47 protein-coding genes and 1 pseudogene (1 of these 48 running past the window's edge) are annotated in these 57,671 nt (G+C 59.5%); 31 read left to right on the forward strand and 17 right to left on the reverse strand.

Annotation, left to right across the window (positions count from 1 at the left end; all coding sequences use genetic code 11):
- From HYZ49_04530 to mtnA, 4 genes are all read right to left on the reverse strand, one after another.
- A partial coding sequence (locus HYZ49_04530) for an NAD-dependent epimerase/dehydratase family protein (protein ID MBI3241542.1) occupies positions 1-764 on the reverse strand: 764 nt, incomplete at its 3' end.
- 67 nt (positions 765-831) lie between these two features.
- Complete coding sequence (locus HYZ49_04535; GenBank protein ID MBI3241543.1) at positions 832-1,620, reverse strand: NTP transferase domain-containing protein; 789 nt, start codon at positions 1,618-1,620, stop codon at positions 832-834.
- Positions 1,610-4,051, reverse strand: a complete 2,442-nt coding sequence (locus HYZ49_04540; protein MBI3241544.1) for a glycosyltransferase family 39 protein — start codon at positions 4,049-4,051, stop codon at positions 1,610-1,612. The genes HYZ49_04535 and HYZ49_04540 overlap by 11 nt, the downstream gene beginning before the upstream one ends.
- Before the next feature lie 67 nt (positions 4,052-4,118).
- Positions 4,119-5,162 (reverse strand): S-methyl-5-thioribose-1-phosphate isomerase, encoded by a 1,044-nt coding sequence (gene mtnA / locus HYZ49_04545; protein ID MBI3241545.1) that lies wholly within the window; start codon positions 5,160-5,162, stop codon positions 4,119-4,121.
- A 179-nt stretch (positions 5,163-5,341) separates the two neighbouring features.
- Between mtnA and HYZ49_04550 the strand changes: the two genes are divergently transcribed.
- The 6 genes from HYZ49_04550 to HYZ49_04575 all read left to right on the forward strand — a co-directional run bounded on the left by HYZ49_04550 (position 5,342) and on the right by HYZ49_04575 (position 12,540).
- Positions 5,342-7,765 carry a transglycosylase SLT domain-containing protein gene (locus tag HYZ49_04550; protein MBI3241546.1) on the forward strand — a complete coding sequence of 808 codons (2,424 nt, stop codon included), beginning with the start codon at positions 5,342-5,344 and terminating at the stop codon, positions 7,763-7,765.
- A gap of 95 nt (positions 7,766-7,860) precedes the next feature.
- On the forward strand, positions 7,861-8,811 hold the full coding sequence (locus HYZ49_04555; GenBank protein MBI3241547.1) for an NAD-dependent epimerase/dehydratase family protein: 951 nt from the start codon (positions 7,861-7,863) through the stop codon (positions 8,809-8,811).
- A 48-nt stretch (positions 8,812-8,859) separates the two neighbouring features.
- Positions 8,860-9,642: an NAD(P)H-binding protein gene (locus HYZ49_04560; protein ID MBI3241548.1), complete on the forward strand. Its 783-nt coding sequence runs from the start codon at positions 8,860-8,862 to the stop codon at positions 9,640-9,642.
- A gap of 104 nt (positions 9,643-9,746) precedes the next feature.
- Entirely contained in the window at positions 9,747-10,712 is a 966-nt protein-coding gene (locus HYZ49_04565; GenBank protein ID MBI3241549.1) for an NAD(P)-dependent alcohol dehydrogenase, read from the forward strand.
- 55 nt (positions 10,713-10,767) lie between these two features.
- Positions 10,768-11,451: a response regulator transcription factor gene (locus tag HYZ49_04570; GenBank protein ID MBI3241550.1), complete on the forward strand. Its 684-nt coding sequence runs from the start codon at positions 10,768-10,770 to the stop codon at positions 11,449-11,451.
- A 15-nt stretch (positions 11,452-11,466) separates the two neighbouring features.
- Entirely contained in the window at positions 11,467-12,540 is a 1,074-nt protein-coding gene (locus HYZ49_04575; protein MBI3241551.1) for a HAMP domain-containing histidine kinase, read from the forward strand.
- A 164-nt stretch (positions 12,541-12,704) separates the two neighbouring features.
- Here HYZ49_04575 and HYZ49_04580 read toward each other — a convergent pair whose 3' ends face one another.
- The 4 genes from HYZ49_04580 to HYZ49_04595 form a co-directional block, all read right to left on the reverse strand.
- Complete coding sequence (locus HYZ49_04580; GenBank protein ID MBI3241552.1) at positions 12,705-14,384, reverse strand: peptide ABC transporter substrate-binding protein; 1,680 nt, start codon at positions 14,382-14,384, stop codon at positions 12,705-12,707.
- A gap of 86 nt (positions 14,385-14,470) precedes the next feature.
- Positions 14,471-14,704, reverse strand: a complete 234-nt coding sequence (gene secG / locus HYZ49_04585) for a preprotein translocase subunit SecG (GenBank protein MBI3241553.1) — start codon at positions 14,702-14,704, stop codon at positions 14,471-14,473.
- Positions 14,705-14,786: 82 nt separating this feature from the next.
- Positions 14,787-17,024, reverse strand: coding sequence for a 1,4-alpha-glucan branching protein GlgB (gene glgB, locus HYZ49_04590; GenBank protein MBI3241554.1), 2,238 nt, complete (start codon positions 17,022-17,024; stop codon positions 14,787-14,789).
- A gap of 108 nt (positions 17,025-17,132) precedes the next feature.
- Positions 17,133-17,558 (reverse strand): hypothetical protein, encoded by a 426-nt coding sequence (locus HYZ49_04595; GenBank protein ID MBI3241555.1) that lies wholly within the window; start codon positions 17,556-17,558, stop codon positions 17,133-17,135.
- Between the two features lie 149 nt (positions 17,559-17,707).
- Here HYZ49_04595 and HYZ49_04600 point away from each other — a divergent pair, with 149 nt between their 5' ends.
- Positions 17,708-18,520, forward strand: coding sequence for a lysophospholipase (locus tag HYZ49_04600; GenBank protein MBI3241556.1), 813 nt, complete (start codon positions 17,708-17,710; stop codon positions 18,518-18,520).
- Between the two features lie 119 nt (positions 18,521-18,639).
- Positions 18,640-19,359: a thioredoxin domain-containing protein gene (locus tag HYZ49_04605; GenBank protein ID MBI3241557.1), complete on the forward strand. Its 720-nt coding sequence runs from the start codon at positions 18,640-18,642 to the stop codon at positions 19,357-19,359.
- Positions 19,360-19,508: 149 nt separating this feature from the next.
- Here HYZ49_04605 and HYZ49_04610 read toward each other — a convergent pair whose 3' ends face one another.
- Entirely contained in the window at positions 19,509-19,730 is a 222-nt protein-coding gene (locus HYZ49_04610) for a KTSC domain-containing protein (protein ID MBI3241558.1), read from the reverse strand.
- Positions 19,731-19,820: 90 nt separating this feature from the next.
- Positions 19,821-19,982, reverse strand: coding sequence for a KTSC domain-containing protein (locus HYZ49_04615; protein ID MBI3241559.1), 162 nt, complete (start codon positions 19,980-19,982; stop codon positions 19,821-19,823).
- Between the two features lie 49 nt (positions 19,983-20,031).
- On the opposite strand from HYZ49_04615, the gene HYZ49_04620 reads away from it, so the two are divergent.
- The 5 genes from HYZ49_04620 (at position 20,032) to HYZ49_04640 (ending at position 24,198) form a co-directional block, all read left to right on the forward strand.
- Positions 20,032-20,637, forward strand: a complete 606-nt coding sequence (locus HYZ49_04620; GenBank protein MBI3241560.1) for a helix-hairpin-helix domain-containing protein — start codon at positions 20,032-20,034, stop codon at positions 20,635-20,637.
- 56 nt (positions 20,638-20,693) lie between these two features.
- Positions 20,694-21,758, forward strand: coding sequence for a glycosyltransferase family 9 protein (locus HYZ49_04625; GenBank protein ID MBI3241561.1), 1,065 nt, complete (start codon positions 20,694-20,696; stop codon positions 21,756-21,758).
- 87 nt (positions 21,759-21,845) lie between these two features.
- On the forward strand, positions 21,846-22,526 hold the full coding sequence (locus HYZ49_04630) for a hypothetical protein (protein MBI3241562.1): 681 nt from the start codon (positions 21,846-21,848) through the stop codon (positions 22,524-22,526).
- A gap of 224 nt (positions 22,527-22,750) precedes the next feature.
- The gene (locus HYZ49_04635) at positions 22,751-23,584 is read left to right on the forward strand and encodes a hypothetical protein (protein MBI3241563.1); all 834 of its coding nucleotides are present in this window, start codon (positions 22,751-22,753) and stop codon (positions 23,582-23,584) included.
- A 146-nt stretch (positions 23,585-23,730) separates the two neighbouring features.
- On the forward strand, positions 23,731-24,198 hold the full coding sequence (locus HYZ49_04640) for a MaoC family dehydratase N-terminal domain-containing protein (GenBank protein MBI3241564.1): 468 nt from the start codon (positions 23,731-23,733) through the stop codon (positions 24,196-24,198).
- 74 nt (positions 24,199-24,272) lie between these two features.
- On the opposite strand, the gene HYZ49_04645 is transcribed toward HYZ49_04640, so the two are convergent.
- Positions 24,273-25,646, reverse strand: a complete 1,374-nt coding sequence (locus HYZ49_04645) for a hypothetical protein (GenBank protein MBI3241565.1) — start codon at positions 25,644-25,646, stop codon at positions 24,273-24,275.
- A 285-nt stretch (positions 25,647-25,931) separates the two neighbouring features.
- On the opposite strand from HYZ49_04645, the gene HYZ49_04650 reads away from it, so the two are divergent.
- On the forward strand, positions 25,932-26,252 hold the full coding sequence (locus HYZ49_04650) for an MBL fold metallo-hydrolase (GenBank protein ID MBI3241566.1): 321 nt from the start codon (positions 25,932-25,934) through the stop codon (positions 26,250-26,252).
- A 42-nt stretch (positions 26,253-26,294) separates the two neighbouring features.
- Here the strand turns inward: HYZ49_04650 and HYZ49_04655 are convergent.
- A pseudogene (locus HYZ49_04655) lies at positions 26,295-26,660 on the reverse strand (hypothetical protein).
- Between the two features lie 201 nt (positions 26,661-26,861).
- Here HYZ49_04655 and HYZ49_04660 point away from each other — a divergent pair.
- The 3 genes from HYZ49_04660 to HYZ49_04670 all read left to right on the forward strand — a co-directional run bounded on the left by HYZ49_04660 (position 26,862) and on the right by HYZ49_04670 (position 32,636).
- Complete coding sequence (locus HYZ49_04660) at positions 26,862-30,215, forward strand: transglycosylase domain-containing protein (protein ID MBI3241567.1); 3,354 nt, start codon at positions 26,862-26,864, stop codon at positions 30,213-30,215.
- 204 nt (positions 30,216-30,419) lie between these two features.
- Positions 30,420-31,808, forward strand: a complete 1,389-nt coding sequence (locus HYZ49_04665) for a cation-efflux pump (GenBank protein ID MBI3241568.1) — start codon at positions 30,420-30,422, stop codon at positions 31,806-31,808.
- A 165-nt stretch (positions 31,809-31,973) separates the two neighbouring features.
- Positions 31,974-32,636 carry a hypothetical protein gene (locus tag HYZ49_04670; GenBank protein MBI3241569.1) on the forward strand — a complete coding sequence of 221 codons (663 nt, stop codon included), beginning with the start codon at positions 31,974-31,976 and terminating at the stop codon, positions 32,634-32,636.
- Positions 32,637-32,723: 87 nt separating this feature from the next.
- On the opposite strand, the gene HYZ49_04675 is transcribed toward HYZ49_04670, so the two are convergent.
- Positions 32,724-33,257, reverse strand: coding sequence for a hypothetical protein (locus HYZ49_04675; protein MBI3241570.1), 534 nt, complete (start codon positions 33,255-33,257; stop codon positions 32,724-32,726).
- Positions 33,258-33,275: 18 nt separating this feature from the next.
- The gene (locus tag HYZ49_04680; GenBank protein ID MBI3241571.1) at positions 33,276-35,525 is read right to left on the reverse strand and encodes a hypothetical protein; all 2,250 of its coding nucleotides are present in this window, start codon (positions 35,523-35,525) and stop codon (positions 33,276-33,278) included.
- Positions 35,526-35,632: 107 nt separating this feature from the next.
- Between HYZ49_04680 and HYZ49_04685 the strand changes: the two genes are divergently transcribed.
- Positions 35,633-36,028, forward strand: coding sequence for a hypothetical protein (locus HYZ49_04685; protein ID MBI3241572.1), 396 nt, complete (start codon positions 35,633-35,635; stop codon positions 36,026-36,028).
- A 58-nt stretch (positions 36,029-36,086) separates the two neighbouring features.
- On the opposite strand, the gene HYZ49_04690 is transcribed toward HYZ49_04685, so the two are convergent.
- From HYZ49_04690 to HYZ49_04700, 3 genes are all read right to left on the reverse strand, one after another.
- Positions 36,087-37,760, reverse strand: coding sequence for a hypothetical protein (locus tag HYZ49_04690; protein MBI3241573.1), 1,674 nt, complete (start codon positions 37,758-37,760; stop codon positions 36,087-36,089).
- Positions 37,750-38,511 carry a ParA family protein gene (locus HYZ49_04695; GenBank protein MBI3241574.1) on the reverse strand — a complete coding sequence of 254 codons (762 nt, stop codon included), beginning with the start codon at positions 38,509-38,511 and terminating at the stop codon, positions 37,750-37,752. Before HYZ49_04695 ends, HYZ49_04690 begins: the two co-directional genes overlap by 11 nt.
- Positions 38,512-38,657: 146 nt before the next feature.
- Positions 38,658-41,867 (reverse strand): hypothetical protein, encoded by a 3,210-nt coding sequence (locus tag HYZ49_04700; GenBank protein MBI3241575.1) that lies wholly within the window; start codon positions 41,865-41,867, stop codon positions 38,658-38,660.
- A 256-nt stretch (positions 41,868-42,123) separates the two neighbouring features.
- Between HYZ49_04700 and rpmH the strand changes: the two genes are divergently transcribed.
- The 13 genes from rpmH to HYZ49_04765 all read left to right on the forward strand — a co-directional run.
- Positions 42,124-42,321 (forward strand): 50S ribosomal protein L34, encoded by a 198-nt coding sequence (gene rpmH / locus HYZ49_04705; protein MBI3241576.1) that lies wholly within the window; start codon positions 42,124-42,126, stop codon positions 42,319-42,321.
- A 67-nt stretch (positions 42,322-42,388) separates the two neighbouring features.
- Positions 42,389-42,727: a ribonuclease P protein component gene (rnpA, locus tag HYZ49_04710; GenBank protein ID MBI3241577.1), complete on the forward strand. Its 339-nt coding sequence runs from the start codon at positions 42,389-42,391 to the stop codon at positions 42,725-42,727.
- Positions 42,724-42,933 carry a membrane protein insertion efficiency factor YidD gene (gene yidD, locus HYZ49_04715; GenBank protein MBI3241578.1) on the forward strand — a complete coding sequence of 70 codons (210 nt, stop codon included), beginning with the start codon at positions 42,724-42,726 and terminating at the stop codon, positions 42,931-42,933. The genes rnpA and yidD overlap by 4 nt, the downstream gene beginning before the upstream one ends.
- A gap of 115 nt (positions 42,934-43,048) precedes the next feature.
- Positions 43,049-44,209, forward strand: a complete 1,161-nt coding sequence (locus tag HYZ49_04720) for a PQQ-binding-like beta-propeller repeat protein (GenBank protein MBI3241579.1) — start codon at positions 43,049-43,051, stop codon at positions 44,207-44,209.
- Positions 44,210-44,218: 9 nt separating this feature from the next.
- Complete coding sequence (locus HYZ49_04725; protein ID MBI3241580.1) at positions 44,219-45,073, forward strand: membrane protein insertase YidC; 855 nt, start codon at positions 44,219-44,221, stop codon at positions 45,071-45,073.
- A 23-nt stretch (positions 45,074-45,096) separates the two neighbouring features.
- Positions 45,097-45,762 (forward strand): KH domain-containing protein, encoded by a 666-nt coding sequence (locus HYZ49_04730; GenBank protein MBI3241581.1) that lies wholly within the window; start codon positions 45,097-45,099, stop codon positions 45,760-45,762.
- 189 nt (positions 45,763-45,951) lie between these two features.
- Positions 45,952-46,341, forward strand: coding sequence for a response regulator (locus HYZ49_04735; GenBank protein MBI3241582.1), 390 nt, complete (start codon positions 45,952-45,954; stop codon positions 46,339-46,341).
- Positions 46,338-46,826 (forward strand): response regulator, encoded by a 489-nt coding sequence (locus HYZ49_04740; protein ID MBI3241583.1) that lies wholly within the window; start codon positions 46,338-46,340, stop codon positions 46,824-46,826. The genes HYZ49_04735 and HYZ49_04740 overlap by 4 nt, the downstream gene beginning before the upstream one ends.
- A gap of 131 nt (positions 46,827-46,957) precedes the next feature.
- A complete protein-coding gene (locus HYZ49_04745) occupies positions 46,958-50,764 on the forward strand; it encodes a GAF domain-containing protein (protein MBI3241584.1) in 3,807 nt (1,268 codons plus the stop codon).
- 7 nt (positions 50,765-50,771) lie between these two features.
- Complete coding sequence (locus HYZ49_04750) at positions 50,772-51,563, forward strand: ParA family protein (GenBank protein MBI3241585.1); 792 nt, start codon at positions 50,772-50,774, stop codon at positions 51,561-51,563.
- Positions 51,526-54,015: a GAF domain-containing protein gene (locus HYZ49_04755; GenBank protein MBI3241586.1), complete on the forward strand. Its 2,490-nt coding sequence runs from the start codon at positions 51,526-51,528 to the stop codon at positions 54,013-54,015. Before HYZ49_04750 ends, HYZ49_04755 begins: the two co-directional genes overlap by 38 nt.
- Positions 54,008-56,296 carry a GAF domain-containing protein gene (locus HYZ49_04760; protein ID MBI3241587.1) on the forward strand — a complete coding sequence of 763 codons (2,289 nt, stop codon included), beginning with the start codon at positions 54,008-54,010 and terminating at the stop codon, positions 56,294-56,296. The genes HYZ49_04755 and HYZ49_04760 overlap by 8 nt, the downstream gene beginning before the upstream one ends.
- Positions 56,293-57,671 carry the beginning of a GAF domain-containing protein gene (locus HYZ49_04765; GenBank protein MBI3241588.1) on the forward strand. It continues 2,299 nt past the right edge of the window, so the window shows 1,379 of its 3,678 coding nt (coding positions 1-1,379); it begins with the start codon at positions 56,293-56,295; the stop codon falls past the right edge of the window. Before HYZ49_04760 ends, HYZ49_04765 begins: the two co-directional genes overlap by 4 nt.

Below are 57,671 nucleotides of genomic sequence, written 5' to 3' on the forward strand. Positions count from 1 at the left end.
GAGTCCACGCCGAAGTTGAACGTGCCGCCGGTGTGCGCGCCGTCGCGCATGGCTTCGGCCAGAGTCAGGTAGGCCGACGCAATGTCTTTGACGTACACGTAATCGCGCTTCATTGTGCCGTCCGAGCGCACGATGGGCCGCTCGTTCAACAGCACCGAGCGGATCGTGCCCGGCACGATGCGGTTCCAGTTCAGGTCGCCGCCGCCGTACATGTTGGCACAGCGAGTGACGGCCACAGGCATTTTGAAGGAGTGCGCGTAAGTCTGGGCGATGAGATCGGCGCACGACTTGGAAACGTCGTAAGGGTGTTTGCCCTGAAGCGGCGCGGTTTCGGTGTAAGGCAGGACGTCATGTGAGCCGTAAGCCTTGTCGCTGGAGGCCAACACAAACTGCTCAAGTTTGCCCCACTGCCGGGCCGCTTCGAGCAGGAGCCACGTGCCGCGAATGTTCGCCTCAAACGTGGGAACCGGGGCGCGGTTGGCGACCCCCACTACTGTCAATGCCGCCAGGTGGAAACAAGTCTGGATTTCGTACTCGGCAAAGATTCGATTCACGACCTCTTCGTCCGTCACCGAGCCGCGCACCACCTTGATGCGCTCCATCGTGCCGGAACGAACCAGTTGGCTTTGCGGAACCCAGTCACGGATCAGGCCGGCCACGTCCGCGCCCGCCTCCACTAGCCGGGCCGTAAGCCACGACCCCAGCACCCCGGTGCAACCGGTGACCAACACCCGGCGATCTCGCCAGAAATTCAAATCAGTCATTGCTCCCTCAAAATGACAAATGACGAATGGCAAATGACAAATTGGGTCATCCGGCATTTGTCATTTTTCATTTCCAGACTTTCCACGGCGCGCCCCGATCCCAGAAATCATTCAGGGTTTGCGCCTCTTTGAAAGTGTCCATTGAAGCCCAGAAACCGGCGTGGCGGTGCATCATCAACTGCCCGTCGGCGGCCAGCCGGGCCAGCGACTCTTTTTCCAGGTCAACATCCTCGCCGCCCTGCATGTAGTCCAATGCGGCGCGTTCGAAAACGAAGAAACCGGCGTTCACCCAGTTGGCCAGGCGCGGCTTCTCGCGCAAAGCTGTAATCTGATTATCGTTCACGTCGAGGACGCCATATTGCGAATAGGGCTGATAGCCGGTGAGCGTCGCCAGCTTGCCGTGCGAACGATGGAAGGCCAGCAAAGCGTTAATGTCCACATCGCCAATGCCGTCGCCGTAAGTTACAAAGAAGCGCTCGGCGGCGATTCGTTCTCCAGCCAGCCGCACCCTCGCCCCTTTGTTCGTTGGCACACCGGCATCAAACATCGTCAACTGCCACGCGGCCTCTTGATTGGCGCGATGATACTTTCGCTGATCCGGCTGGCCGAGAGTAAAAGTCAGGTCGTGAGTCAGCGCTTCATAATCCAAGAAGTAGCGGCGGAACCAGTCGCCGCGATAGCCAAGCGGGAAGACGAAGTGAGCATGGCCGTAGTGAGCAAAAAGCTTCATGATGTGCCACACAATGGGCCGCCCGCCCACTTCCACCAAAGCCTTTGGCCGCCCTTCGGCCTCCGGCCCCATGCGCGTGCCCAGCCCGCCCACGAGCAAAATCACCGGTAAAGTTTCATTTGCCATCAGTCATCAATTCAGTCAACGGCCCCAGCGCCACGCGGGCATCGGCTACCATCTCTCCATTCTGCGAAACCGGCAAACGGGTCAGGCTGGGGAGGGTATACATTCCAACAGACACTTTCAGTTCGTCCAGCGAAACGCCCGATAAGTTGAGCGTGTAATCAGTCTGCACCCGCTCGCCCCGACTCCAGATAAAGGTCGGGTAGCCATCGGGGCGCGCATCCTGCCCGGCCACCAGATCATTCTTCTCATTCTGAACGTGAACAAAAATTGTCGCGTCCAACTCCGGCTGTTCAACCAATGATTGCCAAAACAGCGACAGTCTGATCTGCCCGTCGGGCAACATTGACGCGCTCGCGCCGTACAACTTGAAAGCTTCACCGATCACAGCCTTCGGCCTGACTTGCCCAGCATCTTCATCTGGCATGGAAGGCTGAGGCACTTTCACCCAGCCAATTTGATTCGTCTGCCCGTTCAGGCCCACCACAAGCTGGTACGGCCCCGGCGCCAACCCGGCTGGCACATTAAGTGTATATGGAAACGGCACAACTTCATGCGCTTGCCAGGCCCAGGTTGGAAACAGCCAGCGCCATACTTCCACGTCCGCGCCGGCCACGCGCTCAAAGTCCGGCGTGAGCAAGCCGATGAACGAGCGATAGTCGTGCGACTGAGGCATATCCGTCACCCAGTTCACGGTGTAAGTCACGCTCTGCTCAACATCGCCGGCCAAAGTTGTCGGCCCACTCCAGTTCACCACATGCACGCCGTTCCCGAACGAAGTCAGGCCGCCCTGCCGGGCCGGAGTCTCAAATTCAATTTGGGACGCCTCCACAGCCAGCACTTTCGCCATCGGCTCGCCGTTCCGGCGGTTGACGGCTTGGGCCTCATCAAGGCTGGCGATGAGTGCCGAGTGAGTCGCCGCCGTGAACGGCGGCAGAACCGTGATCGTCCCGTTTTGTAACAAGCCAAAGTTCCGCGTCGAGCGACGATAATCCCCCGACTCCAGCGCCCACGAAATCACTACCCTGGCCTCCGACGGAATTGCAAAAGTAGTGTCCGCCGTCGCCACGTTCGGGTAAGCCGTCATCAGCCAGGCCCGCGTCGTTTGCTGGCTCAACTCGTCGAGCGGAACCAGTAGTGGCCCGCTCTGCGCCGCCAGCCATTCGGAAAACTCGCGCCGGTCGGTTCGGAAGAACCACTCGCCAAGTTGCATGTCGCGCCCGAACATCGGGATCGTGCCAGGGTTCTGCCAATAACGAATATATGTTTGACGAGTCACGATCACGTTCGTCAATGTGATCACCGCCAACGCCGTCAACGCCAGTTCTTTCAGCCGGGGAAGCCGCCACGTTAGCCCCCACCCGACTCCTGCGCCCACGACCAGCGGAAAGACGGCAAACACGCCGACGATGCGCAAGCCGTGCGGAATTTCGTTGGACATGGTCACCGGCAGAGTGACCAAAAACAAAAGCGCCGCGATGAGCCACGACGAAGCGTGACGAAAGCGAACGACCAACGCCGCCAGCCCCAACAAAAAGACGGCATTGAAGAGGACGGGCAGAACCGGCGTCAGGGCAACATTGTACTGCGGGTTGCCATCGCCCTTGCCAAAATACAGCCGCCAAAAATATTTGCCAAAGCCGGCGGTGGCCTGCAAGGCCCGGCTCACAAAACCGCCCGCCGAGCCGCCGCTCTCGCTCACTTCGGCGGCGCGGCCTATCACTCGTGATGGCTCGGCGAGCAGAAGCGGCACGAGCGGGGCCAACAGCAGAGCAACGACGACAGTGATGATGACCAGCGCCGGCAGCCAGGTCTTCCACTGTTTTGATTTGAACGCCAGCAGGCTCAAGGCAAATGGCGCAAGCGTCGCCGGCACGGGCACGGCGGCGGTGTAACTGTAGAGCGCGCCGCCCAGACTCAGCCCGGCCCACAAAGCATCCAGCCGCTTGCCCGTTCGCGAACCACGCAACAGGAAGCCGACGAAGAGCAACATAAAAAACGCTTGCGGGATGGCGCGATACAAACTACGCGAGAGGGCGATGTGGCCCAGAGCCACAGCCAACGAAGCCGAGGCGGCCAGCCCGGCGATCCAACGCGCGTCTTGTGGCAAATCAATCAGGCACTGGCGCGTCGCCCAAAAGGTTGCGGCAACGGTCAAAATTCCAACCAACACGGTGCTCAGGCGAAAAGCAAAGATGCTGGAGCCAAACAGCAATGCCCCGCCAGCTTCCATGAAAATATACAACGGCTCTGGCCGGCCAAAGTCTTCGTAAAACGGGAAGCGCCCGGATTGCGTCAGGTGAAAGGCGTCGAGGGTGCTGATGGCCTCGTCGTCGCTCAGGCCCGGCGGCAGGGTTGCCAGATCGGCCACGCGCAACCATGCCGCGATGAGCAGGATGGCAATGGCCGCAAGCCATTTCGTGTATGTGTTCAATCCAGCCAATGTTGCCCGCATCAAGCGTCAAACGAAAAAGGAGCCTTGACCTTTGTCGTTTGTCGCTTCACTTTCCCTCCACCGCTTTTCTCAACCCTTCAACGTAAGGCGGCCTCACCACCCCGTTCTCGGTGACGATGGCGGTGATGTAGCGATGGGGCGTCACGTCGAAGGCCGGGTTGCGGGCGGTGATGCCTTCGGGCGCAACGGGTTCGCCGCCGATTTCCAAATTCAGCACTTCGGTCATCGAGCGTTCTTCGATTGGAATATGGCCGCCGTCGGGCAAGGAAAGGTCAACGGTGGACGTGGGGGCGACGACGTAAAATGGGACGTTGTTCTCTTTGGCGACCACTGCCAGCTTGTAGGTGCCGATCTTGTTGGCCGCGTCGCCGTTGGCCGCCACCCGATCCGCGCCGACAAACACGGCTTTGACCTGGCCGGAGTACATGAAGTAACCGGCGGCGTTGTCGGCGATCAGGTCGAACGGGATGTTAAGGTTCTTGAGTTCCCAGGCGGTGAGGCGCGCGCCCTGCAAGCGCGGGCGGGTCTCGTCCACCAGAACGTGAATGTGTTTGCCGAGTTCGTGAGCCATGCGGATGGCGCCGAGCGCCGTGCCGTAGTCCACCGTCGCCAGCGCGCCGGTGTTGCAGTGGTGGAGCACGGTGTCGCCGTCGTTGATCAGAGTCGCGCCGTGCATTGCCATACGCTTGTTGACCTCTACATCTTCGTCGGCAATGCGTTTGGCCTCAACCAACAGCGACGAGCGAATGTCGTCGGTGTTCGGTAGAACCAGGCGGCGGGCCAGGTCGAGCATCCGCGATGTTGCCCAGGCCAAGTTGACGGCGGTGGGCCGGGCGGCGTCCAGCACTTCTTTGGCTTGCGCTAAATCAATGAGCAGGCTGTCGCGGTCTCGCGCCGGGCTTTGCCGGGCGGCCAGGGCCATGCCAAAGCCGCCGGCGGCGCCAATGGCTGGCGCGCCGCGCACGACCATGTCGGTGATGGCTTTGGCGATCTCGCGGTAGTCGTCATACGTGATCACTTCAAAGCGCCCCGGCAGGATGCGCTGGTCAATCATTTGCACGGCGTCGTTTTGCCAGTCAACGGTTCTCATAGTCTTGGCTCTGTTTTAACACAAAGGCACGAAGGCGCAAAGCCACAAAGTTTTCTTGGTGTCTTCGAGTCCTGGTGCCTTTGTGTCCAACCGGGTACATAAAAAAACGCCCTCGAAAATGCGAGAGCGAGCGGAGCGAGTGCCGAACTCGGCAGTCATGGTAACATACGGGTCTTGTGTTGTCAAAGAGTTTTCGCCCTCACTACCTTCTGCCCGCCCTCTTCGGCTTCTTCGCCCTGCTCGCTTGCTCGTTGCCGCCGCTGACGGGCTTGATCGAATCGGCTACGGCAACAGCCACTTTTACAGAGACGGCTACCCCGACCGCCACCGCGACGGACACGCCGACTCCGACCCCGACGCCTCAGCCCATTGTCCGAGTCCAGGAAGGCGATCATCAACTGTTCAACGGCGACTGGGACTCGGCCATCGCCCTCTATCAAACCGCGCTCGATCAGCAACCGGGGACGGACATTGCCGCCGTCGCCCGCTTTGGCATTGCCACCGCTCACTTGCAGGCCGGCGATCTCGACGCCGCCAACGGCGACTTCACCCTCTTCCTTCAGGCTTACCCAACTGATCCCCGAATCCCGGAGGCCTATTTTCAACTCGGCGCAATTGCCCAGGCGCAGGGCACGTGGAACGTTGCGATTCAAAATTATGGGCAGTATCTGGCGCTCAGGCCTGGCGTGATCGACTCGTACGTGTGGGAGCGCATTGGCCGTTGTTATCTGGAATCGGGCGACTATGTTCCAGCCGCCAATGCTTACGAGCAAGCCATCCTGGCCGAGCGCGCTGGTGGGCTGAACGATCTGGTGGAAAGGAAAGCCGAGGCTCTGCAAGCGCAGGGCGACCTGGTCGGCGCGCTGGCGCTTTATGATCTGGTCGCCAACTCCGTGTCCGCCGATTCAACGCTAACACTGGCCCGCATGGACATTTTGCGCGGGCGGCTTAACCTGCAACTTGGCAATACTGAAACTGCCTACACGTTTTTTCAGCACGCCGTTGACAACTACCCCCAGACGTTCGACGCTTATCAATCGCTGATCGCGCTGGTTGACGCGGGCGTGCCGGTGGACGAACTTCAACGAGGCATCGTCAACTACCATGCCGAGTCCTACGAGGCCGCCCTGGCCGCCTTCGACCGCTACTTCGCCAGCACCGACTCGCCGGACGCGCGTGTTTATTACTACGCCGCCCTCACCCACCGCGCGCGCGGCAGCACCTTCAGCGCCATTCAACGCTTTCAGGACGTGATTGACGGCTACCCCGACAGCGATTTGTGGGTCGAGGCCTGGACTCAGAAGGCCTTCACGCAGTGGGCCTGGGGCGACGATTATGCCGGTGCGACCGCCACGCTTCTCAAGTTCGCCGAAGTTGCCCCCGCGAACGGCGCTGTCCCCGAAGCGCTCTTTCAGGCGGGCCGCATCGCCGAGCGCGGGCGTGATCTGGATCGCGCCGTTTCGATCTGGTCGAGCCTCAACGCCAATTATCCAAACTCGCCGCAAGCGCCTGAAGGCGCGTTCCTGGCCGGCCTGGCTCTTTATCGCGAAGGCAGTTACAACTCGGCGGTCGAGCAGTTTGAGATCGCGGCCAACCACTCGCTGGCAACGGTTGAACGGCGCGCGGCGGCGTGGATGTGGGCGGCCAAGACGCAACGCCTTCGCGGCGACAGCGCCGCCGCTCAGGCGGCTTTCGATCAGGCCCTGGCCGCCGACCCCGGCGGCTATTACTCGCTCCGCGCCGCCGAACTCAAAGACGGCCTCGCGCCCTTCTCGCCCACGCAAGGTTACGACTTTAGTTTTGATGTGGCCGGTGAGCGCGCCATTGCCGAACAATGGCTGGCCGAAAAGCTGGGCATCGCCAACGACAACCTGGGCGCGATGGTCGGGCCTGCCGCCGCCGATGGTCGCTGGGCGCGCGCGCGCGAGTTGTGGGCGCTCGGCCTCACCGCCGAAGCCAAAGTTGAGTTTAATGAATTACGAGCGGCTTACGCCAGTGATGCGCTCTCGTTGTATAAGATGGCATTAGCTTTGCGCGATCTTGGCGCTTACGCTCAGGCGATCCGCGCCGCCCGCGCCAGCGTGGACGCCATCGGTTTAGCCGACTCTTTTTCCGCCCCTGCTTTCTTCACCCACCTTCGTTTCGGCCCCTACTATGCCGATCTGATCACTAAAGCCGCCAGCGACTACAACGTTGATCCGCTCTTGTTATACGCTGTGGTTCGGCAGGAGAGTTTGTTTGAAGGCGGCGTCACTTCGTCGGCGGCGGCTCAGGGCCTCATGCAAATCATCCCTTCCACCGGCGAGTGGGTGGCCCATCAACTCAACTGGCCCGGCTACCAGAACAGCGACCTTTATCGCCCTTACATCAGCCTGGAGTTCGGCGCATTTTATCTTGACTACCAGCGGCAATATTTCAACGGCGACATGTACGCCGCGCTGGCGGCTTACAACGCCGGGCCGGGCAACGCCGAAATCTGGCAGGGCCTGAGCGGCGACGACCCCGACCTGTTTGTCGAAGTCGTCCGCCTCGACGAACCGCGCCGGTACGTCCGGGCGATCTATGAGTTCTATGAAATTTATCGGGGGTTGTACGGAAAATAAAAGAGACTGGCAACGGATGAGATAATAGATGTAACGGATTCTGGCACGCCCTTCATCCGTTACATCTGCTACAAAATCCGTTGCCAAAGCAAACTATGCGAATCTTGATCACCGGCTCAAGCGGCCAGATCGGCACCAACCTTGCTCTGCGTTTGCTGAGCGAAGGCCACTTTGTCTTCGGCATTGACAAGCGGCCCAACACCTGGACGGATAAAATCTCGACGCTCCTGCAAGACCTCAGCTCGCCTTATCGCGATTTTAAAGGCGGTATCGGCCACGTCGAGTACCCGCCCGACCTTGATCTCGTCGTCCACCTGGCCGCCCACGCCAAAGTTCACGAGCTGGTGGAGCAACCCGACCGGGCGCTGGAAAACATCACCATGACCTTCAACGTGCTGGAGTTTTGCCGTCACAACCACCTGCCCATCCTCTTCAGCAGTTCCCGCGAAGTGTACGGCGACATCCACCGTTACATCACCGAAGAGTCCTACGCCGACTTTGCCTACACCGAAAGCCCGTACTCGGCCAGCAAGATCGCGGGCGAAGCCTTGATCTACTCTTACGCCCAGTGCTACAACCTGCGCTACCTCGTCTTCCGCTTCAGCAACGTCTATGGCCGCTACGACAACGACATCGAACGCATGGAGCGCGTCATCCCGCTCTTCGTTCGCAAAATTGGCCGGGGCGAGCCAATCACGGTTTATGGCAAAGAGAAGGTGCTCGACTTCACTTACGTTGACGACTGCATTGACGGCATCGCCAAAGGCATTGAATTGCTGGTAAGCGGCAAAGAGGCCAATCACACCATCAACCTGGCCTACGGCCAGGGCAACAGCCTGATCAACATGGCCGAATACATCGGCGAGGCGTTGGGCGTCAAGCCCGACATCACCGTGCAACCGGCCCGCGTCGGCGAAGTCACCCATTACGTCGCCAACATCGGCAAAGCCCGCGCCCTGCTCGGCTACAGCCCGACGACCACCCTGCGCGACGGCATCCACAAAGCGGTGGCCTGGTCGAACGAGTGGCGGGCAGCGAAAAAGTAGAGCGACGCGAAGCGGGCAAATCGCTCTACAATGCCTGGGAGGAGCATCATGCCTCACATCCTGGTCACCGGCGGCGCGGGCGTCTTGGGCCGGGAGCTGACGCCGCAACTGCAAAAAGCCGGGCACACGGCGCGAGTGATGAGCCGCCGCCCCCGGCCTGTCAATCTCACGTCTGAAATTGAGTGGGCGCAGGCTGATATTGAAACCGGCGACGGCCTCGGTTCAGCCGTCTCTGGCGTGGAGACGATCATCCACACCGCCACCAGCCCCGGCAAACGCACAAAGCAGGTGGATGTAGACGGAACTCGCCGACTGTTGGAGAAGGCTCGCGAAGCCGGAGTCGCTCACTTCATCCACGTCTCCATCGTCGGCATCGAGCGCATCCCATTTCCATATTATGAAGCGAAAGTGGCCGGGGAAGCCGTCGTTCGCGGGGGCGGTGTCCCTTACACCATCTTGCGCGCTACCCAATTTCACAGTTTGCTTGATGGCTTCTTTCAACCGCTCAGGAACCTGCCACTCTCATTTGCCTTCACCGATTTCAAATATCAACCGATTGATACCGGCGAGGTAGCCGACCGCCTGTGCCAGCTTGTGGCCGAGAAACCTTCCGGCCTGCTCCCCGACATGGGCGGCCCGGAAGTGTGGACGGTGGGTGAACTGTTGCCCGCTTGGTTTGCGGCGCAGGGCAGGCACTGCAAACTGATTCGCTTCCCGCTGCCGGGCGGGTTTGCGCACGCATTCCGCAACGGCTACAACACCTGCCCCGATCAGCGCGACGGCAACATCACCTGGGCCGAGTGGCTGCGGCGAAAATACAAACGCAACTAATGCCGACCGTTGGGCGGAATAACCTCCACAAATCCTGACGGGCTTCTCCACATTTCTTCCACAACGGATTGATAAGCTTAGAAAAACTTGCCAAGGAGTAATCAATGAAAGCTGCTATCTACAGATCGTATGGCCCGCCCGAAGTTTTGAAGATTGAGGAAGTTGAAAAACCAACCCCCAAGGATGACGAGGTCCTCGTTAAAGTCCACGCCTCATCGGTGAACCCGGCAGAGTGGTATGGCATGACGGGCTTGTTCCTCGCCCGCATCGGTAACGGACTACTCAAACCCAAAGACACAAGACTCGGCGTGGATTATGCCGGGGTTGTGGAAGCCGTTGGCAGAGATGTGACACAGGTCAAGCCGGGAGATGAAGTCTTCGGCGCGCGGAGCGGGGCATTCGCGGAATATGTATGCGCTCGCAATATCATCATTCCCAAGCCTGCCAACATTACGTTCGAGCAGGCAGCGGCTGTCCCTGTGGCGGCGATCACGGCCCTGCAGGGACTGCGCGATCATGGGCAATTGCAACCCAGGCAAAAGGTGTTGATCAACGGCGCCTCCGGCGGCGTAGGCACGTTCGCGGTGCAGATCGCCAAAGCGCTCGACGCCGAAGTGACCGCGGTTTGTAGCACGCGCAATGTAGATATGATCCGTTCGCTGGGTGCAGACCATGTCACCGACTACACCAAGGAAGATTTCACCCGCACCGGCAAACGCTACGACATCCTGCTCGACATCGCCGGAAGCCGTCCGTGGCGCGAAATCAAGCGCGTGCTGAACCCAAATGCCCATTACGTCATCGTGGGTGCGCCGAAGGGCAACCGTGTGATCGGTCCGCTGGGCTTTATCATCAAAGCCCGCCTGGCTTCCCTTGGCGCAAGCCAGAAGGTGATTTTCTTCGTGGCAAGTTTCAAACGTGAAGACTTCCTGCTCTTGAACAACATGTTCGAGCGCGGACAGGTCAAACCGGTCGTGGAAAAAACCTACCCACTTGAGAATATCTCCGAAGCCATGCGCCACCTCGGCACTGGTCACGCCAAAGGCAAGATCGTCGTCACGATGCGATAATCGAAAAGAAGGAGAATTCTTTCCACTTTCTTCATTCATCCTTTATACTCCTCCCATGCCGCCGCTCATCCTTGTTGTTGACGATGAACCCAAAGTCGCCCGCCTCGCCCGTGACTATCTGGAGAAAAGCGGATTCCGCGTCGTCACCGCCGCAGACGGTCAATCTGCCCTGACAACTGCCCGCCGCGAAAAACCCGACCTCGTCATCCTCGACCTCATGCTCCCCCACATTGACGGGCGCGAAGTCTGCCGCATCCTGCGCCGCGAAAGCGACGTGCCGATCATCATGCTCACAGCCTTATCTGAGGAGATTGACCAGGTGACAGGTCTTGAAATCGGCGCGGACGATTACATCACCAAGCCATTCTCCGTCCGCGCATTGGTGGCGCGTGTGAGGGCGCTCCTCCGCAGAACGCGCGGTGAAGTCAAAGCGCCGAGCATCGTTCGCGCCGGCGGGCTTGAAATTGACTCGGAAAAATATTCCGTAGCCTTCAACGGCAAGCCGATCAAACTCACGCCGAACGAATTCAAATTGCTTTACCTGCTCGCCGGACGCCCCGGTCAAACATTCACCCGCGAACAACTACTTGACGATCTTCATGGAACTGTATCCAGCATGGATCGGAGCGTAGACTCGCACATCAAAAACCTCAGAAAAAAACTGGAAAATGCTACTGGCGACTCCGTGATCGAAACCGTTTACGGCATTGGCTATCGCTTCAACGAACCCGGCGCTTAATCTTTATCATCCCTTATGACCACCCCATCCAACCGCCCCCGCCGCGCAATCCGCTTTTTTGCTTACTTACTCATCTTCTTTCTCATCCTCGTTTGTTTCGTGGGCGGATTTTCCGCGCTTCTATTTGAGGTCTTTACCCAATCCTCCACGGCAAAATCCAGTTGGCTCCTGCTGTGCGGTGGACCGGTCGTTTTTGTGACGCTCGTCGTCTTCGTCCTTTTCAATTTATATATGCGGTTTGGTCGTCCGCTCGAACAACTCTTCAAAACCATCAACGCAGTGGAAGCAGGCGACCTGTCCGCGCGCGTGCCCGAAAACAACTCCGACATGTTCAGCGATCTCATCAAGCGCTTCAACAAAATGGTCCGCGAACTCGAACGCGCCGAACAGCAACGCCGCAATCTTACCGCCGACATCGCCCACGAACTCCGCACGCCGTTACACGTCATACAGGGCAACCTCGAAGGCATCGTGGACGGAGTCTATCAACCGACGCCCGATCACATCAACAACACCCTGGACGAGACCCGACTACTCACCCGCCTCGTCAACGACCTGCAGACCCTCTCCTTTGCCGAAACGGGACAACTCCCGCTTCACCCCACCCGCTTCCTGCTCGCTGACCTTGTGAACGATCTCGCTTCGAGTTTTTCACCCCAGGCCGCTTCCCAAAACATTGACCTGAATACAAATATCGCCGACCCGAATCAAAAACTCACAGCCGATTACGACAGGCTCAATCAAGTTCTATCCAATCTGATATCCAATGCCTTACGTCATACGCCCGAGGGCGGGACAATTTCCATTGAAACAGGATCAGGTTCAAACGAAGAAAGAAGCGTGCGAATTGTGGTCAAAGATACGGGCGCAGGAATCGCATCCGATGATCTTCCGTTCATCTTCGATCGCTTCTGGCGCGGAGACAAATCTCGTACTGAGAGAATGCATACTGGGCTTGGTTTAGCAATCACAAAACAACTCGTCCATGCGCAAAACGGGACAATTGATGTGCAAAGTGACGGCTTGCCGGGCAAAGGCACAACGTTCACTATCGAATTACCTCATGGAGCGATTACGCCAAACGCCTGACGCCTGCCGTTGAGCGTTAACTTACAATTGGATTTCTTCTGCGAACTCATTGAGCAAGGGAAATTAAAACCGATGAGGGTAATCTTCGTAGCTTCGAGGCTTTGTGCCCTGGTGTTAAAACTGAGACCCTTCGGGTTTTAGAAACCCGAAGGGTCTGAGATTTGCTACGGCGCTTCCTCAATCACCCGCCGGGTCACAATGTACCAGTTCGCCAAACTATTGAAGCGGTCGCTGCGATCCACCAGTGGGCCGAGTTGGACGCCGCTCACTTTCCTGTCTACAGCGTAGTTGAAGATGGGATAGTAGAGCATGAGGGCCGGAGTCTGGTCGGCGAACTTGGACTGGAAGGCGCGGTAGAACTTGGCCCGATCCTTGTAAGATGGAATGGTGCGGGCCTGCTCCAGAATTTCGCTCATATCGCGGTTGTCGTAGCCACTGAAGTTCTGACCGGATTCGATCTGCGTCTGGTGCCAGAACGGATACGGGTCGGGGTCGGGGGTGGCGGCGAAACTTAAGTCCACGAGCGCGGCCTGAAAGGTGCGGTTGGTCAGCGCCGTCTTGATGTCATCCGGCGGCAGTGGCTCAATCGTCACTTTTACGCCTAGATCGGCCCACTCTTTCACAGCCATGCCGGCAACCGCGCTGTGAGTTGCATCGGGCGGGACAAGAAGCGAGAAGATTAACTGCTTGCCGCTCTTGCTTCGCACATAGTCGGGTGAGCCGGGGGCGGCTTCGGGCGGGAGCGCCCAGCCGGCGTCGTTGAGCAGTTGGGCCGCGTGTGCAGGGTCGAACTTCACCGGAATCAAATTGTCGTTGTAGGCCCACGTTCCGGGCAGGATGGGGCCGGCCGCGACGAAGGCCTGCCCTTGCAGAATCGTGTCCACCATAAGTTGGCGGTTCAACCCGGCGAGCAACGCCTGCCGCACGCGCTTCTCCTGAAAGAAGCTCACCGTTTCATTCTTCTGGTTCAAAAAGATCAAACTATATTCCGGCAAACGACTGCTGAATATTTCGAGTTGCGGGTTCTTCAACGCGGCGGCGAAGGTCTCCGGCGTGAAGTCGCTCAGGGTTTGCACCTCGCCGGCCAGATATGCCTCGTAGGCGGCCTGGGCGGTTGGGTAAAAGCGAAACCGAAGCTGGCTGAGGTAAGGCGCCTTGCCGGGGTAGCGCGGGCTCGGCTCCAGCACAACACTGGTGATGGAACTGTTCTGCCGGTCGAGGCTGACCAGCTTCATCGGGCCGGCGCCGACCGGCTGAAAGTTAAAGGCGTGATTGAGCAAACTACTGGCCGAGACGCCGCGAAGCAAATGTTCCGGCAGGAGGCCGACGGTGACGTAATCCATGAACGGGGCGAACGGCTCCGGCAGGACGAAACGAACCGTGTTGCGGGCCGGTGAGGAGACCGTCACCTTTTGCCACAGGCTGGCGACATCACCCGCCCCGGGAAAGTCCGGGGCTTGAAGCAGGCCGATAGTGAACAACACATCCTGTTGAGTAACGGGTTCCCCGTCGTGCCAGGTGAGGCCGTCTTTCAGGACAAAGGTGTAGGTGAGGCCGTCGGCGCTCACTGCCCACGACTCGGCCAAATCCGGGACGGGCAAACCGTCGGCGTCGAACTTCATCAGCCCGCTGAAGATAAGGCGATCCAGATCACGGTCAGCCGGACTGTTGCGATCAAAGAGCGGGTTGAGGCGGCGGGGCTGGCCGACGACGGCTTCGGTGAGCGTGCCGCCTTGCGCCGGGACGACGGTGGTGACCAGGCCCTGCGACTGGGTGTAGAGCAGGCCGCCGACAACGGCTAAACCGATAAGAGCCAGAATGGCCTGGGTGCGAATGTAACGCATGATTTAAATGACAACAGACGATGGACGGCAGACGGTTTCTCGTCTCGCGTCCATCGTCTGTCGTCAATCGGCCGTTGTCAGTTCAATTACCCCTGATTGGTCACAACCACGTTGATCACCGCTGTCACAAAGAAGGCGATGGCGAGAACGATGGTGATGTTGAACAGCAGTTTCTCCACGCCGCGCCGGGCGCGGAAGACGCCGCCGCCTTCACTGCCGCCGGTGAGGCCGCCCAAACCTGCGCCCTTGCTTTGCAAGACGATGGCGGTGATCAGGGCGATGGAGAGAATGATTTGCACGATGTTGACGTAGAGACTCACAGTAAGTTGCTCCTTGCTAAACAGATAGTGGCGAAATTATAGCACAGCGATGATGCCGGTGAGCCTTGCCCAGCTCTTTCGTTCAACTCAAATGGGTAAAGTCCGGCGAATCGTCAGCCGCCTTTGCCACCCCGTCATCATCTCGCTTCAAAAACACCATGCCCAGCGGCGGCAGAGTCACCAGCAAGGAATGATCCTGCCCCTGCCAGGGCAAGTCGTCGGCGGGCAGGCCGCCGGTGTTGCCCACGTTACTGCCACCGTAATAAGTCGAGTCGCTGTTGAAAATCTCCCGGTAGAAACCGGCTTTGGGCACGCCGACCCGGTAACCCTGGCGGGGAACCGGAGTGAAGTTCGCCAGGACGACGATCTGATCATCAAAATTTTTGGCCCGGCGCACGAACGACACGATGCTGTGATCCACGTCGCGGAAGTCAATCCACTCGAAGCCTTCCCAGGTGAAGTCCTGCTCGTGCAAGGCCGGCTGGGCGGCGTAGAGGCGGTTGAGGTCGCGCACACAGGCCAGCAGGCCGCGATGTGTTTCGTAGTCGAGCAGGTTCCAGTCGAGGCCTTTGGCGTCGGCCCATTCGATCCATTGGCCGAACTCGCCGCCCATGAAGAGCAATTTTTTGCCCGGATGGGCCGTCATGTAAGCATAGAGCGTTCGCAGGTTGGCAAACTTCTGCCACGAGTCGCCCGGCATTCTGGAAAGTAGGGAGCGCTTGCCATGCACCACTTCGTCGTGTGAGAGCGGCAGGATGAAGTTTTCGGTGAAGGCGTAGAGCAACGAGAAGGTGAGGCTGTTGTGGTGATAGCGGCGGTAGACCGGGTCCTGGCCCATGTATTTGAGCATGTCGTGCATCCAGCCCATGTTCCACTTGAGATCGAAGCCCAGGCCGCCGAGGTAGGTGGGGCGCGACACCATCGGCCAGGCGGTGGACTCTTCGGCAAAGGTCAGCGCGTCGGGGAAAGACTCGTGGACAAGTTCGTTGAAGCGCTTGAGGAAGTCCACCGCCTCCAGATTTTCGCGCCCGCCGAACTTGTTGGGAATCCACTCGTCCGATTTGCGCGAATAATCGAGATAGAGCATCGAGGCCACGGCGTCCACTCGCAGGCCGTCGAGGTGATACTTGTCGAGCCAGAACAGGGCGCTATTAAAAAGAAACTCGCGCACTTCGTTGCGGCCAAAATTGAAGATGAACGTTCCCCAGTCCTGATGTTCGCCCAGGCGCGGGTCGGCGTGTTCGTAAAGGTGCGTGCCGTCGAAGAAGGCCAGGCCGTGCTGGTCTTTGGGAAAGTGAGCCGGAACCCAGTCGAGGATGATGCCCAGCCCGGCCTGATGAGCGGTGTCCACGAAATGGGCAAAGTCGGCGGGGGAACCGAAGCGCGAGGTGGGGGCAAAGTAGCCGGTCGTCTGGTAGCCCCACGATCCGTCGTAAGGATGCTCGGTGATCGGCAAAAGCTCAAGGTGAGTGAAGCCCTGCTCTCTGGCATAAGGCACGAGTGTCTCGGCCAGCTCGCGATACGTGAGAAAGCGATTCTCGTCGCCGCGCCGCCACGTGCCAAGATGCACTTCATAGATGGAGATGGGCGATTGGAGGCTCTGGCGCTCTTTGCGGTTCGCCATCCATTCGTCGTCACGCCAGTCGAAATTGCGGAGGTCGGCCACGACCGAGGCGGTGTTGGGGCGCAGTTCCGAGGCAAAGCCGAACGGGTCGGTCTTGTTCACTACGTGGCCCCGATAGCGCGTTTTGAGTTCGTATTTGTAAATCTCGCCGGCGCCGAAGCCGGGCATGAACAACTCCCAGACGCCGCTCGCGCCGCGCGGCCTCATAGGATGCCGCCGCCCGTCCCAATTGTTGAAGTTGCCTACCAAGCTCACGCGCTCAGCCGTAGGCGCCCACACCGAAAAGGCCACGCCGGGCACGCCGTCCACTTCGGTAATTTGCGCGCCCATCTTCTCGTAAAGCTTGAAGTGGTTGCCTTCGTTGAACAGGTATAAATCCTGTTCGCTCAACACTGGTGGAAAGCGGTACGAGTCTTCAATGTCTTGAGAGCCGCCGCCGGGGAGGAACACCCGCAAACGGTAATGAAAGAAATCGGTTCGACCGGGGAAGACGGCTTCAAAAAATCCGTCGGGGTGCAGCCGGCCCATGGCCTGCTCGACGCCATCATCCGTCAACACCAACACTTGCCCGGCCTGCGGCTGGAACGTGCGCACCGCCAGCCCGTCGTCGGCCAGATGGATGCCCAACACATCAAACGGCGCGCCGTGGTAACCGCCGGCAATGGCGGCGATGGTTTCAGAAGATAGAGTCGTCATGTAATTACTGACCGGATGACAAGATGAAGGGGTGACAAGGTGAACACCAAATCACAAACCGCCTTGTAATCCTGCCACCTTGTCATCCGGTCATCCCCTCAGTTTCAATTACTCGCCCTCATCCGTTCCAGCCACGCCCGGCGAGTCCATCCGCACCACTTCGCCGTGATAGTTGACAACGATGCGGAAGCCCAACATGCCCAGCCATTGCCGCGCCTGCTCCGGCAGACCCTGATCCATCAGCTTGGCGAAGTTAGAATCAATGTTATTCAACGACGAGTCGATCATGGCCTTGCTGAATAGATCATCGGAACCCATCATTTGCAAAGCGCCCTGAGTCACCGCGTCGCGGTTTTCCATGATCTGGTCGCGCAATTCGGTGAGCACAGCCTTGTCAATCTCCTCAGCCGGCACGTGCCGCCGAAAGCCGTCATCGTCCACTATATAAAATGCTTCGCCGCCGACCGTCGTCGTTTCCACATTTTGATCGCGCTCGTCCACCACCAGCCCGCCGAACAATGCTGTTTTGCTCATGCGATATCTCCACAAATTAACGCAAAGGCACAAGGCTACAAAGTTTTCTTAGCGAAGCTGGGTGTCTTTGAGCCTTTGTGTCCTGGTGTTTACCTTGCGAATTGTACACGGAATACGACTATAATTGCGGCATCAATCAGGGAGGTTTTATGCTCAAAACCAAAGACGGCATCAACCTATTCACCCAGAGTTGGAAGGCAACCGACCCGAAGGCCATCGTCGTTCTCACTCACGGCTTCGGCGAACACTCCAGCCGCTACCCGCATGTTGGCAAAGCGTTGAGCCAGGCCGGGTACTCGCTTTACACCTATGACCTGCGCGGGCACGGCCAGTCGGGCGGGCCGCGCGGCCACACCCCGGCTTACGAGTCCCTGCTAGACGATCTCGAAGCCGTCATCGCCGACGCCAAAAGCGACCAGCCCGGCAAAAAAGTTTTCGTCTACGGCCACAGCATGGGCGGCAACATTACCCTCAACTACGCCCTGCGCCGCCCCTCCGGCCTGAGCGGAGTCATCACCACCGGCGCCTGGCTCAAGCTGGCCTTCGACCCGCCGGCCCTGCAACTGGCCCTGGGGCGGCTCATGGCCAACCTCATCCCGACCTTTGCCCAGCAATCCAATCTCGACGTTAACGCGCTTTCGCACGACCCGGCAATTAGCAAGGCCTACGCCGAAGACAAGCTGGTGCATAGCACAATCACAGCCAGACTGTTTGTCGAAATTGTCGGCGCGGGCGAGTACGCGCTGGCCCACGCCGCCGAACTTACCCTGCCGGTCTTGCTTATGCACGGCGGCGGCGACCTTATCATCAGCCCCGGTGGAACCCGCCAATTCCACGAACGGGCCACTGTCGCCGATAAAACCATCCGCATGTACGACGGCCTGTTCCACGAGATTCATAATGAACTGGAACAAGCCACCGTGTTCAAAGACATGATCGAGTGGTTGAACCGCCACTGTTGAACCTGACAATTGGCCGTGAAAAACCGGAGCAACGTCATTAGACTGCTCCCTTTTCTCACGGCATCATTTCATCACCTCAGACACCCGGTGTCTGGCTATCACTTTTTTGGAGGAAGCTTGTGACCAAGCGACAAGAACTCAGAGCAAGGCGACAGCGCGAATCGCGGCAGCGACAACTCTACATCATCGGCGGAATCGTGGTGGTGGCCGTCGCCATCGTAGGCTGGCTGGCTTACCAAAACTTCCGGCCCATCGGCACTTTCAAATCTGTCGAATCTACGCCCCCGCCCAACGCCGACGGCTCGGCCATCGGCAGCGCCGACGCCAAAGTCGTTCTGCAAATCTTTGAAGACTTTCAATGCCCGATCTGCCGCCGCTTCACCCAAGACATTGAACCGCGCATCTTGAATGACTACGTCTACACCGGCAAGGTTAGGTACGACTTCCGTCATTTCATCGTGATTGACGGCAACAAGGGCGGCAACGAGTCCCAGCGCGCCGCCGAAGCCAGCGAGTGCGCCGCCGAGCAGGGCTGGTTCTGGCCCTTTCACGATATGCTCTACACCAATCAAACGGGCGAGGCTGTGGGCGATTTTATTGACCGGCGCCTCAAGGTCTTTGCCGTTGACCTCAGCCTCGACAAAGCTAAATTCAATTCCTGTTTCGACTCGGGCAAATATCAGAACGTGGTGGCCGCCGATTTAATCGCCGCCCGCCAGAACGGCGTCACCGGAACGCCGACGATCATCATCCCTGGCAGTGTCCCGCTAAGCGGCGCTCAGGATTACTCAGTTTACCAACAAGCCATTGACGCCGCGCTCGCGGCGGCGGGCGGCTAGCGCCGGAAAACAGTGAACAGTAAACAGGAGCGGCGTTACCAGCCGCTCACTGTTTACTGGTCTCTATCGAGAATAAAGCCAAGACCTGTCAGGTCTTAGCCCAGCCCGCCCCCGGCCAGCACGGTTAAAATGTTGAGCAACGTCCCCATCTAGCCCCGCCCTCTTACTTGATAACAAGGATACGCATCTCGAACGTTGCCCACGAAAAATTTTCCCTTCGACTCGGCCTGCATGAACTGCTCGTGTACTTCAGGCGGCACGCCATCATATTGATAGGTCAGTTCATTCTTAAGCACGACTTCCAGCACCTTCGTACCGGCGTCATAACCAATGGCATAAATGAGGCTGGACTCTACTATGATGAGTCGCATCATTGCGCTCCTTTCAATTGCGGTCGTTCATCGTCGCGAACGCCTCAATTGCGAATAATCATAAACATCCCGAATATTCGCCAGAAAGTATCAGCCTTTTGACTCCGCCTTCAACAGCCCTTCATACACGTCGGGTGGCACATCGAAATATTGGTATGTGCCACCCGAATTGAAAATAATCTCGAGGATACGTTTCTGTTGATCGTATCCAACGGCATGGATCATGCTGGAGTCAACCGTTACCAGTTCCATTGGATTTCCCTTCTTTCCCGTTTTACGTTTCACTCATTATAATTGCCTTATGCTCAAAAACTGGCGACCTTTCCTCTTCGGCCTTTCCGTGGGCCTGCTGTCGGTTCCGCTCATTCTCGTCCTTAATCGAAGACAAACCAGCATCCCGATCAAACTTGCGCCGCCGCCGCCCACCCTCACGCCCGTGCCGCTTCGCATTCACGTCACCGGCGCAGTAAGAGCGCCAGGCGTGTACGAAATGCCGGCGGGCAGTATTTTGCAGGATGTCATCAACACCGCCGGCGGCCTCACCGAAGCCGCCTCCACCGGCCAACTCAATTTGGCCCAACTGCTCAAAGACGGCGAACAGGTTTTCATTCCTGAACTGCCGCCCACTCTGCCGCCGACTTCCACCTCGGCTCCCGGTCAGCCCACCTCAACACCTGCGCCGCAACCCACCGCCACCACCGGCGGCCTCGGCCAACTCATCAACATCAATACCGCCACTCAAACCGAACTGGAGACTCTGCCGCGTATCGGCCCCTCCATCGCCCAGCGCATCATCGAGTATCGCAACACCAACGGCCCGTTCAACACGATTGACGAGATCAAAAACGTCAAAGGCATCGGCGACTCCATTTTCAATGCTATTGCGCCGCTGATCACAGTCAAGTAACAATTCACAATGCTCAATGCACAATTGCCCATTATGAATTGTGCATTGTGAACTCCATGCTCCTTGCCCTCCGCTCCCTGGCCCTCCTCAAGCCCTGCTGTTTCGGCGATGTGATGCTCACCACACCTCTGCTTGGCATTCTGCGCCGGACCTATCCTCAGGCCCGCATTGATTTCATCGTCGGCTCGCACGCTCGCGCCGCCGTGCAAGCCAACCCGCTGATTGACAACCGCATTGATTGTGGCCGAGTCGGTCAGGGCGGCTACCCGCCAGCCGACATGCTGGCCCTCATTCGAAAACTTCGCGCCGGGCGCTACGATGCCATCTTTGTGCCAGACCGTTCACCGGCGCTGGCGCTGGCCGCTTCGCTGGGCGGCGCGCACTTCTCCATTGGCCTCAGCAGCGGCTGGCGCGGCCTGCCCTACAACTATCGCGTGCCGGTCTCGCCCGGCGACGTTCGCCACGAAGCCGATCTCTATCTCGATCTTGCCCGCGCCCTCAACATCTCCACCGAGTATGCCGCCGTCGAATACACCCCGCCTGCCGACGACCGCAAAGCCGCCCTTCACATACTTGAACAACACAACCTCTTTGATAAGGCGTTTATTTTGATACACCCCGGCGGCGGCCAGAACCCGGGTATGACCTTCCACGAAAAGCGATGGCCGCCGCCCAACTTCGCCCGGCTGGCGGCGCAACTCATGCGCGAGACCGGGTTGGCCGTCGCCCTGGTGGGCGGCCTGGGCGATGACCCGATCCTGGCCGCCGTCAAAGGCCTCATCAACCTCCCTCTCGCCGACTTTGGCCCGCGACCCTGGGGCCAGATTGGCGCGCTGGCCGAACGTTGCGCTTTGTACATTGGCAACGACACCGGCGCGACTCACATGGCGGTCGGCGCCGGGACGCGCGTGGTTATGATCCTCGGCCCCAGTGACCCGCGCCGCTACGCGCCTTACGGCCCGCGCAACTGGGTGAACTATGTTTGGCGCGAGTGGCGCGTGCCCGCCGCCGGGGTGAGCGCCGGAGCGCCCGGCTTCTCGTGGGATAATGGCGCGACTGTGGAAGATGTTTTTGAAACGGTGATGCATTTGCTGTATCTTGGCGCGCACAAACCATCTTGAAGAACCAAGCCAGAATCGTCAACGGATTTACCGGATTGAGCGGATTTGTTTCTTAATTCAATCCGGTAAATCCGCGCGAAGCGTCCGTTGACGAAAACAAACCACACTACCAGCTACTTTGCCGCGCAATTCCCGCCCACTCTCATGATCGCCAAATATCACATCGCCGTCCTCACCGAAACAATCGGCTCACATTTTTCACCCGCCGCTCTGGGGCAAATCATTGAAGCCAATCTTGGGCAGGACAGGGGCCTCAATCAACTCAAATGGCACGTTCATTTCGATAACTGCGCCTTTGCCAAAGGCCGGGCTTACGTCGAAGAACAGCATGCCCTCATCGCCGGAACCGACGACCCGGCCATCATGCGGGCCGCCTTTGGCCGCCTCAGCCACGCCATCCAGGATTTCTACTCGCACTCCAACTACGTTGACTTGTGGCTGGAATCCAACGGCGGCTTTGCCAACACCTGTCCCGAAGACATCAACGGCCTCGACCCGGCTCTGCTCAACCACCCCGGCCTGACTTCTGGCTACTTTTATTTGTGGCGCGACATCATATATTATTTGCCCATCGTTGATCGTTTTGCTAAAAAGCATCTGGTCTTTCCCGGCTCACACGAAGCCATGAACCTTGACGCCCCAAGCACCGGCCCCAAATTTCCCTATTCGATCATTGCCGCCAAACAGCGGACGTTGTCTGAGTATCAACGCGCAACACAGGCGCTCGGCCCGGAGCGCGCCGCCCGGTTTCACGGCGCTCTTTTGTAAGGGCGAAGCATTCGGAGCATTGTCTTGGCGAACGACCAGGCTAACATCCGAATGCTTCGCCCCTACTGACGCAATATAGGAACAAGATCAAGCCGCGCTTCACCATCCTCGACAACTGGGCCAAAGGCCGTTGCCCGGTATGCAACGCCTCGCCCCTGCAAATCGTCCGCGCGTCCGCCGCGCCCGATCAACTTGTCTGCCCCAAATGCGGCCTGGCCTGCGAGGTGGAAGAGGGCGGCTCGCGCATTCGCCCAAAGCAAGTGCCGGCCAGCCTCGGCCACCGGGGGCAGTTGGCGGCCAATATGTGGGTGACGGTTGACGAGCTACGGGCGCTGGCGCATCAAACGCCGCAAGCCGTTCAACCCACAGAGGCGGCTACCCCTGAGAGCGTCATCAGGCAAGCCCGGAAACTTTACGCGCTCGGCAACTCAGTCAGGCAGATCAAAACGATCCTCGAAGAGTCCAAAGCAACGCCCGATCAAATTGAAGCCGCGCTGGCCGAGGTGAGGCAACTGGATCGCAGGAAGCGCGAGAGCAACCAGCGAAGCCTGTGGCTGATGGGGAGCGCGGGCGCGATGTTCTTCTTGTTGCTGGCCGGGGTAGCCGCCGTGGTGGTGTTGAGGCCGGAACTGCGCCCCTCCCCGGCCACGCTCCGGCCCGGTGCGCCGGCGAATGGACAACCGCCTGCCGCCACTGCCGCGCCCGGCTTTCCAAATTTGAATCTGCCTTCGGTGATTCCAACCGATGCGCTTGCGACGGTAGCGGCCCAGCCGACAACGGGCGTGCAACAGGGCGTGGGGCCAGAGGCCAGTAAATGCCCGGTCACGCCTGTCAGCGCGGCGCGGTTGTTCGGCGGCGAGCCGGATTATTGGAGCGAGAACAACGACTTTGGCCGGGCGTGGGTGATGTTGGCCGCAAGCGCGCCGCTGACGATCCGAGTGCCGGCCAACATGTCGGCGGGTTATATGAGAATCAACGAAGGCCTGGAGATGATCTCGGTCGTCGGCCCGGCCACGCTGACTAACGTCAATTTTGTGACGATCTCATGTGAGCAGTAAAAGCATTGGCCCCCTCAAGTAATCAGCGTCCTGAGCGGAGCGGCGACCCTTCGGCTTCACTTCGTTCCGCTCAGGGTGCTACACTTGTGAGTAACACGATTGGATAAAATCACTTGCGAACAAAACTTTCTTGAAAGGGATAAACTATGATTGAAACTTCTCGCCCGCGTGGCCGCTACTTTGAAGAGTTCGCCGTCGGCGACAAAATTACCACCGCCGGACGCACCGTCACCGAAACCGACATTGTCGGCTTTGCCGGGCTGTCCGGCGATTTCAACCAGATTCACGTTGACGATGAGTTTGCCAAAGGCTCGGTGTTCAAGCAACGCGTGGCGCACGGCCTGCTGGGTCTCTCGATTGCCTCCGGCCTGGCGGTGCAGACCGGCTTCATGGAAGGCACGATCATGGCTCTCCGCGAGTTGCAGGAATGGAAGTTCAGCAACCCGATTTTCATCGGCGACACGATCCACGTTGAGATTGAGGTGCTGGAGTTGAAAGCCATGCCCCGGCTGGGCGGCGGGCTGGTGACGATTAAGTTGACGGTGAAGAATCAGAAGGGCGAGACGGCGCAACAGGGGAAGTGGTTGGCGTTGATGTTGAGTCAGCCGAAATAGAGGACAACGGATTCGGCGAATTCGGCGGATTACAGCCTCCCGAAGGTTGAGGAACCTTCGGGAGGTTGTGTTTATCAATGATCCGCTGTCGGCACGATCTCGATCAGCACCCAGGGCGAGCCGCCGATGAAGCAACCGTCGTCGGGGTCGCAGGCGGCGGGCGGCAGGACGAGTTTGTAGTTGCCCTGCGCGTCAACGGTGAGCGAGTGCGCTTCGCCTTGAGCGTCGAAGAGGGTGGCATTGACGGCGTTCGGCGTCGGGCGCAGTTTGAGAGTCACGGGCTTGTCGCCACGCGCCCAGGTCACGCGGGTGATCGCCCCACCCCGATCCAGCTTGACGATGAAGTAGTTGGGCTTATCGGTGAGAGTCGCGCTCCTGGCCGACGTGAAGTGGGTGGTGACGACGCGCAAGGCTTCGAGCGCGGGACGCGGCGAACCGTCGGGCCGGATGAGGCCGTAAGAATAAGGGTCGCCGCCCGGCAAAGCAGTGACAGGCGTCTCGTCAAAAAATTTGTAGACGGCGACCCGTTCGGCCCCGGCGGCCAACGCCAGAGCGTTGACCTGAATCACAAAGGCCGATTGTTGTTCCATCGTGACGGGCAACAGAGGCGGGTTCACCACCGGATACTTTGGATCGTCAACCGGCGGCGCATTGGTCTCATTCACCCAGATCGGTTGCTTCAATCCATATCCAGCTAAAATCCCACGATAGGCTTTGAGGATGATGTAAACGTCGTCGGTCTTGAAGTAGACGTGGGCGGTTGCCACGTCAAAATAGAAGTTGTGGCTGGCGGCCTCCGGGTCTTCGCCGATCCGTTCGAGCAGGCGGCTGAGGTAGAGCGGGCGGTTATTCACCACGTCATGCCAGTAAGTCATCCCAGCCAGGTGAATGACGGCGTCCGGGTCAACTTCTTTGGCAACGAGATACGCGGTCTTGAGCAGGCGATAGTAGTCGTCCACTGAACCGGCGAACTGCGCGCCCGTGTCTTCAATGGCGATGTCGGGTTCGTTCCAGATGATCCAGTGTTTGATCTGGCTCTTGTGCTCGGCGACGATGCGGCGCACGAAGTTAGCCCACAGGTTGGCCGGATCGTCGTAGGGCAAGTCCAGGCCGCGTGGCGGGCCGCCGATGGGAATGGTGTCGGTTGCCCAGCGCGGCGTGCCCATGAGAATCGCCGTCATCTCGCGGCCAGCGGATTCGGCGTCAACCAACCGTTGCGCTTCGTCGGCTGGCGCTTTCCACTCGTCCGGCCCGTTCGGCTGGCGCGCGTCCCAGCGGATGACCATGCGATCCCAGCCCAGACGCAAATCTGCCGCCTGCTCAGGGGCCATGTAGGCTTCAACTGCGCCGAAGCGCGGGTCAGGCGGGTCGGGCGGTTTGGCAGCGGCAAGCGTGCTGGTGAGAAGAGTGAGGCTGAGGAAGAGTTGAATGGCGCGGCGAGAGTTCACAACAAACCTTTGGGCATCAACAATGGGCCGGGTATAACTCAAACATTAGCAGAACGCTGTCAGTGTTTGGTCAAAGGTTTTGCAAAGCAGGCGATAACTGCTCAGAGAATAAAATCAGGACGCAGATTTCGCAGATGAACGCAGATAAAAAGATGCCAGCAAAAATCTGCGCGAAGCGTCTGCGTTTATCTGCGTCCAGTACTTGGCCTGAATAGCTACAGTCGGTGAAGTATAATCTTTGACGTTTGTCGTTTCACTCCCACACCTCCACACTCCCAAACTCAAATGCCTCACCTCATCCAACTCCCCACCCCCTTCCCGGTCGGCCCGGTGAATGTTTACCTGCTCGAAGGAGAACCGCTCACATTGATTGACTGCGGCCCCAAGCACCCCGAGACACTGGCCGCGCTCGAAGCCGGGCTGGCCGAACACGGCCATCGCCTCGAAGACATCCGCCAACTGATCATCACTCACCACCACATGGATCACGTCGGGCTGGCGAAAACCGTCGTCGAGCGTTCGGGCGCAAGCCTGCTCACCCATCCCTTCAACGTCCCCTACTTTGCAGATTACGAAGCCGAGCGCAAACGCCATCTGCCTTTCTAGAATCGGCTTGACGTACCAGAAGTCCACGTCCCACTTCTCCGTCTTGGCGAACAATTTCACTCCGTCGAACCGCCGACGCACGTTGGCCCATTCCAGCGGCGAAACCAATCGTTGGGCCCCATACGAAAGCTCCGCCCGCGCCCGAAGCGTCTGGTTGAATACATCCATCACATGAAGCGCATGGCGGCCCTCAAGCCGGTCATCACCTACCCCGGCCACGGCGAGCCGGTACACGACGTGCCCGCCCTGGTTCGCAAGCGGGTGGCCTTCCACCGCCGCCGCGCCGACAAAATCCACGACGTGCTTTGCGCTGGGCAACTCACGCTGTGGGAGCTTACCCGGCCCATCTTTCCCAAATTGAAGCGCGGGATGGATTATTTTCTGGCGCTGTCTGAGATTGTGGGGCATTTGGATATTTTGGTGGACGAGGGGCGAGTGGCGGCGAGTGAGGATGGAACGGTGGTGAAGTGGAGGGCGTCTTGAAGGTTCTTTCGAGAGCAGAGGTGAAGGAGGGTGGATTAGATTTTGCCCCTCCCCCACCCGGCTTGCGCTACAACGAAACTCTCCCTTTCAGCAATACGCCATACGCTTTACGCTATAATCCCTCTCATGTCTTCCGAAGACCCCACCCAGCCGTCACAATCGCAAAAGCCCGAGCCGCCCGACGAATTCGCGACGGTAAAGCTTCCTCCCGCCGCCGACCAACCGACTACTCGACTACCCGACCAGCCGTCCACCAAAACCGAGCCGCCCAAACTCCCGCCCGTCTCGCCCAAAGTCAACCTCGATCCCAGCGGCATGCCCCTGCCCAGCCGCGTGCCAGAGCGCGACTCGCACGCCACTCGCGTTCAACGCCGGATTGTAGCCGGTGAGCTAGCTACGAACACCCAACCACCTATCCACCCAACCACCAAAACCTCCCCTCACCGCCGCCAAGCCAGAAAAGTTTTTCGCGCGATTACCGTGATCGCCCTCGGCCTGGCCGCCCTCGGCGTCATCGCCGTGGCCGCCGTTGCCTCTTATGGCGTTTACGAATACAGCCGCATCGCCCGCACTCTGCCCGACCCCGGCGATCTGGCCGACCGCGCCTCGTCGTTCGAGTCCACGTATATTTATGATGCTGGCGGCAACCTGCTTTACGAGATCAACGACCCCAACAAAGGCCGCCGCACCCACGTCCCGCTCGATCAAATCTCGCCCTACCTCATCGCCGCCACTATCGCCACCGAAGACCGTGATTACTACAACCACCCCGGCTTCGACGTCGTCGCCATTCTCAAGGCGGTGTATCGCGCTTATCGCTCCGGCGGTGAGTTAGCAGGCGCGTCTACGATCACCCAACAAATCACCCGCGCCCTGTACTTCCGGCTGGCCGATTGCGACAAGCCCGACGCCGAAGTGGCCTGTTACGAGAAATCCTTCGAGCGCAAACTGCGCGAGATCGTCCTCGCTTCTGAAATCAACCGCCGCTACACAAAAGAGCAAGTGCTGGAGCTTTACCTCAACGAAATCTATTACGGCAATCTGGCTTACGGCATCGAAGCCGCCGCCAAGACTTACTTCAACAAAGACGCCAAAGACCTGACACTCGGCGAAGCGGCATTTCTGGCCGGCCTGCCACAGTCGCCCGCCATCTACGACGTTTACACCGATCCCGAAACGGTGTTCGCCCGGCAGAAGCAAGTGCTGATTTTGATGGTCCAGGCCAGCGGCGACTGCGCCGCCACCGGCGGCATCATCGTGAGAACCGCGCCCGATCAGGAGCAGTCCATTTGCGTCACTAATGAAGACGCCGTGAGCGCCATTCTCGACATCACCCAAAACCGCGCGTTCACCGCACCCACCATTGACGCTAAATATCCGCACTGGGTCAACTACATTCGCTACTTGCTCGAAGGCCAGGACGGCGAGAATGCCCAGGCGCTTTATCGTTCGGGCTATCGCGTCTACACCACTCTCAACCCGGCCTTGCAGGATTTGGCCGAGGCTGAAGTGAAAGCGCAGGTGGATTCGCTGGCGGCATCCAATGTGACCGACGGGGCGCTGGTCGCCATTGATCCGGCCAGCGGCCATATTCTGGCGATGGTCGGGTCGAACGATTATGCCGATCCGGTTGACGGGCAGATCAACATGGCAATCCGCCCGCGTCAACCCGGCTCTTCTATAAAAACGTTGACCTACGCCGCCGCCTTTCAAAAAGGGTGGACGCCCGCCACCCTGCTCTGGGACGTGCCGACGAAATTTCCCGACGGCGCGAACCCGCCTTACGAACCCAAAAACTACGACGATCGTTTTCACGGCCCGGTGCGCGTGCGCGACGCGCTGGCGAACTCGTACAACATTCCGGCAGTCAAGGCGCTCGAATTCGTCGGCGTGTACGACGACCCGGCCACGCCTGAACGCGAAGGTCTCATCGCCTTTGCCGAGTCGCTGGGCATCACAACGTTGACTCGGAATGACTACGGCCTGGCCCTGACTCTCGGCGGCGGCGAAGTGACTCCGCTTGAGATGACGGGCGCGTACGCCACACTTGCCAACAACGGTCAGCGAGTCTTTCCGATTGCCATCACTCGCATCACCTATCCTTCAGGCGCAACCGTGTGTGAGCAACCCACCCGGCCCGACGAAGTGAAAACGGGAGAGGACGGAACACCGCTCCCCACCTGCCAGGCGGTTCCCCCGAATTGGGGCGCACAGATCGTCCGCCCCGATCACGCCTTCCTCATCTCCGACATCCTGGCCGACAATCACGCCCGTTCACTCGCCTTCGGCCCCAATTCAACTCTGCATCTTTCTTTCTCTGCCGCCGTCAAAACCGGCACGACGAACGACTACCGCGACAACTGGACGGTGGGCTACACGCCGAACCTGGCAGTGGGCGTGTGGGTGGGCAACGCCGACTTCACGCCGATGGCGCAAGGCGTGAGCGGCGTGACTGGCGCCGGCCCCATCTGGCACAACGTCATGGAGGGCGCGTGGGCGGCGCTCGGCACACAGCCGGCGCTCTTCACCCAACCGCAGAGCGCGACCATTGCCAACATTTGCGCGGCGACGGGTGCAGCTGAAAATGATTACTGCAAAGTGATCGTTGACCCGAAGCGGCCCAACGACCCGCCGGTGCGCTCCGAATTTTTTGCCGCCGGTCAGCCGCCTCTGCCAGCCGACCGCGATCTCGTCGTCAAACTTTTCCTCGACAAGTTCTCCGGCCTGCGCGCCAGCGAGGCCTGCAACGCCAAAAACCCTGAGACGGCTGAAGAGAAAACTGTCGTCAACATTAGCGATCCGTTTGCGTTGGAGTGGCTGGAGAAAAACGAGCAGGGGCAAAAGTGGGCGGCCATTTTCGGAATCACCTTCCCCATCACACCCGCGCCGACTGCCTTCTGCGACGACAAAGCGGCGCGGGCAGTCGCCATCATCACCTCGCCTTCCGAGAATCAAACGCTGGATGGTGTAATTGATGTGTTCGGTATTGCCAACGTCGCCAACGGCGAATTTGATCACTACACGGTGGACTACGGCCTCGGCCACGACCCCGGCGGCTGGGGATTTGTGAGCGGCGACGTGCCTAACCCGGTGGCTGAAAACGGCCTGTTGGCGAAGTGGGACCTGGCGTCACTGCCTGACGGCCCGGCCACGATTCGCGTCGTCCTCTACGACAAGGCCGGGCACACCTCCGAGTTCCGCGTCCGCGTTTTTGTTGCCCACCCGACGGCGACGCCTCTGCCGCCCAGCGACACGCCGCAACCCACCAACACGCCCGCGCCCTCGTCAACCAGCGCGCCTACGAATACACCGCTCCCGACCGCTAGCGCGACGAGCGCGCCCGCGACCGATACGCCGACGGCAACACCCGAAACGCCAACCGCTAGCGCGACAGCGACCACTGAACTGCCAACCGACACTCCGACACCCGAACCGCCAACGGCGACGCCTGAAACACCGACGGTCGCGCCAACGCCATAGTAAGCAGAAAGCAGAAGGCAGTAAGCAGTAGGCAGTAGGCAGATCACAGTTTCATCCACCACTTTTCTCAAAAAAGAGATGTCATCATGTTAAATGAAGTCGGCAGAATGTTGGGCGCGATGATAGCTCACCCCGAAAAATTCGCTCCAGCCCATAAAGGCTAACTGCCCACTGCCTTCTGCCCACTACCCACTGCCTCCCGCAATGTCCCGCTCCCAACTCATCCGCCGCGTTCTGTTCATCATCCTCCTGCTTAACATACTGGTCACAGTCGTCAAGCTCATCGTCGGCTTCGCCACCGGCGCGCTCTCGGTCCTCGCCGACGGCTTCCACTCGATCATCGACTCGTCGTCCAACATCATCGGCCTGGCCGGGCTGTGGATCGCCTCTCGCCCGCCCGACGACAACCACCCTTACGGCCACCGCAAATACGAAAGCATCGCCACCTTCGCCATCGGCGGCATGCTCCTGCTCGTCTCCTGGGAGATCGTCCAGGGCATCGTCGAGCGGCTGACCACGCGCACCACGCCCAACATCTCCCCGCTCGACATCGCCATCATGGCCGCAACGTTCTTCGTCAATCTGGCCGTCGTCACTTATGAGACCCGGCAGGGCAAGGCTCTCAAATCCGACATCCTGCTGGCCGACGCCGCCCACACCCGGACCGATCTCTTCGTCACCGTCTCAGTCGTCGTCTCGCTCATCGCCGCCCGCTTCGGCATGGCCTGGGTGGATATTGTGGTGGCCGCCGGTGTAGTGGTGCTGATCGTCCGGGTGGCCTTCAGCATCGTCCGCCAAACGTCTGCCGTGCTCACCGACGCGCTGGTGATTGACCCGCAATTGATCGAGAAGACCGCCGCTGTTGTGCCCGGCGTGCAACACGTCCATCGCGCCCGTTCGCGGGGCAGCAGTGACGCCGCTTACGTGGACGTGCACGTGAGAGTTGACCCAGCCATGTCTACCGTGCAGGCACATGCCATTGCCAGCGAAGTGGAGCGGCGCTTGAAGGGCGACCTGCCCAACATCGTGGATGCTATCGTCCACATCGAGCCATACAAGCCGCCCGTGCTGTCCGAGTGGCAAGCCATTACCACCCGCGCCCGCGCCGAAGCCGACGCGCTCGGCATCGGCATTCACGATTTGCATGTGCATGAAGAAACGTCGGGCGGCTATACGCTTGAAATGCACGTCGAAGTTCCTGAGCATCTCTCGCTGGGCGAGGCTCACGGCATCGCCAACAATCTCGAAACCCGCATCCGCGAGGCCATCCCGCGTGTGATCGGCGTTACCACGCACCTCGAGCCGCTCCGCGCTACCGTCCCCGGCGAAGAAGGCCGGTACGAAATTCAGTTTGACGCCCTCGCCGACCAGATCGCCGCCGTCGCCAACGCCATCTCCGGCCCTGGCACGGCCCACGACATTCAACTCCATCACGTGGACGGCCATCTCACCACCTCCATTCACCTCACCCTGCCCGCCTCTCAACCCCTCACCGAAGCCCACGCCCTGGCCGAAGAAGTGGAGCGGCGGGTCACGACCGAGCTACTGCAAATCAAGCGCGTCGTCGTCCACGTCGAACCACCCGAAGGATGAAGCTCAACCTTTTGTCATTTGCCATTTGCCATTCGCCATTTGTCATTTGCCATTTGTCATTCGCCATTTGTCATTTGTGATTTGCCATTTGCCATTCGCCATTTGTCATTTGTCATTTGCCATTTGCCATTTGTCATTCGCCATTCGTCCTTTATAATTCGCCCCGTGCCTCTCACCATCCACACTCTCTCCACCATCGCCGAGCGAATTGATCAGCCCTTCTCGCTGGTTTCATTGGGCCTGGTGGGCAGTATTGGCGTGCATTTATATATGGCTCAGGGCGAGATTGACTGGCACAAGCACATTGACGAAGACGAGTTGTTCTTCGTCCACAATGGGGCTATTGAATTGAATACCGAGTTGGGGAGCACGGTGCTGTACAGCGAAGAGGCCATGCTGGTGCCAAAAGGAGTCGGCCACCAGTCCAAGTCGGCCTTGCGCTCGGTCATCCTTCTCTTTCGCCAGCAAATCATGCCGGAGCGCAGAAACGGCCACCGCAACTACCTGGTGACTGGCGACGAAGCGCCGCTGGCGAAGGCTCGCCTGGGCAACATGGCGGCCCGGTTCACCCTGCCGTTTGAGCCTCAGAATGCGGCAATGCTGGAAGGCCACCGGCTCTCGGCGTTTATGGCCCGCGACTTTGGCCCGGCAGAAGTGGCCCGGCCCGGCGGGACGCTACTCTATACCATGCGCGGCTCGGCCAGCGTTGAACTGGAGTCGGGTGGGGCGCGTCTAGAGGCCGGCCAACTCACCATCATCCCTTCAGGGGTGGGTTATAAAATCCATTCGGCCAAACCGGCCATCCTCGTCAGATTCGAGCGCGATTAGAGAAAGGATGAACGCTTCGCGTGAATTATGAAGGATGAAAACCAGGCTCTTCATCCTTCTTCCTTCCTCCTGCCTCTTTCATCCTTCTTACGGGTCGGTTGCCCCCAACCCGTCGGCCAAGCCCAGCAGGATCAACTCTACTTCATCCAAGCTTTGCGCCAGCGGTGTGTCCGTCAATTCGATGCTGATCGGAACATCGAATTGAACCGGGACATTGGCGGCGATGGGAATCGTTTGCTTGATCGGCACTTCCACCGTCAGGCTGATGGGAATGCGGGTGGAGATGGGCACTTCGATGGTGCGCCGGCCAATGAGGGGAAACTGAATCGGCACACTGACCGTCGTGCTGATGGGGATAGTTTCACTGATGGGAACCTGAACGGTGAAATCAATGGGCACGTTGGCCGCAATCGGCAGGTCTTCGTCAATATTCACGGCATAGTCGAAGCGGCTGGATTTTAGATCGTCCACCATGCCCGCCGCCTCGGCAAAAGCCTGCCCGGCCTGCCGCCGCACCGACAGCAAGGTATTGATGACGATGAGGTTGAGAAGCAAAGATGTAACGGCAATCACCCATAACAGAATTTGGCTCCACGGACGTTTGTTGGTGGGTTCAGACACGACAAGTCTCCTTGAGAATTACAACAGCGGCAACTGCTCCGAGCCTTGATCCACAATCGGATCGAGGCCGAGGGCGGAAAGGAAGGCGGCGCGGTCGAGGTTGGGTTTCTCCAGCAGGCGGCGCACGTGCCGGAACTTGAGAAAGAGCCAGCCACCGGCATCCACCGCCTGGCGCAAGTGCGCGTCGCGCCCCAGCTTGTGCTGGATCAGCCCGGCCCGCCCGCCAGGGATCACCATCACCTGCCGGGCGCGGGTGGGCGGCGGCAGAATGTGGCGGGCCACTGCCGCCGTGTCGGAGATGATGAAACGAAATGAGGTCAATTCAGAGTCGGCATCGAGCCAATTAATCTCAACCGCGCCGGTTTTCACTTCATAGCCCAAACGCTGGCCGAGCGATTTTAGCTCGGTGGACATGCGTTCGTAGTCGTCGGCGCGAGCCATCGGTTCATCTTCGGGGCGGAAGTGCCAGACGCCGTCTTTCTCCACGCCGTAGGATTCCAGGCAACGCCGAAAGAAGGCCGAGCCGGGCGTGAGCAGGCCGGGGAACTCGGTGCACAAATGACGCTCCAGCGTTGTGGTATCGGGGTGTTGCCCTTCCGGCATGTCGGCCAGGGCGTGGGCAACTTCGCGCTCCACCCGGTCGGCGAGCGGGTCAGCCGCTCCTTCCGAGTCGGCCAACCACCAGCGCCCGGCGCGAGGCGAGTCGGCTTCTGATTCTTCAACGCCCACGTGAATCAATTGTGGCGAGTTTACACAACCGGCCTCAATCGCTTCGGTGACCACGTCGAGCGGCTCGGTGGCGCTTTCTTCGACAGCGATGCGAAGCAAGTGCTCCTGAGAAAACGCCACAAAGGCCGCGCCGGAAATGGTGGCCCAGCGCACCGGCTCACCGCGCTGGCGCATTACCTCAAGAGCCGCCGCCTCGGCGCGCAGGCGCAGGGTTGTGGTAAGTTTGCCTGGCGGCTCGACGGTGAGTTGATCAGGTTGAAACGTGAACTGCGCTTCGGCCGGCTCGGCGCGAATGGCGTGATGGATAAGTGAGAAGCTGGCGGCGTCGGCGGCGGTGAGGGCCGCGCCCACAAAGCCAGGGTCGGCCTCCGGCAGGAGCACGACAAAACGACCGCCGCGAGTGATCACTTTATGGCTGGCGCTGAAACCGGCGCGCAGGGCTTGTTCGTGCCACGACCAGTCGTAACGCTTGCGGCTGATGAATTTTTTCAACGGTTTGGCCGCCTCCTGCTCCCAAAGCCAGGCCGCCCAGATCGCCGTTAGAATCCAAAGCACGGCGTTCGGGCGCGGCAGGGCCGTGATCATGAACGGGGCGCACTTCGGCGGCACCAGGCCGGAGGCGTTGAGGTCGCGCATCGTGCCTTCAAACATGGCGACGGCGGGATTGGGCTTGTTCATCAGGTCGGGCACGGAGACGGTTGAAAGTCCGGTGGCGGCTTCCCCCTGGAAAGCGCCGTCTGAGGCGGATCGTTCCAGAGTCAGCCACAGATTCTTTTCACGAAAGCGAGTGTGCGGTTTGAGGGTGCGCGGTCGAACGCCATCGAGCGAGGAGCCTTCGTCGTAAGCCATGAGCAACAGCAGGTCGAGGGCGCGGCGTTCGGGCGGGTGGAGGGTTAGCCCGCCAGACTTGTAAGTGAGAGTGAAGATGGCATGCAGGGCGCGGGCCGTGTAGGTCTCGAGGGCGTCAGCTACAATCTGGCGGTCGGGGTCGTCGGGCGAGGCGGCGCGATCCAGCGCCCAGAAGTAATGTGGGCCGCGCTTGCCGTCCGGCGCGTAGCGGGCGGCAAGTTCGGCGTCAGCCGGGTCGGTCGGGCGAGTCTTGTCTTCGCCGCAGGTCGGGCAATGATAAAATTTTTCGGCCAGCGCCTCTTTTTCCCAGGTGAAGAAATCCACTTCAACCGCATGGCCGCAATCGGGGCAAGTGGAGCGATAGAGATTCCGAAGATACTCTTCGAGACGGGTCTTGACGATGAGGGTGTCGGCCAGGCGGGTGAGGGCCAGCTTGAGGATTTTGACCGGAACCGGATCAATGGCGGCCATGAGGGCCAGCCGCAGAACCGGATTGTTGTTGACCAACAGAACTCGACGACCAGCGCGGGCCAGCTCCAGGGCGGCGCGCGGCGACTGGGCAAAGGGATCGATCACCAGGTCGCCTGGGGCGCTGTGTTGATCGCCATAAACAGCCATGATGCCATCGTCCAGCGGCGGCAGGTGGCGAGTGAGAGGAAACGGTGTGGCCGGGTAGCCGGGGATGAACATGGTAGGATTATAGTTAAGGCTGAGAAGTAGGACAAGCCGACACTTTTAGACACGGCGTGTTTTTTTTGAAACAAGCCGTGTCTGCAGCCAAGCCAAAGGACTGACGGATGACGACGAGACTTGAAGCAGTGGAAGCGTTACGGCCCCGGCTGGCGCTGGGGCCGGCGGCGACAATTGAGCAGCTTGCCGAATTTATCGCCGGGCGAACCGGCGTGGACGTGGCAACCTCTCAGGCCGTGTTGGCCGAACTGAGTGAGGCCGTGATCTTTTTTGCCCGGCAAGGCCGGCCAGTGACGATTGACGGGTTGAGTACTTATTCGCCGTCCATAGATTTGAGCGGGGAGTTCGACTGCACCGGGCGGCTCGACCGTAAAATTGTGCTAGCCCTCAACCAACCGGAGAGCTACAGCGGCGAGATCGCCAACCGCGAGAATATTGGCAAGGCCACTGCCGAACTGGCCGCGTTATGGGACCAAGCCCACCCGGAAGACAAAGTGAGATAAAGAAAACTTCCGAAGTTTGTTTAGACTTCGGAAGTTTTAGAAAAGGTTGCGCCTTTGATTAAGGCTTCTTCTCTCCGGGTTTGAGAAGCAACTCCACAGCCTGATCTACCAGTTTCAACGCCACATTCTGTTGGAAGCCGGCCAACCAGCCCAGAATGTAGAGAAGGTAAACGGCACTGCCACCCGCCGTGCTTCCGCCGCTCAAGGTGAAAATGCCGATTTGAGCGACCATCACCACAAACACGCCCATCACTGCCCCCATCAACGGGCTGGTGATGTACCACAACAGATGTTGTCGGTCGAAGTCCTGTTTGCTGACGTGGGCGGCGAGCGAGAAAATGGATTTTGAAACCCCGCCCAGGCCTCCGGAAATGATCGTCACCCAGATCGTCAGAACCAACGTCGGCGTGAGCAAAGTATCACCGATGGCAAAACGCTGGGCAATTGCGCTACCCGACACCACGCCCAAAGCCAGCAACACCAGCCAGGCAATATCGTAAACCACCAAAAACCAGCCATAACTGTACGACCAGCGGCGGACGCGGCCGGAATAAAGTATGTCCGCCTCAACTTCCACCACGTAACGCACAGCGTCTTCATAATTTCTGCGCCCACCTAAAAGCAGGTTGCGGGCCGCTTTCAAGTTTTCAAGGTTAGCGGTGCGCTGGTGCGGCAAACTGCTGTCGTCGCTGACGGCTTGCTTCTCGGCATTGTCAATGCGTTGCCACAATTGATCAACGCGCTCGTCGGTGATCAACTTCTCCACCATCGACTCTTCTTCCATAACAGGCGGCATTGCATACTCACCTTTGCCCGGTTGCGCGGCGCCCACACCTTCATTCAGCCGGCCGGCGTCCTGGGTGGAAAAATCATCGGGTGTTGTAGAGACGGGTTGAGCAACGGCAAAATCGGAGGCGACAGACGGTAACGCAGGTTGCGTCGAAGCAAATGGATTGTATGGCTGAAAGCCGGCGGCAGGCGCTGGTGGGGCAACCGTCTCTGGCGGAGGTGAAGCCTCGCCGCGCGCGGCGCCCGTTTCACTTGAACTGGTGGGGGTTGTCTCAGCCATTGTTATCCTCTCCGGGAGCGTCACAGGCGCAACGTCGGGCATTGCGGGCGCGGTTGGCTCAACGGCTGGCATGGCGGCCACAGCCTCAGCCACCGCGTCTGGCATTTGCGCTTCGGTGGAAGTGATGGGCTGATCGTCAAGCACAGCTTCTGCTTCGGCGGCTGGGGCGTCGGCTACAAAATCTGGCATGGGCGATTCAGCAGAGATGATGGGCTGATCGTCGTCAATCACTGCCTCGGCAGTTGCCGTTGGTTCAATGGCCGACGCAGTTGGCTCAACCATCGCCTCGTCCATTTTGCCGGTGATGCGGCGCGGCGGCGCGTTGGCCGACATGGACGGTTGAGGAGGAAGTGAAGGCCCAACCGGTTCACCGTCGCCCATCCCCGGAATCTTATTACGATCGTCATGGTGGCTGGGGAAGCGGGCCGCGAGGTCTTCCGGAGTCAAGTCCATCGGCTCGTCGCCAATTGCGCCCATCGGGGCCGGGTCTGGCCGGGCAAAGCGCGCAACGAGGTCTGCCGGGGAGAGGTCTTGCGGCTCATCGGCTGGGATGGCTCCGGTTTTTGCCATTGGCTCACGATCTTTGTTGCGGTCAAAGGGGTTGCCCTGGGGCGGCAAAAGAATCTCTCGCCCTTTGCCGAGGATGTTGGCTTCATCGCTCATGGTGAATAACCTCCGCTAGTTGCCGGTAGGCTCTGGCCGCGGCGCTGTTGGGTTGGTAAGCCAGCAGGGTCTTTCGCACCACTGGCGCTTCGGCCACAGCATCTTCGTCGGGGATGACGAAATCGAATACTTTGTCTTCAAACACGCTTCGCAGTTCGGCGACCACCTGCCGCGAGTGGTCGGAATGTTCGCGGTACATGGTCGCCAGCACGCCCAGCAGGTCGAGGCCGGGATTCATCTTTTTGTGGACGAGCCACACGGTTTCGAGCAGGGCGCGCACACTGCGCATGGAAAGGAACTGGCACTGGACCGGGATGAGGAGTTCCTGGGCCGAAACCAGGGCGTTGACTGTGAGCAGGCCGAGGCTGGGCGGGGTGTCGAAGAGGATGTAGTCAATAGGCGCGCGATTGCGGGCCAGCGCGTCACGCAAACGAAAGGCGGCGTTGGGCGCGCCGGCCATCATTAGTTCGGCAGCGGCCAGGTCTACACTGCCGGGCAGGATGTGCAGGTTGGGCCGCACGGTTCGCAGGCAGGCGGCCACCGAGGTGTTGTCTCTACTCAGCAAAGTGTAGGCTGTGCGGGTGAGGTTGTAAGGGTCAAGGTTGCAGGAGGCGGTGAGGGCGGCCTGAGGGTCGAGGTCTACAACCAATACCTGCGCCCCGAGTTCGGCCAGCGCCGCGCCAAGATTGATTACGGTGGTGGTTTTGCCCACCCCCCCTTTTTGATTGGCAACCGCAATCTGTCGTGGCATTGGCGGTGAGTATAGCATGAAGAATGGACAATGCACAATTCACAATGAGCATCACCTCTCTTCCAAACACTTCTCTTCACCTGGCGTGGCAGTCGCCGCCAACGAATCAGGGGTTGATCAGAATCGAAATTGCTTAGGGCAGCACGTTATGGCGGTGTTTGGAACCACCTTACGCTTGACCATTGGCTAGATGAAAACTGGCCCAACGACGAAGCGCCGCCGGTAGCACGCACACGCCAGTAATAGGTTTCGCCTGCTACCAACGGCAAGCCAGGCGTGTGCTGTGAAACGGCCGCTCGCCCACTCTGCCCCCGGCCAAGCACATTGACAAAGTCAAGATCGGTTGCGATTTGCACTTCGTAATACGTCGGCGCTGGAGACGAATCCGCCCAATCCAGAGTTGGGGTGAGGTTCATCACCAGTGCGCCATTTCCGGGCGCTTGCAGGATTGGCACACTTGGCGGGTTGGCGGTGTTGAAATGCCGTTGGCGCGACCAATTGCCCGGCCCGTGCTGGGTGTTGCCCCGAACGCGCCAAAACAGTGTGACACCGCGCGGCAGATCAGCCGTCATCGTGTAAGCCGACGGCGAGAGATTCAGGTTGTTCACCAACGTTGTGAAGTTGGGATCGGTTGCAATTTGCAGGGTGTAGGAGGTGGCTCCGGTCACTTGAACCCAATCGAACAGAGGGCGCAAGCTTTGCGGCTGGCCGAAATTGCCAGGGAAGCTGGTTTCCGGCGGGGCCAGAGCCGTGCGAAAGACGCGAGTTGCCGACCAGAGGCTATATTGCCCAGCTTCATTGAACAAGCGAGCACGCCAGTAATAAAGAGCGTTTGGATTAAGCGAAGTAGAGGGCGTGAACGCCGAGGCGGCGATTGTCTGGGTTGTAATTGGCGCAGAGAAATCGGGGCCATCATCAACTTGCACTTCGTAGTGATCCGGCGCGGGCGTCGAGTCGCCCCAGTCCAGCATAGGCGTGTAGGTCATTGTCAAAGCATTGTTTGTAGGCGAAAGCAAAGTGGGCGGCGAGCCAACTATCCAAACGACATCTGTGGGCGTTGTGCGCAAAATGAACCCGCCTTCGCCGAGTTGGCCGTACGTATTCCTCCCCCAGCACTTGATCCCGCCACCGGCAATCAAAGCGCAGGTGTGCCAGTGCCCTGCGGCGGCGGCCATAACATTGCTCGTCAATCCATTCACGTTGACGGGGATAGCACGGTTTATCATCGTCGCGCCGTCGCCAAGCTGGCCGTAGTAATCATATCCCCAGCACTTAAGCCCGCCGCTGGTATTCAGGGCGCAGGTGTGATATTGCCCGGCGGTCATGGCCGTGACGCCGCTTGCCAGGCCATTCACATTCACCGGTGTGGTCTGATCTGTGTACGTGCCATCGCCAAGTTGACCGGAGAAGTTGCTCCCCCAACATTTGACTGCGCCAGAAACAGTTAATGCGCAAGTGTGACCGCCGCCTGTCGCAATGGCGGTCACCCCGCTCGTCAATCCACTCACATCCACCGGAGTATATTGTCGTGTAGTTGTGCCATCGCCGAGTTGGCCGTAGTTGTTCTCACCCCAACATTTGACGCCGCCAACGTCGGTCAGCGCACAAGCATGATATAAACCGCCAGTGATGGCCGCGACCCCACCCGTCAGACCGTTCACGTCCAACGGCGTTAAACCGCCTAAACTCGGACCGACGCCAAGCTGGCCATAAGTATTATTCCCCCAGCATTTAACCCCGCCAACATCGGTCAGAGCACACGTATGAAACCCGCCTGTTGCAACGGCGACGACTCCGTTCGTTAACCCGCTTACATTCACTGGCGTGAGTTGACTTGTGGTTGTGCCGTCACCAAGCTGACCGAAGTCGTTCAACCCCCAGCACTTGACGCCGCCTCCACTGGTCAGGGCGCAAGTGTGATATGAACCTTCAGCAATGGCCGCAACTCCACTCGTTAATCCGCTCACATCCGTTGGCACTGCGCGAGCGGTTTTCGTGCCGTCGCCAAGCTGGCCATAGAGGCTATTTCCCCAACACTTAGCTCCGCCGCCGCTCGTCAGAGCGCAAGTATTCAAATAATTCGCGGCAATATCTGTCACCCCGCTTGTCAGCCCGCTCACATCCACCGGGGTGAGTCGCTCCAGGATTCTGTCAGTGCCTAGCTGGCCATGTCCATCCCATCCCCAGCATTTAACCTCGCTCCCGGCGAGCAAAGCGCAGGTGTGCGAGTCGCCCAGATCAATGGTCGCCACCCCGCTTGTCAACCCGCTTACATTGACAGGCATGGATTGGTTGACAACCGTGCCATCGCCAAGCTGGCCGTAGTCATTTTTCCCCCAGCATTTGACCCCGCCCCCGGCGAGCAGGGCGCAAGTGTGATAACTACCGGCAGCAATTTCTGCAACCCCGCTTGTCAATCCATTGACATCTACAGATGTAAGCTGGTTGGTGGTTGTGCCATCACCAACTTGGCCCTCAATGTTCCTGCCCCAACACTTGACGCCGTTTCCAGTTGTCAGGGCGCAAGTATGATAGTCACCCGCCGAAATTGCTGCGACTCCGCCCGTCAATCCACTGACATCCACGGGTGTGGGGCGATAAGTCGTTGTGCCATCGCCAAGCGCGCCCCAGCCGTTATAGCCCCAACATTTGGCCCCGCCTCCCGTCAGGACGGCGCAGGTGTGTAACCCGCCTGCGGATATAGCTGTAACGCCACTTGTTAGCCCGCTTACGGTTACTGGCGTGGCGCGATTTGTAGTCGTGCCATCGCCAAGCTGGCCTTGACCGTTGAGGCCCCAGCATTTGACCCCGCCTTCGGTAGTCAGGACGCAGGTATGCCAACTACCGGCGGCAATGGCCGCGACTCCGTTTGTCAACCCGCTCACATTTACGGGTGTGGTGCGATCTATATTTCCCCCGTCGCCGACGGAGCTTTTTTGTCCCCAACACTTGACCCCGCCGCCAGTGGTCAAGGCACAGCTATGAAAGCCGCCAGCGGAAATGGCCGCCACCCCGCTTGTCAACCCAATCACGTCTACTGGTGTAGAACGCTCAATCGTTGTGCCATCGCCAAGCTGACCAGAGTCATTCCTGCCCCAACACTTGACCCCGCCCCCCGTCGTCAGAGCACAGGTATGCCAGCCGCCCGCAGAAACCGCCGCGATGGATGGGCTGACTAACGACGATTCACTTGCCAGGCGACCAACCCTTCGCGAAGGCAAGCGAGCAGACTCGCCTGAGCCTTCGGAGAACCCCGAAAGAGCAAAGGCCGGTGTAGTGAGAGGGGACAAGGCGATGGAGATGGCAAACAGGCAACTTGAGAAGAATCGAAGTGACGCGCGAAGATGAATGGTCATTACGCAACCTCCAGCAAAGGGCGATTGGGGAACTATGGCAGGCAGTGTACACCGTTCCGCGCTGAGGTGTAAATACTATACAGCCATAGGCGTTTGTAACGAATGTGGATGCTTTGCTTGGGCGAATCGCGCGAATCCGCCTTCTGGATTCCCCAACCCTCTGTGGTATAATCCCGCCCGAAGTAGGACGACACAATTCACTTGCAGTAACTTGCGGCCCACTGAGGCCGTACTTTTTTGAAGGGTAGAAACAGAAATGCCAAAGCGAACCTATCAGCCTAAAATCCGCCGCCGCGCCCGCGTGCACGGCTTCCGCGCCCGCATGAAAACCGCCGACGGACGCAAGGTGCTCAAAGCCCGCCGGGCCAGAGGCCGGTGGCAGTTGGCCGTCAAGCGCGTGCATCTCAAGAAGGTTAACTGGAACGAAACCAAAGGCAGTAACAGCAACGTTTAAAGCTGTCAGCTTTTAGCGGTCAGCATTCAGCCGCAACTGGTGCAAACCGCCGCTGGTTGAACGCTGAATGCTCACTCTCAAAACGAGTCAAGATTTTCAGCGGGTGCGCCGCGAAGGTCGTTCATGGGGTCACCCGCTGATTGTTTTAATAGCCTGCCCTAATGATCAATCCAACATCCGGGTTGGCATTGCGGCAGGCAAAAATGTAGGAAACGCAGTCGCCCGCAACCGGGCCAAGCGGCGTTTACGCTCGGCGTTGCGGCAGGCCGAAGCGCAACTTGCGCCAGGCTGGGACGTGGTACTCATCGCCCGCCCGCCTCTGGTCAAAGCCAGATGGCCGGACGTGACCGAAGCCCTGGCTCAACTCATGCGCCGGGCCAAACTACTGCGCGGGAGTGAAGGATGAAGAAAGTTGCTCTTGGCCTGATCCGCTTTTACAAGCGCTTCATCTCGCCGATGTTGCCGCCGTCGTGTATTTATCACCCCACCTGTTCAGAATATACTTATCAGGCGATTGATAAATACGGCATTCTGCGCGGCAGTTGGCTCGGCTTCAGGCGCATCTTGCGCTGTCATCCATTTGCGCGGGGCGGCTACGACCCTGTGCCATGACTGCGAATCTATAGGGGCGAAGCATTCGGAAGATGATCTCGCAGTTCATCAAGATACTGCCCCGAATGCTTCGCCCCTACGAATGAATAATGGTTATAAGGAGTAGCTGGTCCCAATGAACACTACCTATCGCCGCCTGGCGATCTTGATGATTTTGTTATCGGTCGTGCTAGCCGCCTGCGGCGCCGCTCCATCCCAATCGTGGCCCGGCCTTACCGCCTCCGGCGACACCGCCTACGTTGCCTTCAACACCAACGTCTACGCCGTCAACACTGCCAACGGTGTCAAGCGTTGGCAATTCCCTGCTGAAAACGATAGCAAAATCAGCCAATTTTTCTCCGACCCGGTGTTGGCTGGTGACATCCTGATTGTCACCTCTTTCAACAAATCGGTTTACGCACTTGACGCGGCCACCGGAACTCAAAAATGGAAATGGCCTTCCCAAGTTGCTACGAAAGACTTTTTACAGATTATCATAGACGTTTTCACAAGCCCGAAAGCAAAACCGGAGGATGGCTCAACCGATCGCCTCATCGCGCCTGCCGCTGTGTTCGGCGAAACCGTTTACGTCGCCTCAGCCGACAACAATCTGTACGCCCTTGATTTGAATGGCAATTTCAAGTGGGCCTTCGCCGCCACGAACAGCCTTTGGGCCGCGCCCCTGCCCACTGAAGAAGTGGTGTACGTGCCCTCGATGGATCACAATTTGTATGCCGTGGATGCCGTCTCTGGAAAACAACTCTGGTCGGTGCTATTGAACGGGGCGCTGGCAGGGACGCCGGTGCTGGATGGTGAGCAGTTGTACGTGGGCACGCTGAGCGACACTCTTTACGCCCTCAACCCCAGCACAGGCCGCGAGCTTTGGACGGTGAAAGCCTCGGGCTGGGTGTGGGCCAAACCAGTGGTTGACGGCGGCACCTTGTACTTTGCCGATCTGGATGGGACGGTGTACTCGGTCAATACCGCCGAAGGCCGCGTCAACTGGCAAGTCCCGCTCGACGGCTCGATTCGCGGCACGCCCGTCCTGATTGACGGCAAGCTGGTGGTGTCAACCGACAAGCAGGGTACAATATACGCGCTCAACGCCGCCGACGGCTCCCTTGCCTGGCCGCAAGGGAAAGTGCTCGACGAAAATAACGCCGATCGCCTCTTGGCGAACCTGGTTGTTCTGGATGATAAAGTTCTGATCGCGCCGCTGGCGGCGAAAAATCTCTTGTATGCTCTAAACCCTGGCGACGGCTCGGTGCTGTGGTTCTTTGATCCAAAAGCGAAGTAAGGGAATACTATGTGGGACACGTTCATCATCAATCCGTTCACCAACGCGCTCTTGTTGCTCTACACCTGGGTGGGCAACAACTTCACCCTGGCTATTGTCCTCTTCACGATTGCCGTCCGCCTGATCACCGTGCCGCTCACGATGTCGAGCCAGAAGAATTCACAGCGCATGGCGGCCATGCAGCCGCAAATCAAGGAACTACAAGAGAAGTATAAGGACCAGCCGGAGAAACTCCAGACCGAATTGACTGCCCTGGGTTACAACCCGATGACGATGGTGGGCGGGTGTTTGCCAATGTTTCTGCAGTTTCCAATCATGATCGGCCTGTACCGATCCATCACCCACGTGATGGCCGTTTCGCCGCTGTCGTTGGTGGATTTGTATCACGCCATCTACCCGGTCTTCCCAAATCTTGACAAACTGGTCCCGGTCAACAGCCATTTTCTCTGGCTCAACCTGGCCCTACCCGATCCAATTTATATTTTGCCGGCGCTGGTCTTCGCCACCACCTGGCTCTCGCAAAAACTGATTACCCCGCCCCCCCAACCCGGGGCCGACACCGGCCAGGCCGCCGAGATGACCAAGACCATGGGTATCACCATGTCGGTCATGTTTGGCTTCATGTCTTTGCAATTCGCTTCGGGCCTGTCCATTTACTTCATTGTGTCGAACCTGGTGAGCATGGTGCAGTACCCGTTGACGAACGATCAACAGCGGGCGCGCTTGCTGGCTTTTTTGCGGCGTGAGCCGCTGCCGGCCATTGCCGCTCCCGCCTCAGCCGCCAAGAGCGGCAAACCCGCCGTGAAAACAAGCGGCAAATCGTCAAAAGCCGCCAGAGCCGCCAAAGCCGGCGCCAAAAAATAGACCTGCCGTAAAAGGTTAGCCCGATGTCTGAGAATCGCACCTTCCTGGAAATCATTGCCCCCGACGTGGATGAAGCTGTGGCTCAAGCGCTGTTTGAACTTGGCGTGGAGCAGGATGAAGTGGATGTCGAGGTGCTGGACAGCGGCGACGCGCAGGAAGGCCGCCAGGCCCGAGTGCGGGTGTCAATCCGCCTCGTCGAGCCTCAGCCCGATGACCCGACGCTTCTCGCCGCGCGCAAAACGTTGCAGACTCTGCTGGAGAAGATGCTGGTTCGGGCGCGGATCAACGCTTCCTGGGGAGAGGCGGCTGACCCTGAGGAAAGCCGGCCCTTGATTCTGGATATTCAAGGCGATGATCTGGGAATGTTGATCGGCCACAAGGGTGAAACGCTGGCCGCCCTGCAATACATCGTCCGCCTCATCGTCTCCAAACAATTGGATCAACTGGTCAACGTCGTCGTGGATGTAGAAGGCTATAAAGTCCGGCGCGAGCACCAACTCCGACAACTTGCCAGGCGGCTGGCCGAGCAGGCAGTGCAACGTGGCCGCACCATCTCGCTGGAGCCAATGCCGGCCAACGAGCGGCGCGTCATTCATCTGGCCCTGCGCGACCATCCAGACGTGGTCACCGAGAGTGTAGGCAATGGCCAATTGCGCAAAGTGACCGTCATTCCAAAGAACAAGAAATAGTATAACGGCGTTGAGGCCTCGCGCTTTGTAATTTAGTCTTGACAGTAGCCCGCCAGCGACGCGGGCTGTACGGTTTTGCAGGCTTACAGCAGAATTGCAAGGCAAATGGTTTGATAACGACCTTGCAAGGTTTAGGGCGGGTGCCCGATGTTAGTTTGCTGTTAGCTCCGGCGTACCAGTCAGTCATTTATGGCCGATAGTCAACGACGCATTCTTTATATTGAAGACAACCCGGATAACCGGCTTTTGGCGTTACGCATTCTCACTGCTGAAGGTTACGAGGTGTTGGTTGCCGCCAACGGCGCTGAAGGGTTGGCGAAGGCGGCGGAAAACAAGTTCAGCTTAATTCTGGTGGACATCAACATGCCAGAGATTGACGGTTACGCCGTCACTTCCCAACTTCGAGAAATGCCGCACCTGGCCCGCGTGCCCATCGTCGCCCTCACGGCCAACGTGATGCGCGGCGACCGTGAGAAGACGCTCGCCGCCGGGTGCGACGGCTACATTCAAAAGCCGATTGACATTGATATCTTCCCACAACAACTTGCCCGATTCATCGAAGAGGCTCAGCCCACATGACGCTTCAGTCCACCACCGATCAATCAACCAACTCACCCAAACAGCAAAACGGCTCGACGCGCCAGCACCGGGCGATTCATGCTAAAGACGCGACCGTGCTTATTGTTGAAGACAACCCGTCCAATTTTGTGTTGATGGCCCGCATGTTGGCCTACATGGGCGTGCAACGCTGTGAATGGAAAACCTCCGGCTGGCAAGTCGTTGAGTTTGCCGATACCCTGCCGCAGGTTGATTTGATTCTGATGGACATTCGCCTGCCTTACGAGGACGGTTACGCCGCCCTCAACAAACTCCGTGAACATCCCCGCCTGGCCAACACCATGGTGGTCGCCGTCACAGCTGAAGCCAGCACCGAGCAAATGTCCAGGGCGCGGGCCGCCGGGTTCGACGGCTTCCTGGGCAAACCGCTCGACACCGACAAATTCCCTGACCAAATCCGTCGGATGTTGCGGGGCGAACCGGTATGGGAATTATCCACCCCGTAAGCCCGCCTTCAGGCTTCCCTTTAGCGAATCCAGCCGGCAAGCTATCCTTAACGCTGGCCTCTCAGCCTGCCTGGCGCCTCAGGTAACGTTGGACAACTTATTGGCATTGTCTCCCTGAAAGCGGCTCAGTTATGTTGGCATCCATTCCTCCTTCTACCGCCCGTCGTCCTGCCGTTCCCCGCAGCCAGCTTATCCTTCTCGTCATCCTGCTCGTCATTGGGGCCGTGGCCGAGAATCTGATCCTGTTCAATTACCTCGATCTTTCGCAAAAGTTTCAAACGTCGGTCGCGCCTTCCATTAGCCTTCTACCAAAGCTCTCGGCTTTGCGGATAGAAGTGCTTCAATTACACGCCGAAGTCGAACTGGCACTCCACCTGGACGTACCCGAGTTCACCTCTGTTGATGCGCGGCGGGCCAACGTGGCCGCCCGTCTGGAAGACCTGCAAACTGCCGCCGCCGGAAACGCAAAATATACGCCGGCCATTGACGCCGTAAGCGTCCTGCTTGAAATCTACGATTCGCAAATCGCCGGCTTCCGCAATAGCCCTTCCGAGGCGCAAGTTCCGGTAATTGAGTTTGAACTGGGCCGCGCCTTCAAAGACACCGAAGCGCAGTTAGCCGGCATCTATAACGAGGAAGAGGCTTTGTTTTCCCGGGCAACCACCAACATCTTTGCCGCCGTCCGCGACACTCAGATCATCCTGCTGGGGGTTGGCGTTATTCTGTTCATCTTGAGCGCCCTCTTTGTCTTCAACACCCGGCGGACGGTTCAACAGGAAGTTGGCCGCGTCTCTGAACAACTGCAAGTAGCCGCCGAGGTGGGTCGGGCGGCTTCGTCGTTGCTTAGCCTGGATGAACTCTTCGACACTACCTTGAGCCTGATCCGGGATCGTTTCAATTTTTATCATGCTTCGATCTTTCTGCTTGACGAGGCGGGCGAGAACGCCGTGCTTCGCGCCTCAATGGGCGAAGTGGGAGCGAGCCTGATCAAGAGCGGCTATAAACTAGACGTTGGCTCCGACACCATCATCGGCTACGTCACCGCCAACAACGCCGCCCGCGTCGCTTCCGACGTAAGCGACGACCCGGCTTATTTCCGGCATGAGCTACTCCCGAATACCCGGGCCGAGCTGGCCGTTCCTCTGCGCCAGGGCGGGCAAGTCATCGGTGCCCTTGACGTGCAATCGGTCAACAGCAACGCCTTCCCGAACGACCTGGTGCCCGTCATCCAAACCCTGGCCGACGAAATCGCCGTCGCCATCGGCAACGCCGCTCAGTACACGCGCGAAAAGGCTCGCGCTCAACAACTGGCTACGTTGCTCGAATCCTCAGTTGAGTTGAGCATCCCCCAAAGCAACTTCGACGCTTTGCTGGACTTGATCGCCCGCCGGTCGTTGACGCTGATGCGAGCCAACGACGCCGAAATCTGGTTGCCCCTCAATGACGATGAAATCGAACTGCGAGCCAACGTCAGCGAGCCGACTCGGGTAGGGCAACGCCTGCGCCGGGGTGAGGGCCTGCCGAGTCAGGTGTTCGCCAGTGGCCGGCCCCTGCGCGTGGAAGATTACGCCAAGTGGGAAAGCCGGACCGGGGCTGTCGCCGGCGCCGCCTTCCGCGCCGCCCTGACCGTGCCTATGGCCTGGCAAGGCTCCACGGTCGGGGTGCTGACGCTCACGCACAGCCAGCCCAACTGGTTCTCGGCAGATGATGAACGCATCGCCCAACTCTTTGCCTCGCAGGCGGCGGCGGCCATTGAAAACACCCGTCTCCTTCAGGAAACCCAGAACCGCCTCGGCGAACTTTACACCCTCAACCAGATCGGCCAGGCCGTTGCCGCCCAGACCGACTTGAACGGCCTGTTTGACGTGGTTCGCCGCGAAGTTCTGCGTGTCATCAACGCGCCGGTCATGTACATCAGCCTCTACGATTCCAAGCGCGAGCTTCTCGAAATCCCCTATTTCTACGAGAGCGGCCTGGTCACCTCGGTTGATCCTTTTCCGGTGGGGCACGGCCTCACCGGCCTCATCATTCAAACACGCCAGCCGCTGGTGGTGAACAACGCCGCCGAGGCCACCACCCAGGGAGCCATCGTCGAAGGCGACCCGGCTGAGTCATATCTGGGCGTGCCGATCATCGTCCGCGAGAATGTCATCGGCGTGCTCGCGGTGCAGGATTACGAAAAGCAAAACCTCTTCGCCCCGGCAGATGCGCGCCTGTTGTCTACCATTGCCTCGCAGATCGCGCTTGGCGTGCAAAGCATCCAACTCTACCAGCAAGTCCAGCGCCGCGCCGATCAACTGGCCGCCGCCTCGGAAGTGAGCCGGGCCACCATCTCCATGCTCAACCCGGCTCAACTTATTGTGGACGCCGTCGAACTGATCCGGAGCCGGTTCAACTTGTATTACGCCGCCATTTTTATGGTGGACGATGAGGGCAAATGGGCGATGCTTCGGCACGCCACCGGCGACGCCGGGCGGCAGTTGCTTGAGAACGGCCACCGGCTGGAGGTTGGCGGCAACTCCATGGTCGGCGCGTGCATCGCTCAGGGGCAGGCCCGCATTGCGCTGGATGCCGGCAAAGAACGGACGCGCTTTGCCAACCCGCTTCTGCCCGATACCCGCTCCGAAATGGCCCTGCCCTTGAGAGTCGGCGAAACCGTCCTCGGGGCTTTGGACGTGCAGTCCACTTTACACAACGCATTCTCCGAGTCCGACATTGCCGCCTTGCAGACGATGACCGATCAGATCGGCATCGCCATCCGCAATGCTCAACTGCTGGAGAATGCGCAACACACCCTCAAGGCGTTGGACTACGAAACCTACCTTCTCCAAACCCTCTTGGAAAATGTCCCGGACAAGATTTACTTCAAGGATCAGGAGGGCCGCTTCATCCGGGTAAGCAAGGCGGTGGCCGACAGGTTCAACCTGCCGCCCGAAGATATGATCGGCAAATGGGAGTTCGACTTCTTCACCGAGGCATACGCCCGCCAGGTTTACGAGGACGAGCAAACCGTGTTGCTCGCTAACCAGCCCATCTTCGGCAAGGTGGAGCAGGAACTGTGGCCCGATGGCTCGGCGACCTGGGCGCTGACCACGCGATTGCCTTTGCGAGACAGCGTGGGCCACGTCATTGGCACGTTTGGCATTTCGCGAGACGTCACCGAACTCAAGGCGGCAGAAGAAGCCTCGCGCCGCCGCGCCCAGCAACTGGTGGCCGCCTCGGATGTCAGCCGGGCCACCATCTCTATTCTTGACCCGGATCAGTTGGTGATTGAAGCCGTCGAAGCCATCCGTGAACGCTTCGACCTGTACTACGCCGCCCTCTTTCTGGTGGACGACGCCAGAGAGTGGGCCGTGCTCAGGCACGCCACCGGCGACGCCGGCAAGAAGTTGCTCGAACGAGGCCACAAACTGGAAGTGGGCGGCAACTCGATGGTGGGCTGGGCCGTCGCCAACCGCCGCGCTCGCATCGCCCTCGATGTCGGCGAAGAGCCGGTGCGCTTCGTCAACCCGTTCCTGCCCGACACCCATTCCGAAATGGCCCTGCCCCTCATCGTCGGCAACATCGTCATTGGCGCTCTCGATGTGCAATCCGTCCAGGTCAACGCCTTCTCCGACGCCGATGTTTCGGTATTGCAGACGATGGCCGATCAGATCGCCGTCGCTATTCAAAACGCCCGGCTGTATCTTCAGGTCAACCGCCGCGCCCGGTTGGAGCAATTGATCAACCGCGTCACCGGCAAGATCCGCCGTTCGATTGACGCCGAGAGCATTATCTCCACTACTCTCAGCGAACTCAATGACATTCTGCGCACCCGGCGGGCAGTGGCCCGGCTTGGCCCCGAGCACGACCTGCTCCCGCGGAAGCCCGGCTCGGGCCAGGGGAACGGCAACAATGGAAACAACGGCGGCAACGGCTCCCGACCGTCAGCGATCTAAATCATTTATGCCTTACGTCATCGCCATCTGCCACCAAAAAGGCGGCGTCGCCAAAACCACCACCGTGCTCTCGCTAGGGGCCTGCTTCGTCGAGCAACGCCATCAAACATTGATCATTGATCTCGACCCGCAAGCCAACCTGACCACTGCCGCCGGCCTGCACCCGGCCACCATGCGCCACTCGGCGGCAGACGTTTTGCTGGGCAATGAAACCCTGCTTCGCGTCAGCCGCGAAACCAAACTGCCCGGTCTCGACGTGGTGCCTTCCAACCCCGACATGCTGGTGGTGTCGAAGGCGCTCTACGCCCGGTCGCAGTTTGAATACCTGCTGCGCGACAACCTGGCCGGCAAAGACCTGGCCTTTTACGATTTCGTGGTCATTGACTGCCCGCCGTCGCTGGGGCCGATCACCATTAGCGCCCTCACCGCTTCGAACCTGGTCGTCATTCCCACCCAGTGCGAATATTTTTCAGTCCAGGCCCTCGAAGGCATCTTCCAGATGATCCGGCTGGTGCGAACCAGAACCAACCCGCAACTCATCTACCGGATGCTCATCACCATGTTCGACGGGCGCGGCCACCTGCACAGCCGGGTGCTGGCGCACATGCAACAACGGTTTGCCGACTCGATCCTGCAAACCGTCATCGGCGTAGATAGCAAACTGCGCGAGAGCCAGTTGGTGGGCAAGCCCATTACCGTTCACGCGCCGAACAGCCGGGGCACGCAACAGTACCGGCAGTTGACTCAGGAAATCTTGCAGTATGTCCAACAACGACAACAGTTACCAGAAACGGCTTGAGTCACTGTTCTCTGGCATTGAGCCGCCAGAGCCGACCCCGCCGCCGCCCGAACCGCCCAGGCCCGAACCGCCAACGCCGCCCGCTCCCGACACAGGCGCATCGTCACAGGCCGAAGCGCAAGCGGCCATGGCTCAGGCCGAGCAACAAGCCGCCAAAGATCGTGAGCAAGGTGAAGCCGAGCAGGCCAGGCTTCGGGCCGCCATCGCTCAGGCAGAAGAACTGGCCGCCAAAGAGCGCGAACAACGCGAAGCCGAGCAGGCCAGGCTTCAGGCCACAATTGCTCAAGCCGAGCAACAGGCCGCCAAAGATCGTGAACAGCGCGAAGCTGAAGAAGCCCGCTTTCAGGCCGCTATTGTCCGCGCCCAGCAACAAGCCGCTCAGGAGCGCAAGCAACGCGAAGCCGAAATTGCCAGGTTTGAAGCCAGTGTGGATCGTGTGCGCCAGCAGGCCGCCCAGGAAATCGGCCAGCGCGAAGACGAACTGACCAAACTCGAAGCTGAACTGGCCCAGGCCCGGCAACAAGCCGAACAGGAACGACAGGAACGTGAAGCCGCAATGGCGGCCATGGAAAAGTTGCGCGCCGCCCAGGCCACCGCCGGGGCGCCCGACACTGAGAAATCAACGCCCGCCCACGCCCTCCCCAAACCCGAGGCGGCCTCCCAAGCGAGTCCGGCGGCCAAACCCGCCCAGCACATTCCCGAAAAGGATTCCGCCCGGCACACCGCCAAGTTCACCATCTCTCAGTGGCGCGAGAATTTGCTCAAAACTCTGCTGAACGGCGCAAGCGCCCTGGGCGCATTGACGCTAATCATTTCGCTCGTCAGAGTGATCAACGATGGCGACTTGTTTCTGGGCCTCATTTACATTGTCGTCTACGCCGTCCTGCTGACGGCCACGTTCATTCGCATGCCTTACCGCCTGCGAGCCAGCATCTTCCTGCTCATCATGTACGGCCTGGGCGGGACGCTCCTGGTGCAATATGGCCTGAGCGGCAACGGGCGGCTCTTCCTCTTCGCCTTCACCGCCACCACCCTCCTGCTGTTGAGTTTGCGGGCCAGCCTGGGCGCGCTCATTATGAGCCTGCTGACGATGGGCGCAATCGGCTGGATGATGAGCAACAACTTGTTGACTACGCCCCGGGCCGAAGTGGTGGCCTCAACCGACTCGATCATCTGGGCCACCGGAAGCGTCGTCTTTCTCTTATTGGCTGTCGTGGTGATGCGCGGTTTGTCTATGCTCAAGACCGAATTCGTTTCAACCCGGTATCGCGAGCAGAGCATGGTGGAAGAACTGCAACGCGAACGCGAACAGCTTGAGCAACGCGTGCTCGAGCGCACCAAACTCATCGAACGCCGCACCACCCAAATCGTCACCGGGGCCGAGGTGGCTCGCGCCGCCAGCGCCGAACTCAACCCCGACGAACTCCTGCGCCGGACGGTGAACCTGATCCGGGAGCGTTTCGAGTTATATTATGTGGGCGCGTTTTTGGTGGACGAGACGGGGCGTTACGCCGAGTTGCGGGCCGGGACCGGCGAGGCGGGACAGACCATGCTTGCCAACCACCATCGCCTGGAAGTGGGCGGCAATTCAATGATTGGCCGCGCGGCCAGCGAAGGCCAGCCACGCCTGGCGCTCGATGTCGGTTTTGAGGGCATTCGCTTCAACAACCCGCTCCTGCCCAACACCCGCTCGGAAATGGCCCTGCCCCTCATCGCTCGCGAGCATGTTCTGGGCGCAATTTCGATTCAATCAGATCAGCCCGAGGCCTTCTCGCCGGAAGACATCGTTTCTCTGCAAGGCATGACCGACCTGGTTGCTATTGCTCTGGACAACGCTCACCTCTTCCAGGAAGCCCAGGGCGCTCTGGCCGAAGTGACGACGCTTCATCAGCGGTATCTCTCGCAAGCCTGGGAGCGGTTCTCCCAAAGCCAGCACGATCAGGCAGGCCGCTTGCCTACCTTTGCTTATGCCAACAACACGCTGATCCAGGGCGGCGCTGTGGAATTGCCGGCGATTGAGTCGGCGGTGGAAACACAGAAAGCGGTAGTGACCCACAGCCACGACGGCTCAACCGTCACCGTCCCGCTCAAATTGCGCGATCAGATCATTGGCGCAATCGCGCTGGAAGCCGAAGAGGCCGATCACGTCTGGGACCCGGACGAGTTGGCTCTCATTGAAGCCGCCGCCGAGCAGGCCGCTCTGGCGCTGGAGAATGCACGGCTGATCGAAGAGGCCGAGACGGCGCTGGCCGAAGCCCGTCGCCTGGCCAACCGCGAGCAAACCGTCAACGTCATCAGCGACAAGTTGCGCCGCCTGCCCGACGTGAACAGCATTCTCTCCACGACGCTGGTGGAGCTGGGCAAAACGTTGGGCGCTGGCAAAGGCCTGGTTCGGCTGAGCGGGCCAGGCAACAACCAAGAGATACCGGCTCGGAAGGTGAGCAATGATTAGGCGTTTACTCAATCGCCTGGGCCGGGTGCGATCCAACTGGCCGCTGGCTACTCAGTTGGTTGTGGCGGTGTTGGCCGTGCTGGTACCCACCACTGTGGCCGTTACTGTCATCGTGGTGGCAATCCTGCAAAACACGATTTCCGAACAAGTTGGCAATAATCTGTACACCATTGCCCAGTCCACGGCGCGGCGCGTGGCCGACCAACTGGCGCAGGAAGTAAACAACCTGGACACGCTGGCCCGCAGTCAAGCCGTCGTTGCTGACGTACAAACCGCCAATACCAGTTATCCGGCTTCCGAGGCGATTGCCCGCCAGGAACTCGATCAGATGACAGCGCAGTGGACGGCGGCTCAACCCAACAACCCGCTGGTGCTGGATCGCCAGAGCTTGACCTCCAGTATTGATTTACGCAACTTCGCCAATCGTTATCCCGACAACGTCGAAGTGTTTGTCACCGATCGCTATGGCGGTTTGGTCGCCATCACCACCCCGCCCGAGGCCTTCGCCCATTCCGACGAAGTGTGGTGGACGCTGGCGTACAACAGCGGCATCGGCGCGGTGTACATCAGCCCGCCGGAATTTGAGCCGGTCAGCAATCTTTACACCATTGTCATCGCCGTGCCGATTTACCAGCCTAACAGCCGCGAAGTCATCGGCATCCTTCATGCCCGCTATCGCCTGCAAGCTTTGATCAACCAACTGACCGGCGTGGACGTGGGCGTGACCGGCGAGGCCATGCTATTCAGCGAGAGCGGCCTGCGGCTCGACACCACCTCGACTGAGGAGATTCGCATCCCGGAAGAAGAGTGGCGGAACATGCTGGACGCCCAGTGGCACATCGGCGAATTTCAGTCACAACAAAGCATGGTCGCCCAGGCTTTTGTCCTTACCGATGTCGGCCCGTCCGACATCAACAACCTGGGCTGGGCGGTCATCATCCGCCAAAACGTAAATGAAAGTCTGGCCGCCTCGCTGGCCGTCGTGCGGGCGGCGGGCGTCATCGGCGTCATCGGCCTGATCATCGCCATTGTCTTTACCATCTTCGTCGCCCGGGCGCTGGTGCAACCGCTGGCCGAACTGACGCGCCTGGCCAAGGAAGCCCAGAGCGGCAACCTCAACGTCAACGTGCCAATGGCGGGCCGCGACGAGATCGGCCAGCTCTCTCAAGCCTTCAATTCCATGATTTCAGAAATCCGCGCCTCCACCGGCGTGCTGGAAGAAAAAGTAGCCGAGCGCACCACCCAGTTGGCGGCCATCAATGAAATCGCCGCCACCGTGTCATCCACCCTGGAAATTGACGAAGTAATGGATCTCACCGTCAACCTGATTCGTGACCGGTTGGGCTTTTATCACGTTTCGATCTTCCTGCTGGATGAAGAGGGTGAGACGGCGATCCTGCGCGAGTCTACCGGCGAGGTGGGCCGCCAACTCAAAGAGCGCGGCCACCGACTGGGCGTGGGGTCGCAGTCCATTATGGGTTACGTCACCGCCAACCGCAAGCCGCGAATCGCGCTCGACGTGGGGTCTGACACCGTCCACTTCAAAAACCCGCTCCTGCCCAACACCCGATCCGAAATGGGCCTGCCGCTGATCGTGGGCGACACGCTGCTGGGCGCGCTCGACGTGCAGTCCACCCTCTCTAAAGCATTCGACACCGAAGACGTGGCGGTGCTTCAGAGCATGGCCAACCAGATCGCCGTTGCCATCAACAACGCGCGCCTGTTCAAGGAAGCGCAGACCCGCCTGGCCGAGATCAGCTTGCTCAGCCGTCAATACCTCAGCGAGGCCTGGGACAATTATTCCCGCTCGCACCCGGAAACGGTTAGCTTGCGCCTGGAAGGCAACACCGTCGAACCCGCGCCGGACGAGGCAATGAACGGCGACCCTCTAAGCCTGACCCAGCCCTATTTGTCGAACGATGGCACCGAGATGTTTATCCCGATCACCTTGCGCGGTCAGGTCATCGGCGAATTCATGCTGAGCGCCCCGAACGAAGATCGGCAGTGGACACAGGATGAACTGAGGCTGGCCGAGGCAGTCATTGCCCAGGCGGCGCTGGCGGTTGAAAACGCGCGCCTGCTGGAAGAGACTCAAAGCGCGCTGGCCGAGACAAAACGCCTGGCCCGCCGCGAGCGCGTCATCTCTGAAGTGACCAGCAAGATCGCCTTTGGCTCGGACGTCAAGCGCATTCTGCAAATTGCCGCCGAGGAACTGCAACGTGCCACCGGCAGCAGCCGGGCCGTCGTGCGGTTAACCAGTCCGTCGCGGGAGGGCGCATGAGCCAGCCCGCGCACCTGCCCCGGCCAAACCAGTCCGGCTGGCAACTGGAACAATTCCGGCTCGTCTACCAGCTAGGCTCCCTGGCCGTCGGCCTGGGCCTTGTCATCTACGTTTTGGCCTTCGCCTTTCTGCGCTACTGGCAAACACTGGTCATTGGCGGCCTGTTGGCCGTGGCGATAAGCGGCTTCTACATCTGTTGGCAAATCGCCCGGCGCGGCAACCCCGAACGCGGCATCGAAGCCTTTGTCTACGCCATTGTGGGCCTCATGGTGTCGTCGTTCTATTTTCAATCCGACGTGATCGGCTTCAACATCATGGTGCTGTTTGTGCCGATTGTGCTGGCCAATTATCTGCTCCCGGCCCGTCGAACCCAGCGCGTAGTCGTCATCGGCAGTCTGGCAATTATTCACAACCTCGTCATTGCCAGCCTCAACCCGTTTCACCCGCCAACCTTTCCGGCGCTGGCAACCGTCCTCTTAAACGTCGTTGTCGGGCCGAGCGTGCTGGTCGTCATTGCCATCGTCAACTATCGTTCCTCGCGCCGCACCGAGCAGGCCATTACCCAGTTGGAACAGCAAAGCGCCGGCCTGGAAGAAATCGTAAGCCGCCGCACATCCCAACTAGCCGTCGCCGCCGAGATTGGCCGCGCCGCCAGCAGTGTGCTCGATCTTTCCGAACTGCTTCATCGCACGGTTGAACTCATTCGCGACCGTTTTGGCTATTATCACGCTTCCATCTTCCTGTTGGACGAAACCGGAAGTCAGGCCGTCGTCCGCGAGTCCACCGGCGAAATTGGCCGCCAGCTCAAGGAGCGCAAACACACCCTGGCCGTCGGCTCGCAATCCATCATCGGCTACGTCACCTCGCGGCGCGCGCCGCGCATCGCCCTCGACGTTGACGCCGACGCTGTCCACTTCAAGAATCCGCTTCTGCCAGAAACGCGTTCCGAAATGGCGATTCCCCTCATTGTCGGCGAACGCCTGCTGGGCGCGCTCGACGTGCAATCGCGCGAGCCAAACGCCTTCACCTCCGCCGATGTGGCCGTTCTGCAAACCCTGGCCGACCAACTGGCCGTTGCCATCAACAACGCCGAACTCTTCGCCGCCCAACAACAACTGCTCGTCCAAAACCAGCAACTGCTCGAAGACTCGCAGAAGACGCTGGCCGAACTCAACGCGCTCACCGGTCGCCTCTCGCAAGAAGGCTGGAGGGAATTTCTGGAATCGCAAAGCGGCACCATCGTTGCCGAAACCGGCCGAGTGCCTTCAGCCAACGCCGACTCAGCCCTGGCCCAGGCGTTGGAAAAGGGCCGCCTCATCCAGACCGGCGGCGAACACGCCACCCTGGCCGCGCCGATTTTGCTTCGCGGTCAGCC

Source organism: Chloroflexota bacterium, from assembly GCA_016197225.1.
GTDB lineage: Bacteria > Chloroflexota > Anaerolineae > Anaerolineales > VGOW01 > VGOW01.

Bases quoted from the DNA above. Each gene is read 5' to 3' on its own strand.
- HYZ49_04535 (MBI3241543.1), bottom strand. From the start codon at position 1,620: ATGGCAAATGAAACTTTACCGGTGATTTTGCTCGTGGGCGGGCTGGGC.
- mtnA (MBI3241545.1), bottom strand. From the start codon at position 5,162: ATGAGAACCGTTGACTGGCAAAACGACGCCGTGCAAATGATTGACCAG.
- HYZ49_04555 (MBI3241547.1), top strand. From the start codon at position 7,861: ATGCGAATCTTGATCACCGGCTCAAGCGGCCAGATCGGCACCAACCTT.
- HYZ49_04560 (MBI3241548.1), top strand. From the start codon at position 8,860: ATGCCTCACATCCTGGTCACCGGCGGCGCGGGCGTCTTGGGCCGGGAG.
- HYZ49_04565 (MBI3241549.1), top strand. From the start codon at position 9,747: ATGAAAGCTGCTATCTACAGATCGTATGGCCCGCCCGAAGTTTTGAAG.
- HYZ49_04570 (MBI3241550.1), top strand. From the start codon at position 10,768: ATGCCGCCGCTCATCCTTGTTGTTGACGATGAACCCAAAGTCGCCCGC.
- HYZ49_04575 (MBI3241551.1), top strand. From the start codon at position 11,467: ATGACCACCCCATCCAACCGCCCCCGCCGCGCAATCCGCTTTTTTGCT.
- HYZ49_04580 (MBI3241552.1), bottom strand. From the start codon at position 14,384: ATGCGTTACATTCGCACCCAGGCCATTCTGGCTCTTATCGGTTTAGCC.
- glgB (MBI3241554.1), bottom strand. From the start codon at position 17,024: ATGACGACTCTATCTTCTGAAACCATCGCCGCCATTGCCGGCGGTTAC.
- HYZ49_04595 (MBI3241555.1), bottom strand. From the start codon at position 17,558: ATGAGCAAAACAGCATTGTTCGGCGGGCTGGTGGTGGACGAGCGCGAT.
- HYZ49_04600 (MBI3241556.1), top strand. From the start codon at position 17,708: ATGCTCAAAACCAAAGACGGCATCAACCTATTCACCCAGAGTTGGAAG.
- HYZ49_04610 (MBI3241558.1), bottom strand. From the start codon at position 19,730: ATGCGACTCATCATAGTAGAGTCCAGCCTCATTTATGCCATTGGTTAT.
- HYZ49_04615 (MBI3241559.1), bottom strand. From the start codon at position 19,982: ATGGAACTGGTAACGGTTGACTCCAGCATGATCCATGCCGTTGGATAC.
- HYZ49_04620 (MBI3241560.1), top strand. From the start codon at position 20,032: ATGCTCAAAAACTGGCGACCTTTCCTCTTCGGCCTTTCCGTGGGCCTG.
- HYZ49_04625 (MBI3241561.1), top strand. From the start codon at position 20,694: ATGCTCCTTGCCCTCCGCTCCCTGGCCCTCCTCAAGCCCTGCTGTTTC.
- HYZ49_04640 (MBI3241564.1), top strand. From the start codon at position 23,731: ATGATTGAAACTTCTCGCCCGCGTGGCCGCTACTTTGAAGAGTTCGCC.
- HYZ49_04650 (MBI3241566.1), top strand. From the start codon at position 25,932: ATGCCTCACCTCATCCAACTCCCCACCCCCTTCCCGGTCGGCCCGGTG.
- HYZ49_04660 (MBI3241567.1), top strand. From the start codon at position 26,862: ATGTCTTCCGAAGACCCCACCCAGCCGTCACAATCGCAAAAGCCCGAG.
- HYZ49_04665 (MBI3241568.1), top strand. From the start codon at position 30,420: ATGTCCCGCTCCCAACTCATCCGCCGCGTTCTGTTCATCATCCTCCTG.
- HYZ49_04680 (MBI3241571.1), bottom strand. From the start codon at position 35,525: ATGTTCATCCCCGGCTACCCGGCCACACCGTTTCCTCTCACTCGCCAC.
- HYZ49_04685 (MBI3241572.1), top strand. From the start codon at position 35,633: ATGACGACGAGACTTGAAGCAGTGGAAGCGTTACGGCCCCGGCTGGCG.
- HYZ49_04690 (MBI3241573.1), bottom strand. From the start codon at position 37,760: ATGAGCGATGAAGCCAACATCCTCGGCAAAGGGCGAGAGATTCTTTTG.
- HYZ49_04695 (MBI3241574.1), bottom strand. From the start codon at position 38,511: ATGCCACGACAGATTGCGGTTGCCAATCAAAAAGGGGGGGTGGGCAAA.
- HYZ49_04700 (MBI3241575.1), bottom strand. From the start codon at position 41,867: ATGACCATTCATCTTCGCGCGTCACTTCGATTCTTCTCAAGTTGCCTG.
- rpmH (MBI3241576.1), top strand. From the start codon at position 42,124: ATGCCAAAGCGAACCTATCAGCCTAAAATCCGCCGCCGCGCCCGCGTG.
- rnpA (MBI3241577.1), top strand. From the start codon at position 42,389: ATGCTCACTCTCAAAACGAGTCAAGATTTTCAGCGGGTGCGCCGCGAA.
- yidD (MBI3241578.1), top strand. From the start codon at position 42,724: ATGAAGAAAGTTGCTCTTGGCCTGATCCGCTTTTACAAGCGCTTCATC.
- HYZ49_04720 (MBI3241579.1), top strand. From the start codon at position 43,049: ATGAACACTACCTATCGCCGCCTGGCGATCTTGATGATTTTGTTATCG.
- HYZ49_04725 (MBI3241580.1), top strand. From the start codon at position 44,219: ATGTGGGACACGTTCATCATCAATCCGTTCACCAACGCGCTCTTGTTG.
- HYZ49_04730 (MBI3241581.1), top strand. From the start codon at position 45,097: ATGTCTGAGAATCGCACCTTCCTGGAAATCATTGCCCCCGACGTGGAT.
- HYZ49_04735 (MBI3241582.1), top strand. From the start codon at position 45,952: ATGGCCGATAGTCAACGACGCATTCTTTATATTGAAGACAACCCGGAT.
- HYZ49_04740 (MBI3241583.1), top strand. From the start codon at position 46,338: ATGACGCTTCAGTCCACCACCGATCAATCAACCAACTCACCCAAACAG.
- HYZ49_04745 (MBI3241584.1), top strand. From the start codon at position 46,958: ATGTTGGCATCCATTCCTCCTTCTACCGCCCGTCGTCCTGCCGTTCCC.
- HYZ49_04750 (MBI3241585.1), top strand. From the start codon at position 50,772: ATGCCTTACGTCATCGCCATCTGCCACCAAAAAGGCGGCGTCGCCAAA.
- HYZ49_04755 (MBI3241586.1), top strand. From the start codon at position 51,526: ATGTCCAACAACGACAACAGTTACCAGAAACGGCTTGAGTCACTGTTC.
- HYZ49_04760 (MBI3241587.1), top strand. From the start codon at position 54,008: ATGATTAGGCGTTTACTCAATCGCCTGGGCCGGGTGCGATCCAACTGG.